56 protein-coding genes and 2 tRNA genes (2 of these 58 running past the window's edge) are annotated in these 57,671 nt (G+C 37.9%); 32 read left to right on the top strand and 26 right to left on the bottom strand.

The features are described from left to right. The 3 genes in view from AB3G38_RS10675 to fbp are tightly spaced (at most 31 nt apart) and all read left to right on the top strand, a layout consistent with a single transcriptional unit that may run on beyond the window. Positions 1–42, top strand: the 3' portion of a protein-coding gene (locus AB3G38_RS10675; RefSeq protein WP_367868460.1) for a tRNA1(Val) (adenine(37)-N6)-methyltransferase. 663 nt of this gene lie to the left of the window's left edge; the window shows 42 of its 705 coding nt (coding positions 664–705); the start codon falls outside the window, past its left edge; it ends in the stop codon at positions 40–42. 31 nt (positions 43–73) lie between these two features. After that, the gene (locus AB3G38_RS10670) at positions 74–565 is read left to right on the top strand and encodes a metallophosphoesterase (protein ID WP_367868459.1); all 492 of its coding nucleotides are present in this window, start codon (positions 74–76) and stop codon (positions 563–565) included. Positions 566–588: 23 nt separating this feature from the next. Then, positions 589–1,620 (top strand): class 1 fructose-bisphosphatase, encoded by a 1,032-nt coding sequence (gene fbp / locus AB3G38_RS10665; protein ID WP_367868458.1) that lies wholly within the window; start codon positions 589–591, stop codon positions 1,618–1,620. Between the two features lie 58 nt (positions 1,621–1,678). Here fbp and rnhA read toward each other — a convergent pair whose 3' ends face one another. Together rnhA and AB3G38_RS10655 are read right to left on the bottom strand one after the other, a co-directional pair. Next, positions 1,679–2,149 carry a ribonuclease HI gene (gene rnhA, locus AB3G38_RS10660; RefSeq protein ID WP_367868457.1) on the bottom strand — a complete coding sequence of 157 codons (471 nt, stop codon included), beginning with the start codon at positions 2,147–2,149 and terminating at the stop codon, positions 1,679–1,681. Between the two features lie 204 nt (positions 2,150–2,353). Next, a tRNA-His gene (locus AB3G38_RS10655) sits at positions 2,354–2,429 on the bottom strand. 459 nt (positions 2,430–2,888) lie between these two features. Here AB3G38_RS10655 and AB3G38_RS10650 point away from each other — a divergent pair. The 4 genes from AB3G38_RS10650 (at position 2,889) to AB3G38_RS10635 (ending at position 6,871) form a co-directional block, all read left to right on the top strand. Continuing rightward, the gene (locus AB3G38_RS10650) at positions 2,889–3,464 is read left to right on the top strand and encodes a UbiX family flavin prenyltransferase (protein WP_367868456.1); all 576 of its coding nucleotides are present in this window, start codon (positions 2,889–2,891) and stop codon (positions 3,462–3,464) included. A 100-nt stretch (positions 3,465–3,564) separates the two neighbouring features. Beyond that, entirely contained in the window at positions 3,565–4,884 is a 1,320-nt protein-coding gene (gene mtaB / locus AB3G38_RS10645) for a tRNA (N(6)-L-threonylcarbamoyladenosine(37)-C(2))-methylthiotransferase MtaB (RefSeq protein WP_068395593.1), read from the top strand. A 30-nt stretch (positions 4,885–4,914) separates the two neighbouring features. Next, complete coding sequence (locus AB3G38_RS10640; RefSeq protein ID WP_367868455.1) at positions 4,915–6,066, top strand: prolipoprotein diacylglyceryl transferase; 1,152 nt, start codon at positions 4,915–4,917, stop codon at positions 6,064–6,066. Positions 6,067–6,076: 10 nt separating this feature from the next. Beyond that, positions 6,077–6,871 carry an inositol monophosphatase gene (locus tag AB3G38_RS10635; RefSeq protein WP_367868454.1) on the top strand — a complete coding sequence of 265 codons (795 nt, stop codon included), beginning with the start codon at positions 6,077–6,079 and terminating at the stop codon, positions 6,869–6,871. A 64-nt stretch (positions 6,872–6,935) separates the two neighbouring features. Here the strand turns inward: AB3G38_RS10635 and AB3G38_RS10630 are convergent, their stop codons facing one another. The 3 genes from AB3G38_RS10630 to AB3G38_RS10620 form a co-directional block, all read right to left on the bottom strand. Then, on the bottom strand, positions 6,936–7,487 hold the full coding sequence (locus tag AB3G38_RS10630) for a NifU family protein (protein WP_183868085.1): 552 nt from the start codon (positions 7,485–7,487) through the stop codon (positions 6,936–6,938). A gap of 115 nt (positions 7,488–7,602) precedes the next feature. Next, positions 7,603–8,949: an adenylosuccinate lyase gene (gene purB, locus AB3G38_RS10625; RefSeq protein ID WP_367868453.1), complete on the bottom strand. Its 1,347-nt coding sequence runs from the start codon at positions 8,947–8,949 to the stop codon at positions 7,603–7,605. Between the two features lie 107 nt (positions 8,950–9,056). Further along, positions 9,057–9,278, bottom strand: a complete 222-nt coding sequence (locus AB3G38_RS10620; RefSeq protein WP_068395604.1) for a hypothetical protein — start codon at positions 9,276–9,278, stop codon at positions 9,057–9,059. 141 nt (positions 9,279–9,419) lie between these two features. On the opposite strand from AB3G38_RS10620, the gene AB3G38_RS10615 reads away from it, so the two are divergent. From AB3G38_RS10615 to AB3G38_RS10595, 5 genes are all read left to right on the top strand, one after another. Beyond that, positions 9,420–9,986 (top strand): RNA polymerase sigma factor, encoded by a 567-nt coding sequence (locus tag AB3G38_RS10615; protein WP_367868452.1) that lies wholly within the window; start codon positions 9,420–9,422, stop codon positions 9,984–9,986. 7 nt (positions 9,987–9,993) lie between these two features. Then, positions 9,994–11,088 (top strand): S1C family serine protease, encoded by a 1,095-nt coding sequence (locus AB3G38_RS10610; RefSeq protein WP_367868451.1) that lies wholly within the window; start codon positions 9,994–9,996, stop codon positions 11,086–11,088. Between the two features lie 69 nt (positions 11,089–11,157). Then, complete coding sequence (locus AB3G38_RS10605; RefSeq protein WP_367868450.1) at positions 11,158–12,072, top strand: DUF72 domain-containing protein; 915 nt, start codon at positions 11,158–11,160, stop codon at positions 12,070–12,072. Between the two features lie 106 nt (positions 12,073–12,178). After that, on the top strand, positions 12,179–12,814 hold the full coding sequence (locus AB3G38_RS10600) for a peroxiredoxin (RefSeq protein ID WP_111634795.1): 636 nt from the start codon (positions 12,179–12,181) through the stop codon (positions 12,812–12,814). Positions 12,815–12,893: 79 nt separating this feature from the next. Continuing rightward, entirely contained in the window at positions 12,894–13,091 is a 198-nt protein-coding gene (locus AB3G38_RS10595; protein ID WP_068395614.1) for a cold-shock protein, read from the top strand. Between the two features lie 105 nt (positions 13,092–13,196). Here the strand turns inward: AB3G38_RS10595 and AB3G38_RS10590 are convergent, their stop codons facing one another. From AB3G38_RS10590 to AB3G38_RS10575, 4 genes are read right to left on the bottom strand one after another with little or no spacing between them, the layout of a single operon-like run. After that, entirely contained in the window at positions 13,197–14,378 is a 1,182-nt protein-coding gene (locus tag AB3G38_RS10590) for a class I SAM-dependent methyltransferase (RefSeq protein WP_367868449.1), read from the bottom strand. Further along, on the bottom strand, positions 14,371–15,645 hold the full coding sequence (locus AB3G38_RS10585) for an aspartate kinase (RefSeq protein WP_367868448.1): 1,275 nt from the start codon (positions 15,643–15,645) through the stop codon (positions 14,371–14,373). The genes AB3G38_RS10590 and AB3G38_RS10585 overlap by 8 nt, the downstream gene beginning before the upstream one ends. A 19-nt stretch (positions 15,646–15,664) precedes the next feature. Continuing rightward, positions 15,665–16,123, bottom strand: coding sequence for an N-acetyltransferase family protein (locus tag AB3G38_RS10580; RefSeq protein ID WP_367868447.1), 459 nt, complete (start codon positions 16,121–16,123; stop codon positions 15,665–15,667). Positions 16,124–16,127: 4 nt separating this feature from the next. Next, complete coding sequence (locus tag AB3G38_RS10575) at positions 16,128–16,814, bottom strand: YggS family pyridoxal phosphate-dependent enzyme (RefSeq protein WP_367868446.1); 687 nt, start codon at positions 16,812–16,814, stop codon at positions 16,128–16,130. A 71-nt stretch (positions 16,815–16,885) separates the two neighbouring features. On the opposite strand from AB3G38_RS10575, the gene AB3G38_RS10570 reads away from it, so the two are divergent. From AB3G38_RS10570 to AB3G38_RS10560, 3 genes are read left to right on the top strand one after another with little or no spacing between them, the layout of a single operon-like run. Continuing rightward, positions 16,886–17,524, top strand: a complete 639-nt coding sequence (locus tag AB3G38_RS10570) for a DUF4296 domain-containing protein (protein ID WP_367868445.1) — start codon at positions 16,886–16,888, stop codon at positions 17,522–17,524. 2 nt (positions 17,525–17,526) lie between these two features. Further along, complete coding sequence (locus AB3G38_RS10565) at positions 17,527–19,899, top strand: endonuclease MutS2 (RefSeq protein WP_367868444.1); 2,373 nt, start codon at positions 17,527–17,529, stop codon at positions 19,897–19,899. 55 nt (positions 19,900–19,954) lie between these two features. Then, positions 19,955–21,046 (top strand): sorbosone dehydrogenase family protein, encoded by a 1,092-nt coding sequence (locus AB3G38_RS10560; RefSeq protein WP_367868443.1) that lies wholly within the window; start codon positions 19,955–19,957, stop codon positions 21,044–21,046. Here AB3G38_RS10560 and AB3G38_RS10555 read toward each other — a convergent pair whose 3' ends face one another. Beyond that, entirely contained in the window at positions 21,047–22,405 is a 1,359-nt protein-coding gene (locus AB3G38_RS10555; protein ID WP_367868442.1) for a hypothetical protein, read from the bottom strand. It lies immediately after the preceding gene. A 121-nt stretch (positions 22,406–22,526) separates the two neighbouring features. Between AB3G38_RS10555 and AB3G38_RS10550 the strand changes: the two genes are divergently transcribed. Further along, positions 22,527–23,228 (top strand): CoA transferase subunit A, encoded by a 702-nt coding sequence (locus AB3G38_RS10550; RefSeq protein WP_111634787.1) that lies wholly within the window; start codon positions 22,527–22,529, stop codon positions 23,226–23,228. Between the two features lie 14 nt (positions 23,229–23,242). Beyond that, entirely contained in the window at positions 23,243–23,902 is a 660-nt protein-coding gene (locus AB3G38_RS10545; protein WP_367868441.1) for a CoA transferase subunit B, read from the top strand. Here AB3G38_RS10545 and AB3G38_RS10540 read toward each other — a convergent pair. Beyond that, on the bottom strand, positions 23,894–24,547 hold the full coding sequence (locus AB3G38_RS10540) for a uridine kinase (RefSeq protein WP_367868440.1): 654 nt from the start codon (positions 24,545–24,547) through the stop codon (positions 23,894–23,896). The genes AB3G38_RS10545 and AB3G38_RS10540 overlap by 9 nt on opposite strands. Continuing rightward, positions 24,537–25,814, bottom strand: coding sequence for a LysM peptidoglycan-binding domain-containing protein (locus AB3G38_RS10535; RefSeq protein ID WP_367868439.1), 1,278 nt, complete (start codon positions 25,812–25,814; stop codon positions 24,537–24,539). Before AB3G38_RS10535 ends, AB3G38_RS10540 begins: the two co-directional genes overlap by 11 nt. Before the next feature lie 184 nt (positions 25,815–25,998). Here AB3G38_RS10535 and AB3G38_RS10530 point away from each other — a divergent pair, with 184 nt between their 5' ends. Then, complete coding sequence (locus tag AB3G38_RS10530; protein WP_367868438.1) at positions 25,999–26,478, top strand: Dps family protein; 480 nt, start codon at positions 25,999–26,001, stop codon at positions 26,476–26,478. Between the two features lie 105 nt (positions 26,479–26,583). Continuing rightward, positions 26,584–28,392, top strand: a complete 1,809-nt coding sequence (locus AB3G38_RS10525; protein ID WP_367868437.1) for a UbiD family decarboxylase — start codon at positions 26,584–26,586, stop codon at positions 28,390–28,392. A gap of 62 nt (positions 28,393–28,454) precedes the next feature. Here AB3G38_RS10525 and AB3G38_RS10520 read toward each other — a convergent pair whose 3' ends face one another. After that, positions 28,455–29,987, bottom strand: a complete 1,533-nt coding sequence (locus tag AB3G38_RS10520) for an OmpP1/FadL family transporter (RefSeq protein ID WP_367868436.1) — start codon at positions 29,985–29,987, stop codon at positions 28,455–28,457. 24 nt (positions 29,988–30,011) lie between these two features. Continuing rightward, on the bottom strand, positions 30,012–30,962 hold the full coding sequence (locus AB3G38_RS10515; RefSeq protein WP_367868435.1) for a hypothetical protein: 951 nt from the start codon (positions 30,960–30,962) through the stop codon (positions 30,012–30,014). Positions 30,963–31,069: 107 nt separating this feature from the next. Here AB3G38_RS10515 and proS point away from each other — a divergent pair, with 107 nt between their 5' ends. The 4 genes from proS to AB3G38_RS10495 all read left to right on the top strand — a co-directional run bounded on the left by proS (position 31,070) and on the right by AB3G38_RS10495 (position 35,150). Beyond that, positions 31,070–32,542: a proline--tRNA ligase gene (gene proS, locus AB3G38_RS10510; protein WP_367868434.1), complete on the top strand. Its 1,473-nt coding sequence runs from the start codon at positions 31,070–31,072 to the stop codon at positions 32,540–32,542. Positions 32,543–32,575: 33 nt separating this feature from the next. Next, complete coding sequence (locus tag AB3G38_RS10505; protein ID WP_183868106.1) at positions 32,576–33,715, top strand: cystathionine gamma-synthase; 1,140 nt, start codon at positions 32,576–32,578, stop codon at positions 33,713–33,715. Between the two features lie 91 nt (positions 33,716–33,806). Beyond that, a complete protein-coding gene (locus AB3G38_RS10500; RefSeq protein ID WP_367868433.1) occupies positions 33,807–34,586 on the top strand; it encodes a TIGR02757 family protein in 780 nt (259 codons plus the stop codon). A 54-nt stretch (positions 34,587–34,640) separates the two neighbouring features. Further along, positions 34,641–35,150, top strand: coding sequence for a DUF1905 domain-containing protein (locus AB3G38_RS10495; RefSeq protein WP_367868432.1), 510 nt, complete (start codon positions 34,641–34,643; stop codon positions 35,148–35,150). Between the two features lie 159 nt (positions 35,151–35,309). On the opposite strand, the gene AB3G38_RS10490 is transcribed toward AB3G38_RS10495, so the two are convergent. The 5 genes from AB3G38_RS10490 to AB3G38_RS10470 form a co-directional block, all read right to left on the bottom strand. Continuing rightward, entirely contained in the window at positions 35,310–36,035 is a 726-nt protein-coding gene (locus tag AB3G38_RS10490; protein ID WP_367868431.1) for a polyprenol monophosphomannose synthase, read from the bottom strand. A gap of 160 nt (positions 36,036–36,195) precedes the next feature. Further along, entirely contained in the window at positions 36,196–38,112 is a 1,917-nt protein-coding gene (locus AB3G38_RS10485; protein WP_367868430.1) for a peptide MFS transporter, read from the bottom strand. Positions 38,113–38,183: 71 nt separating this feature from the next. After that, the gene (locus tag AB3G38_RS10480; protein ID WP_367868429.1) at positions 38,184–39,845 is read right to left on the bottom strand and encodes a peptide MFS transporter; all 1,662 of its coding nucleotides are present in this window, start codon (positions 39,843–39,845) and stop codon (positions 38,184–38,186) included. 110 nt (positions 39,846–39,955) lie between these two features. Beyond that, positions 39,956–40,867 (bottom strand): hypothetical protein, encoded by a 912-nt coding sequence (locus AB3G38_RS10475; RefSeq protein ID WP_367868428.1) that lies wholly within the window; start codon positions 40,865–40,867, stop codon positions 39,956–39,958. After that, positions 40,867–42,045, bottom strand: coding sequence for an acetyl-CoA C-acyltransferase (locus tag AB3G38_RS10470; RefSeq protein ID WP_367868427.1), 1,179 nt, complete (start codon positions 42,043–42,045; stop codon positions 40,867–40,869). Before AB3G38_RS10470 ends, AB3G38_RS10475 begins: the two co-directional genes overlap by 1 nt. A 756-nt stretch (positions 42,046–42,801) precedes the next feature. Here AB3G38_RS10470 and AB3G38_RS10465 point away from each other — a divergent pair. Next, positions 42,802–43,416, top strand: a complete 615-nt coding sequence (locus AB3G38_RS10465; protein ID WP_367868426.1) for an RNA polymerase sigma factor — start codon at positions 42,802–42,804, stop codon at positions 43,414–43,416. 194 nt (positions 43,417–43,610) lie between these two features. Here the strand turns inward: AB3G38_RS10465 and AB3G38_RS10460 are convergent, their stop codons facing one another. The 3 genes from AB3G38_RS10460 to AB3G38_RS10450 all read right to left on the bottom strand — a co-directional run bounded on the left by AB3G38_RS10460 (position 43,611) and on the right by AB3G38_RS10450 (position 47,295). Beyond that, on the bottom strand, positions 43,611–44,003 hold the full coding sequence (locus AB3G38_RS10460) for a hypothetical protein (protein ID WP_367868425.1): 393 nt from the start codon (positions 44,001–44,003) through the stop codon (positions 43,611–43,613). Between the two features lie 164 nt (positions 44,004–44,167). After that, positions 44,168–45,247, bottom strand: coding sequence for a hypothetical protein (locus AB3G38_RS10455; protein ID WP_367868424.1), 1,080 nt, complete (start codon positions 45,245–45,247; stop codon positions 44,168–44,170). Between the two features lie 146 nt (positions 45,248–45,393). After that, a complete protein-coding gene (locus tag AB3G38_RS10450) occupies positions 45,394–47,295 on the bottom strand; it encodes a DUF4153 domain-containing protein (RefSeq protein WP_367868423.1) in 1,902 nt (633 codons plus the stop codon). Between the two features lie 129 nt (positions 47,296–47,424). Here AB3G38_RS10450 and AB3G38_RS10445 point away from each other — a divergent pair, with 129 nt between their 5' ends. Further along, positions 47,425–47,904, top strand: coding sequence for an OsmC family protein (locus AB3G38_RS10445; RefSeq protein ID WP_367868422.1), 480 nt, complete (start codon positions 47,425–47,427; stop codon positions 47,902–47,904). Between the two features lie 8 nt (positions 47,905–47,912). Next, complete coding sequence (locus AB3G38_RS10440) at positions 47,913–49,289, top strand: M20/M25/M40 family metallo-hydrolase (protein WP_367868421.1); 1,377 nt, start codon at positions 47,913–47,915, stop codon at positions 49,287–49,289. Between the two features lie 56 nt (positions 49,290–49,345). Here AB3G38_RS10440 and AB3G38_RS10435 read toward each other — a convergent pair whose 3' ends face one another. Continuing rightward, on the bottom strand, positions 49,346–50,194 hold the full coding sequence (locus AB3G38_RS10435) for an NAD(P)-dependent oxidoreductase (protein ID WP_367868420.1): 849 nt from the start codon (positions 50,192–50,194) through the stop codon (positions 49,346–49,348). 236 nt (positions 50,195–50,430) lie between these two features. Between AB3G38_RS10435 and AB3G38_RS10430 the strand changes: the two genes are divergently transcribed. From AB3G38_RS10430 to AB3G38_RS10415, 4 genes are all read left to right on the top strand, one after another. Further along, positions 50,431–51,594 carry a DUF6138 family protein gene (locus AB3G38_RS10430; protein ID WP_367868419.1) on the top strand — a complete coding sequence of 388 codons (1,164 nt, stop codon included), beginning with the start codon at positions 50,431–50,433 and terminating at the stop codon, positions 51,592–51,594. A gap of 48 nt (positions 51,595–51,642) precedes the next feature. Continuing rightward, positions 51,643–52,755, top strand: coding sequence for an acyltransferase family protein (locus tag AB3G38_RS10425; protein ID WP_367868418.1), 1,113 nt, complete (start codon positions 51,643–51,645; stop codon positions 52,753–52,755). A gap of 739 nt (positions 52,756–53,494) precedes the next feature. Continuing rightward, positions 53,495–53,737 carry a hypothetical protein gene (locus AB3G38_RS10420; protein WP_367868417.1) on the top strand — a complete coding sequence of 81 codons (243 nt, stop codon included), beginning with the start codon at positions 53,495–53,497 and terminating at the stop codon, positions 53,735–53,737. 250 nt (positions 53,738–53,987) lie between these two features. Then, positions 53,988–55,085, top strand: a complete 1,098-nt coding sequence (locus AB3G38_RS10415; protein WP_367868416.1) for a Fic family protein — start codon at positions 53,988–53,990, stop codon at positions 55,083–55,085. 392 nt (positions 55,086–55,477) lie between these two features. On the opposite strand, the gene AB3G38_RS10410 is transcribed toward AB3G38_RS10415, so the two are convergent. From AB3G38_RS10410 to AB3G38_RS10400, 3 genes are all read right to left on the bottom strand, one after another. Continuing rightward, positions 55,478–55,554, bottom strand: a tRNA-Pro gene (locus AB3G38_RS10410). Positions 55,555–55,731: 177 nt separating this feature from the next. After that, a complete protein-coding gene (locus tag AB3G38_RS10405) occupies positions 55,732–56,607 on the bottom strand; it encodes a substrate-binding domain-containing protein (protein WP_367868761.1) in 876 nt (291 codons plus the stop codon). After that, positions 56,583–56,756: a hypothetical protein gene (locus AB3G38_RS10400; protein ID WP_367868415.1), complete on the bottom strand. Its 174-nt coding sequence runs from the start codon at positions 56,754–56,756 to the stop codon at positions 56,583–56,585. The genes AB3G38_RS10405 and AB3G38_RS10400 overlap by 25 nt, the downstream gene beginning before the upstream one ends. Before the next feature lie 282 nt (positions 56,757–57,038). Between AB3G38_RS10400 and AB3G38_RS10395 the strand changes: the two genes are divergently transcribed. Both AB3G38_RS10395 and AB3G38_RS10390 read left to right on the top strand, forming a co-directional pair. Beyond that, positions 57,039–57,170, top strand: a complete 132-nt coding sequence (locus AB3G38_RS10395) for a hypothetical protein (RefSeq protein WP_367868414.1) — start codon at positions 57,039–57,041, stop codon at positions 57,168–57,170. A 142-nt stretch (positions 57,171–57,312) separates the two neighbouring features. Then, on the top strand, positions 57,313–57,671 hold the beginning of the coding sequence (locus AB3G38_RS10390; RefSeq protein ID WP_367868413.1) for an outer membrane beta-barrel protein. 2,101 nt of this gene lie beyond the right edge of the window; 359 of the gene's 2,460 nt are visible here — the first part of the coding sequence; it begins with the start codon at positions 57,313–57,315; the stop codon falls past the right edge of the window.

The raw sequence follows: 57,671 nt of genomic DNA, 5'->3' as shown, positions 1-57,671 counted from the left end.
CAGTATAAATATTTGCTCAGAGATTTTTTACTGGCCTTTTAAACAGTTTCTAATAAATTTAACGGCATTCTAAATGAAAAAAATTGGATTAATTTCAGATACGCATGGTTACCTGGATGATGCGGTTTATAAGCACTTTGAAGATTGTGATGAGATCTGGCATGCAGGAGATTTTGGGCCTGATGTTGCGGAAAAGTTAAAAGCGTTCAAACCATTAAAAGGAGTGTACGGAAATATCGATGATAAAGAGATCAGAGCGGAGTTTCCAGAGCATCTGCGTTTTAACTGTGAAAATGTGGATGTCTGGATGACGCATATTGGTGGCTATCCTGGGAAATATGCTCCAAATTTAAAGGGTGAAATATACACTAACCCCCCGAAGCTTTTCATCACTGGTCACTCTCATATCTTAAAAGTGATGTTCGATCCTAAAATTGGCTGTTTACATATAAACCCGGGTGCAGCAGGTAAATCGGGCTGGCATAAAGTTAAAACTTTAATTCGTTTTTGTATTTCGGAAGAAAAAATCCATACCTTAGAGGCCATAGAAATAGGTAATAGGTAACGTATAAAGTACACTAAGTATATATGTCGGGTATAAAAACATTAGGACAATTCATTATTGAGAAACAGGCTGATTTCTCTTATGCAAAAGGAGAACTTTCCAGATTATTGAGAGATATTGGGATCGCCGCAAAAATCGTTAACAGGGAGGTGAATAAGGCAGGATTAGTAGATATTCTGGGGGATGCGGGAACGGTAAATATCCAGGGGGAGGGGCAGAAAAAGTTAGATGTTTTTGCAAATACCCAGTTTATTTCTGCGCTGACCAGTGGGGGGGAGTGCTGTATTGTTGCAACTGAAGAGGAAGATGATTTTGTCCCTATTGATTCTCCGGTGTCTAAAAATGCAAAATACATTGTGTGTATTGATCCTTTGGATGGTTCTTCAAATATTGATGTCAATGTAGCTGTTGGAACTATCTTTTCTATTTACCGCAGAAAATCTGTGGAAGGAATGGCAACTTTAGCTGATGTGCTTCAAAAAGGTACAGAGCAGGTAGCAGCAGGTTATGTGATCTATGGTTCTTCAACTATGCTGGTTTATACCACTGGTAAAGGAGTGAATGGTTTCACGCTTGATCCTTCTATCGGTGAGTTCTGTTTATCTCATTCGAATATGAAAGTGCCTAAAGATGGCAGTATTTATTCGATCAATGAAGGAAATTATGTGCATTTCCCTATGGGGGTAAAGCAGTATCTTAAATATGCACAGGTTCATGATGAAGCAACTAACAGGCCTTACACTTCAAGGTATATTGGTTCTATGGTTGCTGATATTCACCGTAATTTAATTAAGGGCGGTATTTATATTTATCCAACTACAGCAAGTTCTCCAAATGGAAAGCTGAGGTTGTTGTATGAGTGTAATCCAATGGCATTTATTATAGAGCAGGCTGGTGGTACGGCTTCTGATGGTTTCAGAAGGATTTTAGAGATAGAGCCTGAGGAATTACACCAGAGATCATCTATTTTTATCGGTTCGGAGAAAATGGTAAAGATGGCGGAAGAGTTGATGGCCACTTATGCGGTAACTGATTCGAAAGTTAAAACTGCTTAGTTTTTCGCTTTTATATAAACAAAAACAGGGGCAGCGCTAAGCTGCCCCTGTTTTTTTATCATAAGGTTGTTCTGTTTCTTTCTGCTTCGAATTCTGTGTCGATTTGCTGTGCGGCCCTGTCTTTGGAGGCTGCAACGGCTAATACATCGCATCTTTCATTTTCAGGATGGTCGTTATGTCCTTTGATCCAGATAAATTTGATGTCATGCAATTTGTGTACTGCGAGGTAACGAATCCAGAGATCTTTATTCTTTTTATCCTTGAATCCTTTTTTTACCCAGCCAAATACCCATTTCTTTTCTACGGAATCCACTACATATTTAGAGTCTGAGTAAATGGTAACCTGTGCGCCTGGTTGTTTGATGGCATTGAGGCCTTCGATAACAGCAAGTAGTTCCATCCTGTTATTAGTTGTCATACGGAATCCTCCGCTTAATTCTTTATAATGACTTCCTGAACGTAGTATTACGCCATATCCTCCTGGCCCTGGATTTCCGCTTGCTGCACCGTCCGTATAAATTTCAATCATTATGCTTGTGTAATTCCTATAAACAAGGTTATTTGTTTAATTCGTGTGGGGCTAAATTACAAAAGAAAATGTAAATGGAGGTAAGCGCAGTTTGTTTAAGAAGGTTACGTGGAAAGAATAGTGGCGGGCGGATTTTGGAAATGCTGAAAAATTGAAGTCAAAAAAAAAGCAGTCTTCACAGACTGCTTTTACTGATTTTATAATGGGTGGAATATGGGGCTCGAACCCACGACCCTCGGTACCACAAACCGATGCTCTAACCAACTGAGCTAAAACCACCGTGTTTTTCAGTTTGACAAAAGTACGAATTATAATAACGTTAGCAAATTATTCTAAACTAAAATCCGAATTATTTTTTAAACTATTCATAGACAGTAATTTAAATTTTAATAAAATTTTAAAATATATGTTGGATTAGAGGACGTGAGGGTAGATAAATGACTTTTTCAGGGATTTTTAAGCGTTCGATATAACGGTTCTTGCAGGAGATAGCTGAAATCCGGAGGTTTTTTCGGGTTACCTTCAAAAAAATAAATGGCTTTATCATAGTGTAAAAGGTACAATTAACATTATTGTATCATAAATACTTAAAAAGTGTTAAAATTTTCTTTTTGTTAGAAAAGAATATTACATTTGAGCTTACCCTTTCGAGGGTATGTTTTTCATAGGTAGATGTAGGGCCGGAAATTTATTTTCGGCCCTTTTTTGTTTCTTCAGGTTCCGTATCTTTACGCCCTCTATGAAGAAAAAGAAAATCATCGTCGCGATCACCGGAGCCAGTGGTTCTGTATATGCTAAACTCTTATTGAATAATTTACTCCAGTTAGCTGATCAGATCGAAACTGTGGGCGTAGTGATGTCAGACAATGCAAAAGAGGTTTGGCGTTTTGAATTAGGCAATAGTGATTATGAGCAGTATCCTTTTACCTTTTATTCAAAAATGGATTTCAATGCTCCTTTTGCTTCGGGGTCTGCAAAATTTGATACGATGATAATTATTCCTTGTTCTATGGGAACTTTAGGAAGAATCGCCCATGGCATTTCTAATGATTTAATTTCAAGAGCTGCTGACGTCATTTTAAAAGAGCGCAGGAAATTGATTGCTGTAGTCCGGGACACACCTTTTAGCCTGATCCATATTAATAATATGAAAACAGTTACTGAAGCAGGAGGGATTATCTGTCCGGCTAATCCATCTTATTATAGTATCCCAACAACGATCGAGGAAGTGGCGCAAACTGTCGTGAGCAGAGTCATAGACCTGGCAGGGTTAGAACAGGATAGTTACCGGTGGAATGAAAAGCAGGATTCGTAATATAAAGATCACCCCAGGCAGATAATTTGACAATGAACAAATTTTTAGGGTTGTGCAAACATTAATCTAAAAACTTATCTTTGCACCTCAAATGAATTTAATGAAGAAAGTAGCATTTTATACACTGGGTTGCAAGTTAAACTTTTCGGAAACTTCAACTATCGGACGTCTTTTTACTGATGCAGGTTATGCTGTAGTAGATTTTACTGACGCCGCAGATGTATATGTCATCAATACCTGCTCTGTAACTGAGCATGCGGATAAAAAGTGCCGTAAGGTAGTGAAGGAAGCTCTTAAATATGCACCAAATGCTTATATTACTATTGTAGGTTGTTATGCGCAGTTGAAACCTGTTGAAATTGCTGAAATTGAAGGGGTGGATATGGTACTGGGTGCGGCTGAGAAATTCCGTATTGTAGAATATATCTCAGATCTGACCAAATTGCCAAAAGCTGTAATTCATCAGCAAAACATTGAAAAAGTTAATCATAATTTTATAGCTGCTTATTCTATAGGCGACAGAACACGTACCTTCCTGAAAGTTCAGGATGGTTGTGATTATCCTTGTACTTATTGTACGATCCCGCTAGCAAGAGGCGGCAGCAGAAGTGACACCATCGAAAATGTGGTTAACCGTGCCAGGCAAATTGCGGAAAGTGGTGTAAAGGAAATCGTATTGACGGGGGTAAATCTTGGTGATTTCGGTATCCGTGATGGAAAGCGTGAGGATAAGTTTTTTGATTTGGTGAAAGCGCTGGACGAAGTGGAAGGAATTGAAAGAATCCGGATTTCTTCTATTGAGCCTAATTTATTAAGCAATGAAATTATCAGCTTTGTCGCTGCTTCTAAAAGATTTGTACCCCATTTCCATATTCCACTGCAATCGGGTTCTGATAAGATACTGGGACTGATGAAAAGACGTTACCGCAGAGATTTATATACGGAACGTGTAGCAACAATTAAAGCATTGATTCCTGATTGTTGTATTGGAGTAGACGTCATTGTTGGTTTCCCGGGAGAAACTAAAGAAGATTTCCTGGATACTTACCAATTTCTGAACGAACTTGATATTTCATACCTGCATGTTTTTACCTATTCGGAGCGTGAACAGACTGAAGCTGCTGAAATGACTGGTGCTGTTGCCGGAAGTACACGTGCTGACAGAAGTAAAATGCTGCATATCTTATCTGATAAGAAACGCAGAGCTTTTTACCAGTCGCAAATCGGAACTGTTGGGGAAGTTTTATTTGAAGATGATCAGAAAAATGGTTTCATGCATGGCTTTACCAAGAATTATGTCAAAGTAAAAGCTAAATATGATCCTGTAATGGTTAATGAAATTAAAATGGTCAAACTAATGGAATTAACTGCCGATGGAGAGGTAGAAGTTATGGAAACTGAACAAGTTTTAGCACATTAATCTTATATTCGCGTAAAAAAATATACGCGTATGTTTCCTACCGTTTCTCATTTTATAGAATATCTCTTTGGTATTCAGGTTCCACTGCCTTTTAATACTTTCGGTGTATTTGTCGCCCTGGCTTTTATTGCAGGTTACTGGGCATTTACACAGGAACTAAAAAGAAAAGAAGCTTTAGGTTTATTACATCCTGTAAAAAGGATTATCACAATCGGCCAGCCTGCAACAACCACAGAATTAATCTCCAATTGTATTTTTGGGTTTCTGATTGGTTATAAACTGGTTTATGCTTTATTAAACTACCGGTTATTTGTCAGCGATGCGCAAACTGTATTGTTATCCCTGAAAGGAAACATTCTTGGCGGATTATTCTTCGCCGGATTATTTGCCTACTGGGATTATAAAGAAAAAAATAAATTCAAACTTGCCCAGCCTAAAAAAGTAGAAGTTACAGAACATCCTTATGAATTGATGGGGAATATGATCGTATGGGCTGCGGTATGGGGTTTTTTGGGTGCAAAGATATTTGACAACCTGGAACACTGGGATACTTTTATCCAGGATCCTATAGGCGGATTACTGTCTTTTAGTGGTTTAACATTTTACGGCGGATTAATCTGCGGTGGTGCAGCTGTGTTATATATTGCAAAGAAAAATGGAATCAAGCCTTTACATATGCTGGATGTTGGCGGACCTGGAATGATGCTGGCTTACAGTGTGGGCCGGATTGGCTGTCATATGTCTGGTGATGGGGATTGGGGAATTGTCAATATGAACCCTAAGCCTTTTGGCTGGTTACCTGATTGGTTATGGGCTTATACTTATCCAAATAATGTAGCAATGGAAGGTGTCCCTGTTCCGGGCTGCGTTGGCAAGTTTTGTAATGTACTGCCTCTCCCTGTATATCCTACACCTATTTATGAGGTGATTGTATGTTTTATCTTATTTCTTATACTTTGGCGTATCCGCCACCAGATTAAGCTTCCGGGAATGATGTTCGGAATTTATCTGATGATGAACGGAATGGAACGATTTTTTGTCGAACTGATCCGTGTCAATTCAAAGTATCATGTTGCAGGTATCTCTTTTACACAGGCGGAGTTGATTTCTTCTCTCTTGTTTATTGGTGGCTTGTTATTGGTGACGTTCTCGATAAAGAATAAAAATATACACACAAGCTAAATTTTACAATTTGAATTACGAATTACTGAGTTCACAGGTTATCGCAATCGCGCGGCTGGCGGGCAATTTTATACGGAAGGAATCGATGCGTTTTAATGCGGAGGCTATTGAATTCAAAGGATTAAATGACCTGGTTTCTTATGTAGATAAAACTGCTGAAGAGCTCATCGTCGAAAATCTTGATCAATTAATACCTGATGCCGGTTTTACAACGGAAGAACAAACGGTCAACAGGAAAGGGAAAACTTATAACTGGATTATAGATCCGCTGGATGGTACAACAAACTTTATCCACGGTGTACCAACTTATTCGATCAGTATCGCTTTATATGAAGAGGACAAGCCTGTTTTAGGTGTTGTTTATGAAATCAACAGGGGAGAGATGTTTCATAGTTACAAAGATGCGCCTGCTTATCTGAATCACAAGCCTATCCGGGTTTCTCAGCGAAATAGTCTGGCTGATTCTTTACTGGCTACCGGTTTCCCTTATTATGAGTTTGATAAACAGGCCCAGTATATGAAGTTATTAGCTGAATTAATGCAAAAGACGCATGGTTTAAGACGGATAGGTTCTGCTGCAGTAGATTTAGCTTATGTGGCTTGTGGCAGGTTTGATGCTTTCTTTGAATATAATCTGAATTCTTATGATGTAGCTGGCGGCGCTTACCTGGTGCAGCAGGCGGGTGGAAAAGTGATGAATTTTGGTGGTGGTGAGGAGTTCATTGAACGCAGGGAAATTCTGGCCACCAATGGTTTGGTCGATATAGAAATGCTGGAGGCTATTCAGCGGCATTTTGAAAGTTAAGTATATAAAAAAACGGCCTGTGAATTATTCACAGGCCGTTTTTTTATGTATCGCTTGGTTTGAACTACAAAGCGTTAGAAACAACTTCTTTTACTTCGGGAACCATACGCTGCAATAAATTCTGAATACCAGATTTTAAAGTAATGGTAGAGGAAGGGCATCCGCTGCATGAACCGCGAAGTTCAACGGTAACTACACCTTCTTCAAATGATTTATAACTGATTGCACCACCATCCTGTTCAACAGCAGGACGAACGTAATCATGTAAGATCTGCTGAATTTTTACTTCCAGATCAGATCCTTCAAAAGCAGGTGCTTCTTCTGTGGTAACTTCTTTAATTTTATATTCTGATTCTACAGCACCTTTAACAAACTCCTTCAGGATAGGCTCGATATCAGGCCATTCAGCATCCTCAGTTTTTGTAATGGTCACGAAATTACTTGCGAAAAATACACCACTAACAAAATTAAACTTGAATAATTCTTTTGCAAAAGGAGAGTGTTCAGCACTTTCTTTTGTAGCGAAGTCCTCGCTGCCATTAATCAGAAGTTTATTAACCATAAACTTCATGGTGGCAGGATTCGGGGTTTGTTCTGTATATACGTTAATAGTCATTGTCTCTTTTTTCTTACAAAAATAAATAATTCGCAATTCAATTACAGATATCGATGTCTGTTTTAGGTCATTATATATTATCCTGTATTAAGTTACGTTTTAAAGCTGAACTTATCTAAAATACGCCGGTATAATTAAATGGAGTAATTTGCTTCAGCTCTTGTTTTAAATCTTCATCAATTTGAAGACCATCGATAAATGCTGCCATGGTATGTGCAGTAATTTTCTGATTGGTACGTGTCAGATCTTTTAAGGCCTCGTAAGGGTTAGGGTAAGCTTCTCTTCTCAATACGGTTTGAATCGCTTCGGCAACCACAGCCCAGTTGTTTTCCAGATCTGCTGCAATAACTTCATTGTTTAATAAGAGCTTGTTCAGCCCTTTTAGAGTAGAAGAGATCGCAATCATCGTATGCGCCACAGGAACACCTGCATTTCTTAATACCGTTGAGTCTGTTAAATCTCTTTGTAAACGTGAAATTGGCAGTTTTGCAGCAAAGAATTCAAATAGTGCATTCGCAATACCAGCATTTCCTTCTGCATTTTCAAAGTCAATAGGATTTACTTTATGGGGCATTGCGGAAGAACCTACTTCTCCTTCTTTAATTTTTTGTTTGAAGTAGTTTTTAGAAATGTAAGCCCAGATATCTCTGTCCAGGTCAATAATAATCGTATTAATCCTTTTTAAGGCATCACATTGCGCTGCAAATTGGTCATAATGCTCAATTTGTGTAGTATGCTGTGCACGGCTTAAAGTTAAAATATCATTGACGAAGTGGTTAGAAAAATCTACCCAGTTAATTCCGGGATAGGCAATATGATGTGCATTGAAGTTTCCTGTTGCACCACCAAATTTTGCACTATGAGGAATGTTTTTAAGGTTATTCAATTGAATTTCCAGACGTTCTGCGAAGACTAAAAATTCTTTACCCAGTTTAGTCGGGGATGCTGGCTGACCATGAGTGTGAGCCAGTAAAGGAATATCTTTCCATTCAGCAGCTAATTCCTGAAGTTTAACAATCAGCAACTGGATATTTGGATAATATTCTTCTTCAAGTGAGCGTTTAAAGGTATAAGGGATTGCTGTATTATTAATATCCTGAGAAGTCAGTCCGAAGTGGATAAACTCTTTAAATTCTCCAAGACCTAAGTCATCAAATCTTTTTTTGATAAAATATTCAACGGCTTTAACATCGTGGTTGGTGATTTTTTCTGTGTCTTTTACTTCCTGCGCATTTTCATCACTGAACAGTTCGGATATACTGCGGAGTTTACTGTAATTTGTTTTGTCGAAATGGCTTAATCCTGTTAAACCAGTTTCACATAAAGCGATGAAATATTCAATTTCAACGTATACTCTATATTTGATTAAAGCCGATTCCGAAAAATATTTAGCCAGATTTTGTGTGGTGTTTCTATAACGACCATCAACTGGTGATATAGCTTGAAGAGGAGATAAATTCATGTATAGGGATATTTTTACAAATGCAAAGGTAGCATTTTACTCAAACCTGCAGGCACAAAAAAAAGGCTTTGGAGAACCAAAGCCTTTCTTTAGATTTTTTATCTAGCTTATTTTTTAGCTTCAGCAGCTGGTTTAACTTCAGTAGTAGTAGTTTTAACCGCTGTATCTTTAACTGTTGAATCTTTAACAGTAGTATCAACGTCAGTAGTAACAACTGAAGAATCAGTTACTGTAGTGTCAGTTGCACCAGCTTTTTTTTCTGAGTTACATGCTGCTACTGATAAAGAGATTGCTAAAGCTAAAAAGCCGAATTTGAATAAGTTTTTCATTTGAATTCTGTTTAAAATAATTAATTAATTTTACAGATTAATACCACAATGATCAAAAGGTAACCCACTATTTTTAAAAAAGATTTAAATAATTTTTTTGTCTAATATTGGGTTACCATTCACGTATAAATGTATTAATTGGTGAGTAACAAGTTAAGCGATTCAGTTCCAACAGATAGAGAGGTAGTTTTAGGGATACTAAATAACTCGGAAGATGCACTTAATAAGCTGTACGTCGGGTATTTTCCGATGATTTTGCAGTTTATTATAAATAATAACGGTGATGAGGATGATGCAAAAGATGTGTATCAGGAAGCGATTATTATTTTATATAATAAAATTAAGAGCGGAGATTTTGAGTTAAGCAGCAAACTTAAGACCTATATATATTCAGTTTGCAGACGTATTTGGCTGAAAAAGCTTGCACAGCAAAGCAAAAAGACAAATAATGTTTCTGATTTTGAGGATGTAGTGTCAGTAGAGGTTGATTTAGAGTATCATGAAGAAAAGGATCTTCAGTTTGAGAAGATGGGGGCAGCATTAGAAAACCTGGGGGAGCCTTGCAAAACTATTATTCAGGATTTTTATATAAATAATCTCTCTATGCAGGATATCTGTGAGAAATTTGGCTATACCAATACTGATAATGCCAAAACTCAGAAATATAAATGTTTGCAGAGATTAAAGAAATTATTTTTTCAATCTTAAGTACGGTATGAGGAACGACATAGAATTAGATGCTATCATTGAAGATTACCTCAGGGGTAAACTTACAGCCGCAGAAACAGAAGCTTTTGATAAATTGCGCGCCAATGATCCTGTAATTGATCATAAAGTAGTTGCACATAAAGTTTTTATGGATGCAATAAAGCAATATGGTAAAGTCCTTTCTTTGAAAGAGCAGATGGAAAGAGCCCATGCCGGAATAAATGTCACTGCACTGAGCGAAGAGCTTAGACCGCATCCTTCGTTTATTATCAATCTGTGGCGCAAAAACAAATCGGCAATGGCTATTGCTGCCTCATTCATCCTGTTAACTATTTTCTCTATTTACTCTATACAGCATAATACCCTGCAAAACGGTAGTTATGAAGTGATGCGCAGAGAAATTACCAATATCAAAAACAGTCAGAATAAACTGGTAAGGACTATCAATTCAAGCCCTAAGACTGAAAAGGGACATGTCCGTTCAGCTCAGTTTGGCGGAACAGGGTTTGCTTTAACTGCAAATGGATATTTATGTACAAATTATCATGTTGTCAGAGATGCAGATTCAGTATATGTCCAAAATAATAAAGGCGATTCTTACAAGGTTAAGGTTGTTTACCGTGATCCACAGTATGATATTGCGATCCTGAAAATTATTGATGAGTCATTTACACCGCTTTCTGCAATTCCTTATAAATTGAAGAAGAATAGTATCGGAATGGGTGAGAATGTATATACGTTAGGTTATCCAAAGGATGACGCTGTATTGGGTGAAGGTTATATCAGCTCAAAAACAGGCCATGTAGGTGATACTACGCAATACCAGGTTTCTATTCCAATTAATCCTGGAAATAGTGGTGGTCCTTTACTTGATAATTATGGAAATATCATCGGTGTGATTACTGCTAAAGAAAATCAGGTAGATGGTGCAACGTTTGCCATCAAATCCAAATACATTCTGGAGGCTTTAAATGCAATCCCTCAGGACTCATTGGGTAAGAAGGTGATCTTTGCTAAAAAGAATCCTTTACAGGGATTAAACAGAACTAAACAAATAGATAAGATTGAAAACTATGTCTATATGATCAAAGTATATAATTAAGCGAAACGCTTTTTTTAAAACCCCGAAACATAATGCTTGTTTCGGGGTTTTGTTTTTAAAGCCAATTTTATGGAATTTGGAAAAGTAAATTCAGATCAGGTTAAGGAGATAGATTTTACATTGCCTGAGGATGGGCAGCAGACTTCGAAAGTCTTAAACGGCCAGCCTGGTAAGGCTGAAGTCTTTATAGGATGTGCAAAATGGGGCCGAAAGGAATGGGTGGGGTTAATCTATCCCCCAAAAACTAAGGAGGCAGATTTCCTGGATGAATATGCAAAACATTTTAATTCGATTGAATTAAATGCAGCTTATTATCAGATCCCTTCTTTGGATTCTGTACGCAAATGGAGGAAAAAAGCTTCAGACAATGCACCCGGTGACTTCTTATTCTGTCCTAAATTTCCCAAAATTATCAGTCATGATCAAAGATTGACAGGGTCGGAGCAGACTACTGCTGAATATTTGAAAGCGGTTGCTGAATTCGGAGATACATTAGGTGCTTGCTTTTTACAGTTAAGTGAAAGCTTTGGCGTGAAAAATTTGCCGGTTTTATCAGATTATCTTAAATTTCTTCCTAAAGAGCCAGCAATCTTTGTAGAACTCAGGCATGAGCAATGGTTTTCTGATCCGGTAATCAGGAAACAGGTTTTTGAACTCTTTACAGCTACAAAAAAGGGCGCTGTGATTACGGATGTGAGTGGAAGAAGGGATTTGGTCCATATGGAGGTTACTGTTCCTGAAGTGTTTATCAGGTTTATAGGAAATGGAAGTATGCACAAAAAGAATGATTTTGCAAGAATTGAGGAGTGGGGTTCAAGGCTTAAGTTATGGCAGGAGAAAGGGCTTCAGAAGATTTACTTTTTTCTGCATCAGCATGATGAGCTGGATACGCCTCTTTTAGCTGCGCATACTGTAAAGGTGTTTAATGAACAGTTAGGGCTTAAGATCCCTGGGATAACCTTACAGCCTACATTGTTTGATTAGCATCATTAAATATGAATTTAGTATATTATTACTAATATACTACTATATTAGTAGTGTTTATAAACAGATATAATTGTTCGATTTAAAATCAAAAAATAATAAGATTATGAGTATCAGAATAGGAGATACCGCTCCAAATTTTAAAGCTAAAACATCAATTGGTGATATCGATTTTTATGAGTTTCTTGGCGATAGCTGGGGAGTGATTTTTTCGCATCCTGCGGATTATACACCTGTATGTACCACTGAGCTGGGCCGCACGGCTTCACTTAAAGGAGAATTTGAGAAAAGAGACGTAAAAGTGATTGCCCTGAGTGTAGATTCTGTAGAGTCACACAAAGGCTGGATACAGGATATTAATGAAACACAGGACACCAATGTAGAGTTTCCAATTATAGCGGATGAGGATAAAAAGATCGCTGATCTTTATGATATGATTCACCCTAATGCTTCTGAGACATTAACTGTGCGTTCATTGTTTGTGATCTCACCTGATAAAAAAGTGAAATTAATGCTGACTTATCCAGCTTCAACTGGCAGGAATTTTACTGAAGTATTAAGAGTTATTGATTCTTTGCAGCTGACTGCTAAATATAGCGTTGCCACGCCTGCGGATTGGAAAGATGGTGATGATGTTGTCGTGATGAATAGTATCAAAACAGAAGATATTCCTGCTAAATTTCCAAAGGGACATCAGGTAATTAAACCTTATTTAAGAACTACTCCGCAACCTAATAAATAATTTTTAAAACTTGTTGCTTTTCTTTAAGTTTGATATAATTGATAATTTAAAGAAATATTAATTTTTATACTTAAATACTATGAGTACGGGAAAAGTAAAATGGTTTAATACGCAGAAAGGCTATGGATTTTTAATTTACGAAGGAAACAAGGATATTTTTGTCCATTTCAAAGACGTTATAGGCGGTATTGAGAGTCTTCAGGAGAATGATAATGTAGAGTTTGATATCACTGAAGGAAAGAAGGGTTTACAAGCGATAAACGTTAAAAAAATATAAATATTAGTCTTGATGCTAAATGACTGAAGCCTCCCGCAACTTGGACTAGCCCCAAATAGTGTCTAACTTTTTGGGGGCAGTCTAAACCGGGGGGCTTTTTGCGTATTAGTAATGCTGTATAATCGTACTTTTAATAATAATTTTGCCTTCAGTACTGCTTTGTGTAAAAATTATAAATTCGGTGTCATCAGGTTTGATATGATATTTATCAACCAGGGTGGCTGCCTTATCCGGGTAGTTTCTGACAATTACATTTCCAACCAGGTTTTTTTCCTTCTTTATTTTTGCCGCAGACATGACTTCGTTGAGCTGAAATATCCTTCCCGGAAACTCTGGATGAATGACAGAAGAGGTATAGAGTTGAGTTTGATGATGAAATTTTTGCAGCTGATATCTTTCTGCAATCAGGTTAAAAGCACCGCTTTTTAAAAGTGCCACATCAGGTTCGTATAAATATTGACCTGGAATAACTGAACCGGTAATAGCCGTGGTACCCTCTTCGCCCAGGTTAAACCTGAATTGTTTTTGCTTCGCGTTTAAAGTCGTACAAATGATGCCGGGGGAGCCTTCAAAATCTCTTTCGATCACCCAGATCAATTCTTTACATTCGTTTTTAACGCTCACAATATGTATTTCAGCTACGTGATCCAGTTCTTTTAATCCTGCACTCAGATCTAACAGCGGAGCAGTTTTAAGCAATATCCGCTTTGCTTTTGACAATAACAGACCTAGATTTTCAACAATATCGGGTGTACAGTCTTTGAGCATAAAAACCTTTCCGGAGGTACTTCTTCTGGCTGGATCAATATAAACGCAATCAAATTCCTGACCGGTGGTTTTTAAGAACTCCAGACCATCTCCGGAAATAAACCTGACGTTATCCTGTTTCAGTAAAACTCCATTGTAACTGGCAATTGCTGACAATTCTTCGTTGATTTCGCAGTGAGTAACGGATTTTAGTTGTTGGGAGAAGTAATAACTATCTACGCCATAACCGCCTGTCAGATCAATAATTGAACTTCCTGTTGCTAATCCGGCTTTATAAGCTGCGGTAATTTCCGAAGAACATTGTTCTACAGATAACAGGGGCGGATAGTAAATAAAACCGGTATGAAACCAGGTTGGCAGTTTACGGAAGGACTTTTTTCTGGACGCGATCTGATTGGCCAGTTCTTTTCCTGTAACCTCTGGAAAAGGGCTTTTGGCCATGGCAATTTTATGCACATCTGCATTCAGATTGTCATGGATATAATCCTGAACGGCCGGGTCTGTAAGTCGCTTATTCAATAGTTGATTTATCTTTCATTACAATCTGACAAGTATGACGGCTTTTGACTTTCAGCAAAATGTCTTTGTTGACAGTAACTCTATTGATCGTATCCTTTTTGTAGTAACGAATGGTGACCAGTTCCAGTCCTTTATTGTATTTTACTTTATATAAGACTGATAAATCCTGAATCAGGTTATTTATCTTTTCTTCTTCATAGTCGACACTTACAGAAAAGCTTAATGCCGAATTCAGCATGGTATTTACTTTCACTTTGTGTTTATGGAATAAGCTGAAGATATCACTCAGATTCTCTTCAATGATAAAAGAGAAATCTTTTGGTAAGATAGAAATCAGCACCTGGTTTACTTTGAAAATAAACGAGGGTACCGGTAGCTCACTGTTAATGCCATTGATCACTGTGCCTTCGCTGGCCGGGTGAAGGAATGATTTCACATACAAAGGAATATTCTTATTCTGAAGTGGTTTGATGGTCTTGGGATGGATTACTGTTGCACCATAGTAGGTAAGTTCAATCGCATCGTGATAAGAAAGCTGAGGGATGCGTTCTGTTTCATCAAACCATTTAGGATCTGCATTTAATACCCCTGGCACATCTTTCCAGATGGTTAGTGCTGTGGCATCCAGACAGGCACAGAAAATGGCTGCGGAATAATCTGAACCTTCTCTGCCCAGGGTAGTGGTGAAGTTTTCACTGGTACTGCCAATAAATCCCTGGGTCACGACAATACTTTTCTTCAGTAACGGAACAAGGTTACGTTTGATTTCTGTTTCAGTTTTCTCCCAGTCCACTTGTCCTTCGCGGTAAGTATTATCAGTTTTAATGAAATTCCTGGCATCTGCCCATACTGCGGAAATATTACTTTCATTCAGGTAAGCGGCTACAATTTTAGTGGAAACTACTTCACCAATCGAAACGATCTGATCATAAATATAATCGGGTGCATCACTTGCATCTTCTTCCAATAACCATTCAATTTCTACGAAAGTATTTGCAACGTCATTAAATATGGGATGACTATGGTTATCAAACAGATCGTTTAAGATATTGAAATGATAAGCTTTGACTTCATCGAGCAAGTCGTGTGTGTTTTCCTGCCCGGAGATATAGGCGTTAGAAAGTAATTCCAGTTTATTGGTCATTTTACCCATCGCAGAAACTACGATCAGTAAATTTTCTTTTTCCGCCTGCTGAATAATAGCAACAAGATTCTTTACTGCTTCTGCATTCACTACAGAAGCTCCCCCGAATTTAAATACCTGCATTGTTTATTTGAAATTGTTTTTAAAGCTGGTCTTTACTAAAAGACGCATTCAACCATCCTGTTTCAATCTGAGCATTATATTTATTATAGAAATTGATAGCTGGCTCATTCCAGTCCAGCACCTGCCAGGTCATTCCGTTATAATTTTTATCTCTGGCTTCTTTCATTACTCTTTCAAAAAGGATTTTTCCTAATCCTTTTCCTCTTTGATTTTCTGTAACAATGAAATCTTCTAAGTATAAGCGGCAGCCTTTCCAGGTAGAGTACCTGGTATAATATAGTGCAAAGCCAAGAATTCCTGTCGTATCTTCTGCTACAAAGGCTTTCCAGACAGGTTGCGTTCCGAATCCGGCCTCTTCAAATTCGGCTAAGGTAACTGTAACTTCTTCCGGAGCTTTTTCATAAACTGCTAATTCATTTATTAACTCCAATAAACGCGGGCAATCTTCTTTTACTGCAAACCTGAGTTGAATATCCATTAGCTTATGCTTTATAATGTTTGATTTTTCTTGCGCCAAAAATGCTGCTTCCTATTCTTACCATGGTACTGCCTTCTTCGATTGCCAGTTTGTAATCACCAGACATTCCCATAGATAATTCTTTAAATGAATCTTCTTTTCTGAAAAAACTGGTTTTTATACCATCAAAAAATACTCTCAGTTCCTGAAATTCATCTTTAGTTTGTTTTTCAGGTGCATTGTTTGTCGCAATACCCATTAAACCTGTAATACGGATGTTTTTCATGGCAAGATATTCTTCTGATCTTAAAAGTTCAATCGTTTCTGCATGATCCAGTCCGAACTTTGTATCCTCATCAGCAATATAAACTTGTAGTAAACAGTCAATAACTCTGTCATTTTTTGCCGCTTGTTTATTGATTTCTGCCAGTAGTTTGACACTATCAACGGATTGAATCAATTTGATAAAAGGAGCGATATATTTAACTTTATTGGTTTGAAGATGTCCAATCAGGTGCCATTCAATATCTTTTGGAAGCGCTTCTTGTTTTTCTACTAATTCCTGAACAATGTTTTCTCCGAAAATCCGCTGTCCTGCATGGTATGCTTCCAAAACTGCTGCTGCATCATTGAATTTTGATACGGCAATTAATTCGGCATTTTCCCCTTCTAATTCCTTTTTATATTTTAATAAGTTATCTGCTATGCTCATTTATCAGTATTTTTGGTAAAATTAACAACCTTAGCTTAAATAGCTACGGAAAAAATAATGTTTTATAAACAATGAGAAATTTTTTGTGCATTTGCCTGCTGTTAATCGGCATAGGAGGATGTAAGCCGGGTATCCCTTCAGCTATTGTTCAGCCAGAAAAAATGCAGGATATTTTATTTGACATCCATATGGTAGACGGATATATTTCAACTATTGCCAATATAGATTCAGCAAGGAGCACGAGTGCGGCTTACTACAAAGGTATTTATAAGAAGTTTGGGATAGATTCTGTACTGTATACTAAAAGTATGAATTACTATTATGATCATCCTGAGGTTTTGAATACCATGTATGATAAGATTACTGGTAAATTAAAAAAGGTTAAGGAGAAGGAAGATCAAATCAATGCGAAACGTTTAAAGAAACTTGCAGCTATTCAGCAGGCGAAAAAAGATAGCCTGGATAAAGCTGACCCTAAGAGGGTAATCAGAGCGGCAGCCGCTAAAAAAGATAGTCTTGCTAAAGCAGAAATACTGCTGAAGAAGACTAAAGCAGATGCTGCAAAAAAGATAAAGAAAGATAGTCTTGCCAGAGTAACTGAATTAAAAAAGGTGAAAAAGGAAGAGGCGAAAAAATTAAAAGTGCGTACAGATGAGGCGGCAGCCCTGAAAAGGGAAAGCGATGCCAGTGCGGCTAAAAAGAATGAATAGAAATGATATATCCCGATAATTGTTTAGATAGACTTGGCTTCAGTGAAGTCAGACAGCTCATCCTAAAGCATTGCCTGAGTCCGATGGGACAATATATGGTCAGCAAAATGCAGGTGATGAATAAATTTGATCAGATTAATAAGTTTTTAAGACAGACTAAAGAGTTTAAAAATATCCTGGAAAACCAGGAGCCGTTACAGATCAGTACTTTTTTTGATATTAAATCACTGGCCGAAAAGGTACGTGTAGAAGGTAGTTACCTGATGGAGGAAGAATTGTTCCAGATCTATCTCTCTTTACAGACCGTTTTTTCAGTACTACGCTTCTTTGAGGAAAGAAAAGATATTTATCCAAATCTGGAAGCTTTATTTGAGCATTTACCAGTGGAAAAGAACATCCTCCGGAAAATAGAAGCAGTACTTGACCCTAAAGGCAAAATCAAACCGAATGCTTCTGCTAAATTACAGGAAATCATTGGGGATATCGCTAAAGGAGAACAGGAAGTCCGTAAACGGATGGATGTGATTTACAAGCAGGCAGTAGCCAGCAATTGGGTAGCAGATGGAAGTTTAACAATCCGTGATGGAAGGATGTGTATTCCTATTCTGGCCGAGAATAAGCGGAAACTGAAGGGCTTTATTCATGATGAGTCTGCGAGTGGGCAAACTGTTTATATGGAGCCTGAAGTTGTGTTCACACTGAATAATAAGATAAGAGATCTTGAATTTGATAAGAGAAGGGAGATCATCCGTATTTTAATTGCGCTTACTGATGATTTAAGACCATTTACGCCTTTATTACTTTCTTATCATGGATTCCTGACTAAACTGGATTTTGTAAGGGCTAAAGCTTTATTTGCGATTGAGGTAGAAGCAGATATGCCTGTGCTGGTAGCTGAGCCAAGGATTAAACTGATCAATGCAAGGCATCCTTTGTTATACTTATCATTTAAAGAAGATAAGAAAACGGTAGTGCCTCTTAACATTCATATGAACGAAAATTTAAGGATCGTACTGGTTTCAGGACCAAATGCGGGAGGTAAATCAGTTTGTATGAAAACAGTGGGGCTTCTGCAACTGATGTTGCAATCAGGTCTGCTGATTCCTGTGCATGAGTCAAGTGAGGTCGGGATATTTGATAATATCTTTGCTGATATTGGTGATGATCAAAGTATAGAAAGTGATTTGAGTACTTACAGTGCGCATTTAACAAAAATGCGTTATTTTGTTGCGCATGCTACGCCAAAATCATTGGTAATGATTGATGAGTTTGGTACCGGAACAGATCCTCAATTTGGCGGGCCAATGGCTGAAGCTGTACTGGAAGTACTGAATAATAAAAAAGTAAGAGGGGTCATGACCACTCACTATTCAAATCTTAAATTATTTGCTGGTAATACTCCGGGACTGGAAAATGCTTCTATGTTGTTCGATAATGATAAGATGAAGCCTTTATATGTACTGGAAATAGGTAAACCAGGAAGTTCTTATGCTTTTGAAATTGCACAGAATATTGGCCTGCAAAAAGAGGTGCTGACGCTGGCAAGGGAAAAAACAGGAACAAATCAAAATAGAATTGATAGCTTACTGGTCGATCTGGAAAGAGAGAAAAAGCAGATTTATGATACTAAAATCCAGTTATCTCTTCAGCAGAATAAAGTAAAGAACCTGGTTAAAGAAAACGAGGAACTTCAGCAGTTTCTGGAAGAAAACAGGAAAACACTGATTAAGGAAGCTAAACTTGAAGCGCAGACGATTATTAAAAATGCCAATAAACTGGTAGAAAATACAATTGCTGGTATCAAAGAGAATCAGGCTGATAAAGAAGCGACCAAACAACTAAGACAGGATTTACAAAAGAGCCTGGTTCAGCACCAGGTTAAAGAAGAGAAGAAGCCTGAGAAGGTGGTGATCTCCACGACTGCTATTGAAGTTGGGGATTGGGTACAGCTGATTAATACGGAAACCATGGGACAGGTAATGGAAATTAACCGTGGTAATTTAGTGCTGGCACTAGGTGATCTTCGTTCTGTGGTGAAAAAAGACAGGGTACAGAAAATCAGCAATAAACAGGCTAAAAAAGTTGTACAGAGCAATTCTTTTTCAGGGAGAATGTCTGAAGCGATTGGGAATTTTACTGCTGAGCTGGATCTTCGTGGAATGCGTGGTGAAAATGCAATTCAGGAAGTTGAAAAGTATCTGGATAAGTCGATTATGCTGGGCTTTCCTTTTATCAAGCTGATCCATGGAAAGGGGGATGGTATCCTCCGGAAATTAATCAGAGAGTATCTGCGCAAGTACAGCCAGGTGAACAGGGTTGAGGATGAGCATGCGGATAGAGGCGGCGATGGTATAACCTATGTGTATTTCAATTAATTAAACATAATTCATTTTGGATTGTTTACCTTGTTTAACCAAGAAACATTCTGTTATGAAAACAATTTTTACTTCAATCTTTATCTTGTTTTTTCTGTCAGCTTGTGAAAAAAGCAAAAACAATGATAGTCCGGAAACTTTACCGGATGCCGATATAAAAACAGAAGTACTCACTCAATCTTTAAAGTTCCCGTGGGAAATGATATATGGACCAGATAATTTTATCTGGTTCACCGAAAGGGCCGGAAAAATCAGCCGGTTAAATCCAATGAATGGGGTGATTACTTTAGTCCATACCATTACTGAAGTTACGAGCCAGGGTGAGGGCGGTTTACTTGGTATGGCATTACATCCGCAGTTTAGTACCAATCCTTATGTATATGTGGTTTATGACTACGGTTCAGGAAATAAAGGAAAAGTGGTCCGGTTTACTTTTAATAATGGTGTTTTGAGTGCTCCATTAGTTTTACTGGATCAGATCCCGGCTTCCTCCATTCATAATGGCTCGAGATTGCTCATTACTCCGGATCTTAAATTATTAGTGACTACAGGCGATGCCAATGCTGCTGATCAGGCACAAAATACCAATAGTTTATCCGGAAAAATTTTGAGATTAAATCTGGATGGTTCTATTCCTTCTGATAATCCTTTACCCAATAATCCATTATGGAGTTATGGTCACCGGAATCCGCAGGGGCTGGTGATGGTAAATAGTAAATTATATTCATCTGAACATGGTCCCAATAATGATGATGAGATTAACCTGATTCAAAAGGGCAGAAATTATGGCTGGCCAAATGTGGAAGGATTATGTGATCAGGCTGAAGAAAAAACATTCTGCGCAATTAATAATGTGGCAGAGCCGATGATGACCTGGACACCTACTATTGCACCATCGGGTTTAACTTATTACAATTCAGACTATATTCCACAGTGGAAAAACTCTTTACTGGTTGTCGCGCTTAAGGGCTCAAGGCTGTTACAGCTGAAGCTGGATGAAGGCGGTACCAAAATTACTTCTGCAAAGGATTTTCTGCAAAATCAGTTCGGCAGATTAAGAGCAATCTGCCAGTCGCCGGATGGCAAAGTTTATATCGGGACCAGCAATGGAACAAATGATCAGATTATAGAAATCTCTGCCCGTTAATTATTTTGTTACCTGGGTTATCCATTGAATGCATTCCTGTGGTTCTACAATAGACCAGGAGTGAGGGTGCCTTGTACCATCTAATCTGTACCCTTTTCCGATTGCAGGTATAAATTCAGCCTGTTTGTTGCCTTGCAATTTTAAGAGGTTGATCATTGCAGACAGACTGGCTGCGTTCATATCGAAATAATCGCGGTTTCTCTCGTTTATTGCCCATAATATATCTGGATCTGAACAGATTCTTACTGGCATTTTGAGCAGGTATCTGGCATTACCACCATCCTTTTGTGACCTTGAAAACATGGAACGTTTAATATATTCCTCAGGAAACTGTTCTGGCGGCCCTCCATAGGTTTTATTATAGAAATCAACGATAGACTTTGCCTCTCTTAAGCCATTCAGTTTGGCAGGTGTTAAACCAGGCCTTCCTTCGTTAATAGCCAGGTCTCTTTTTGCTGCATTGTAAAGTTCGGCTATATCTACCGGTGGGTCAACCCCTAATACGGCACAGGGCATTATTGCAGTTTTAGGGTTGCTTTCGTGGGCTAATTCGGCATATCTCAAGGCTATCATTCCTCCGTTTGAGAATCCGCTAAAAACAAATTTATCCTTTGGTGCATTGAATTTTGTAATGACTTCTTTAAAAACGGTATTCAGGAAATTGAGCGCAAGCTGATCATCATCCATTCCACGGTCATTATTGATAGCGGGTACAATAATGAGAATATGATGTTGTGCTGCCAGCTGGATGAGCTGTTTATTGCAGTTAATTGCGTTTTCAGCAGTTTCGCCACTACTCGGCAATAAAACCAGTGTACTTTTAACATTTTCTTCTGGTAATAAGCTATAATAAAAAAGAGGTTTTAAAGTGTCTTCGGCTACATAGATCCCTGTACTGTCCAGGAGTGAAGTCTTATTGTTTTTTAATTTTTTCAGTTCGCGGTCCTCTAAATTTAAAAACTTTCCTTCTATAAAGGTACCCTCCATTTCCAGTCCCGTAGCAAAGGTTGTTTTACCTTTACCTTCTAAAGTTCCGTTTGAGAAATTGCCTTCCAGTGTGTAGCGCGTATTTGGAAAAGTAAATTTTCCTTTGCCATTCAAATTTCCTTGATGTACAAGGCCGGTATATCTTGCACTTTCTTGTCCCTGATTATACCAGGTTAATATTCCATATCCTTCAGCAAACTTGTTTTTACAACTGCCAGTCCATGATATACTGACTGCCGGAGAATTATTTTCGTCTACAATCCGGCAACCGGTTTTTGGGTCCTGGAGATAGGATGGAACTTTCTTTTGTGCAGAGGTGCGGAATCCAAACAGACAAATTGAGGTAAACAGCAGTAGATTAAGATATTTCATTCAGCATATTTTGTTTACAAACAATTTTACGAAATTGTTTGTAAACAAATCTATGTAATAAAAAATATTAATATTTTGCAGGGGTTGTTTTTATCTATAATTTAGCGGGCAAACCAAATATATGATCAATAAGAGAGTAGCGGATGCCGATGAAGCAATCCGCGATATTATAGACGGACAGACCATTATGCTTGGAGGTTTCGGACTTTGTGGTATTCCTGAGAAGTGTATTGCCGCATTGGTAAAAAAGGGCGTAAAGGAGCTTACCTGCATTTCTAACAATGCTGGTGTAGACGATTTCGGAATTGGCCTTTTACTGAAAACCAGGCAGGTAAAGAAAATGGTTTCTTCTTATGTAGGAGAGAACGCAGAATTTGAGCGTCAGTTGTTAAGTGGAGAATTAGAAGTTGAACTGATCCCTCAGGGAACTTTAGCGACCCGCTGTATGGCGGCTGGTTATGGCATGCCTGTAATTTATACACCTGCTGGTGTGGGTACAGAAGTTGCAGAAGGTAAAGAAACCAGAAATTTTAATGGAAAGGATTACCTGATGGAATATGCTTTTGATGCAGATTTTGCGATCGTGAAAGCGTGGAAAGGTGATACCGCAGGAAATCTTGTTTTCCGCTCTACAAGCCGCAATTTTAATCCGGTCATGGCTATGGCAGGTAAAATTACAATTGCTGAGGTAGAGGAATTGGTAGAACCAGGTGAACTTGATCCGGATCATATTCATACACCGGGTGTTTATGTACACCGTATTTTCCAGGGTTCAGGTTACGAGAAAAGAATAGAGCAGCGCACAGTAAGACCGCGTAATTAACCAATCAAATATTTATGTTAGATAAGAACGGAATTGCGAGACGTATCGCTAAAGAAATAAAAGACGGTTACTATGTGAATTTAGGAATTGGTATTCCTACACTGGTCGCAAATTATATCCCTGATGGAATCAATGTTGTACTGCAATCCGAAAATGGTTTGCTGGGTATGGGCCCTTTTCCTTTTGAAGGTGAAGAGGATGCTGATATGATCAACGCAGGCAAACAAACCATTACTACTTTACCTGGTTCTTCAATTTTCGATTCAGCGATGAGCTTTGGTATGATCAGAAGTCAGAAAATTGACCTGACCATATTAGGTGCAATGGAAGTTTCTGAAAACGGAGATATTGCCAACTGGAAAATCCCTGGAAAAATGGTAAAAGGAATGGGGGGCGCAATGGATTTAGTAGCTTCAGCAAAAAATATTATTGTAGCGATGCAGCATATCAATAAAGCAGGGGAAAGTAAATTATTACCAAAATGCAGTTTGCCTTTAACAGGTGTAAATTGTATCAGGAAAGTAGTTACAGAATTGGCAGTGCTTGATATTTTACCAGAGGGCGGTTTCAGATTAATTGAAAGAGCACCGGGTGTAAGCGTTGACTTTATTAAACAATCTACCTCAGGAAAGTTGTTTGCTGAGGCAGATGTGAAAGAAATGGATCTAAACTGATCGCTGTGAACTCAGAACAGTTTCTTTTAATTCGTCTGATATCTCTTTAGAAGTGGCAATAATATCTTCTGCCACATGCTTATTGTTAATGATAATTTTCTGACAAGATTCTTTATAAGGAAGCAGAAATTGTTTGTAAGCAGGCATAACGTGGTTAACCCATTGGTACATAATCATATCACGGGTATAACCACGTTCTATCTCATCTCTTGAGATTCTGCGGTTAAGTGTGATTTCTTCATCTGCATCCATGAATATTTTCAGGTCAAATAATTGAGACAACTCTGGGTAATGAAATACAAATAAACCTTCTACGATAATAATTGGTGCACTTGTTATATTCATTAAACGTGCGCTTTCCTCATTAATGTTGAAAGTATATTCTTTTCTTGAGATTGACTTACCGTCAATCAGCAATTTTAAATCTTCCAGTAATTTGGAGTCATCAATTCCCTCCGGCAGGTCAAAATTGACCCATCCGTTATCATCTACTTTTTGTTCTCCAATTGGTTTGTAATAATCATCCTGGGAGATTAAACATACTTCCTCTGTACTGAAATGGTGGAGAAAACACTTTAAAAAGAATGTTTTTCCTGAACCACTACCTCCGGCAACACCTATTATATAGGGTTTGTTATTGTTCATTCGCTTGTCCACTGTACGTTAAATTGCACAAAAACCTTTTGTCCAATGCGCCCAATGCATCGGCTACCGCTTTTGTGACTACAATAATAACATCTTTTGTGGACTCATTCTCAGTAAATTTACCAACAACCTTCGCAAACGTAGATCTGTTGCTCATCGGATTGGTAATTTTCATGATGGTTCCGATAGGTGCAGTACGGTGCAGTACCAGCATTTTTGAAGAGTCTAAATCTTTATCTGTGATCCAGACACCAGCACCTTTTTCATCCATCTGACTCAGTCCGTAACGGCTGGCCGGTAATCTTAAAGAAGGGTTTTTAACAGATTCTACACTGTCAGCATCTTTTGGGTCTGAGTCATTAGATCGCTCATTTTTAACAGGATACTGCCCGTTTATCAATAGTTTCTGACCAACATAAAGAGAATTGGTCGTTAAATTATTTTTAGCTTTTAACTGGTCAAGGGTCAGGTTATACCTGGTGGCAATAGAGTACATGGTTTCATTCGAAGCCACTATATGTTCTAAGAATTGATTCTTATCCGGAGTACCCTGATTTGCCGGTGTAACAGGCTCAGATTTAACCACAGGTGTTTCTGATTTTTTTACAATTTCAGGTTTTTTCTCCTGAACCGTAACTGGTGCTGGCTGAGGTGTTGGATGTGCAGGGGTAACCGGGGTAGTCACTGCTGGTTTGGCCTGAACAGTCTGTACCGGCGTTGAAGAAGTTGTTTCTGCTCCAGCCTTTACCGGCATTTTTAGTATCTGGCCAATTTTAAGATTAATAGTCTTCAGTTCATTGATCCGTTTAATGTCTGCTACTGTTGTACCATATTGTCTGGCCAGCATCATTAAGTTTTCTTTGGGTTGAACCGCATGTTCTGTAAATTCTGAATTTCCCTGATCAGGAGTGTTCTCTGCAGGCTTATTTACGATCGCTGCCTGTTTAGCAGGTTCAGTAGTGTGCTTAGTGGTCGCTGTTTTTGCTGCAGGAACTGTAGCAGGGCCTGAGAAAGGTAGATTCGTTGGGACTTTGATCAAAACTCCGATAGAGAGGAATTTATTCTCATTGTAAGCGATGATTTCCTTCGGGCTTACATTATATCTTCTCCCAAGGGAGTAATAAGTGTCTTTAGCGGCAACCTGGTGTAAAATAAGCTTTTTGCCATTCAGATTCTCAACACCTATGGAATCTCTTAGCTTATTAGCCTTAACTGCTGATACGTTCAGGATAAGGCCAAATAATAACGGTATATATAATTTTTGCATTAACGTTCTTGTGAATGATTAATTAGGCAATTATACGAATAATATATAAGAGCCTCAATTCTGAGTATTAAACGACAATTATATGTCTCTATTGTATCATATAGTTTTTTTTCAAAACCATTTAATGCCTGTAAATGTTATTCTGTCATAGATTAACAATCCACAAATTAAATAAAAATACATTATGGACGCAAAAGAAATTAGTTTGAGTGAAAAACAAGTTAAGCCAGTAGTAGATCTGCTGAATGATTATCTTGCAAACTATCATATTCATTATCAAAAGCTAAGAGGATGTCACTGGAATATCAAAGGTCAGAATTTTTTCACACTGCACCTTAAATTTGAAGAATTATATACGAATGCACAATTGACTATCGATGAAATTGCTGAACGTGTTTTAACTTTAGGAAAACCACCACACAGCCGTTTTGAAGATTATATTAAAGAATCAGGAATTAAAGAAATCAATACAATTGGTTTACAGGATTTAGCTATGGTTGATGCTGTATTAGAAGATATGGCACATTTAATTCAATTAGAACGTGATTTGTTAGAGGCTACTTCGGCAGCAGGTGATGATGGTACCAATGATATGGTGAACCGTTTTATGCAGTTTAAAGAGAAAAATACCTGGATGTTACGTTCATTTGCTGGTAAAAAATAATAGGGCATATGCTCTTCGTTTAATAATTGAAAAACCATGCCCTGAGTATGGTTTTTCTCTTTTAATGACCTTTACAAATCAGAAATCTTAATACCTTTGATCCAGATGGGATATAAAAGCTTAGCCGAATGTGTGGCTGATTTAGAAAAACATGGTCATTTACTCCGTATCAGAGAAGAGGTAGATCCTTATTTGGAAATGGCAGCCATACATTTAAGAGTGTATGAACAAAAAGGCCCTGCATTATTCTTTGAAAATATTAAAGGAAGCCCATTTCCGGCAGTCTCTAATTTATTCGGAACTTTGGAAAGATCCAAGTTTATGTTTCGGGATAGTTTACCCCGTGTAAGCCAGCTGGTAGATTTGCGTTCTGATCCTATAAAGGCGCTCAGAAACCCATTTAAATTTGCTGGTGCTGGTCTTACAGCTATTTCGGCTTTGCCATTACAGCAACGTTTATTTAAGACTGCATTTAAAAAAACAACAATTAGCCAGTTACCACAGATTGTGAACTGGCCGATGGACGGCGGGCCTTTTGTTACAATGCCACAGGTTTATACAGAAGATGTAAATAAGCCCGGGATATTCAATGCTAACCTCGGCATGTACCGGATTCAGCTTGCTGGAAATGATTATATAAAAGATAAAGAAATTGGATTGCATTATCAGATCCACAGAGGGATAGGCGTACATCAGTCTAAGGCTAATGCAAAAGGAGTACCACTAAAAGTAAGTATTTTTGTGGGCGGGCCACCTTCGCATCCGCTTGCAGCAGTAATGCCATTGCCAGAAGGTTTGTCGGAAATGACATTTGCAGGCGCATTGGGTAACCGTCGTTTCCGTTATTTTTATGACGAGGAAGGATTTTGCTTATCAGCTGATGCTGATTTTATTATCACCGGAACAGTTTATCCACAAGAAAATAAACCGGAAGGCCCGTTTGGCGATCATTTAGGTTATTATAGCCTCACTCATCCCTTCCCTTTAATGAAAGTACATAACGTATATCATAAGGAAGATGCGATCTGGTCATTTACAGTTGTTGGCCGCCCGCCTCAGGAGGATACCAGCTTTGGTGCATTAATTCATGAAATTACAGGATCTGCATTGCCACAGGAAATACATGGACTGAAAGAAGTCAATGCAGTAGATGCAGCCGGAGTACATCCGTTGTTGTTTGCAATTGGCAGTGAAAGATATACTCCATTTCTTAAGGAGCGCAGACCGCAGGAAATACTGACAATTGCAAACCATATTCTGGGTAAAAACCAGCTGAGTTTAGCAAAGTATGTTTTTATAGCAGCGCGGGAAGATAATGAAGCTCTGGATACTCATGATATTGAAGTTTTCTTAACTCATATCTTATCACGTATAGATTTAAAGCGGGATCTGCATTTCCATACCGAAACAACAATTGATACCCTGGATTATAGCGGTGAAGGTTTGAACAGTGGTTCTAAAGTTGTATTAGCTGCTGCGGGGGATATCAAAAGAATATTGTCTGAAGAGTTGCCTGCTGATTTTGCATTACCGGTATCGTTTGGCGCTTATCATTTTGTGATGCCAGGGGTGCTGGCGATTAGTGCTGATCAATATACTACTGCTGCAGCGGCAGCTATTGCAGTAGCAACACTGAATCTTCAGTTAAAGGATCAGAACCTGGATGGAATCGCTTTAATTGTGTTGTGTGATGATGCCAAATTTACAGCTGAGACAATCAATAACTTTGTCTGGGTAACTTTTACCAGAAGTAATCCTGCGGTAGATATCCACGGGGTAGGAGAGTTCACGACAAACAAACACTGGGGCTGTACCGGCCCTTTAATTATCGATGCCAGGAAAAAGCCACATCATGCGCCTGAACTGATTAAAGATCCTGAAGTAGAGCAAAGAATAGAAAGATTTAAAATTTGATTTTCTATGATATGAAAAAGCCCTTGCTGAATTTCAGCAAGGGCTTTTTCATGTTTTTATATTTAGAATCTAACACCAACGGTCATGAAGATATTATTTCTTGCCACTTTTGTAGATGCAATTGGTTGAGAACTATCATCCAGATAATAAGGATTAAAGAAGTTATTAGTTTCTATACGCTGATAAGCTAAATCCACATAGTATTGATTGATACGGTAACCAATACCACCAGAGTAAGATTTGATAGCAGATAAATTACCTGGATCTACTTTATAAGGTGTACCGCTGTAACCGTAACCAGCTCTTAAACTGAACAGGTCGATTTTATATTCTCCACCGACTCTGAAGTTAACAGCACTAGTGTACTCTTTTTGAATGAATTTGTTATTGCTGATAATATCAGCAGGGTAACCATCGCTTTCCGAAAGTTTGGTAGATTTATAATCTACATAATCAACGTCAGCGGTTAACAATGCATTTTGACCAATAATAAAACTAGCTCCCAATGAACCTTTATAAGGTGTTCTTACATTATAGTTGAAGTTAGTATTCATGTAATCACCTAATGGTAATTGAGTACCGCCGGAAAAACGAGTGTCTAGTGTCTCACTTGAATTTACTTCCATATGCATCCATGTTGGTGCCTGGAAAGTAGCTCCTAATCTTACCGCTTCAACAGGTTTGTAAATTAAACCTAACCTTCCTGTAATACCTGCTCCGCTTGTATTGCTGTTTACCATGTTAAGCAGATTATAAGTAGTTCCTGCATATGGATTTTTCTGATTAAATTTATCAGTAGCATCAAATGGGTTATTCACAATAGTCCCTGTTTCTGAATAAGCAGAACTTGTTTCATAACGTACGTTTACAAAGCCAATACTAGCACCCAGGTAAAGGTTGTTAGAGATATTCATTGCTCCTGAGAAATTCAGTTCAGATGTTGAACCGCGGCGAACTTCATTCTGGCTTTGTGTATTATTATTAGCTGAGGTAGCTGGTATGTACTGATCAGTAGTACCCTTTACTTTGTCAATCAGGTAATTGTCAAATGCTGCTTTTTCGATACTTCCCTGATTCAGGCTTCCCGGAGTATATCCGCTTGCACGCTGAGCCCAGTCTGTAGCGATAGAACTCTGTGTGTTTGTGCCTGAATAGTTATTCTCGATACTAAAGTCATTGTTCCTGTTATAACCAATACCAAAAACCAAACTAACTACACCTTTATTTAAATTACTGCCTTTTGGTCTGACAACCGGATTGTACCATACAGCTGCTGCCTGGTTTAAATTAAACTTGTCTTTAGAAGTATTTGTGTTTTTGCCCAGGTAGTTTGAATTTGCCTGTATAATATTAAATTCTGGTGTTACACTGAATTCTGAGCGGGTAAACATTCCTAAACCAGCAGGGTTACCGCCAATAGAACTGATGTCTCCGCCCAAACTTGTTTGCGCGTTTCCTAAACCTTTGAAACGTGCTGAACTTCCATAGTCAGTTCGTGAGAACCTTAAAGCATCACCTGCGTAGATGCTTTGGGCATAGATATTACCTGTAGTGCCTACTATAGCCACTACTAAGATTTTTATGAATTTTTTCATTTAGATATTAAATACATATAAGTTTTAGTTTCTACCACTGCGTCCGCCGCCGCCACCGCCTGATGATCTGCCACCACCGCCGCCACCGCCACCATAGCTACCGCCTGATGATCTGCTTTGACTTGGCGAATAAGATGATCTTTCACTATTTCCTCTTTGCTGAGGAGTATAGCTTTGAGATGATCTGTCGGGTCTTGTAGAAGACTGGCCGTAAGATGATCTGTCACCGCTTCTGCTGTAGCCGCTGTTTCTGCCGTTTCCATAACCATCAGCTCTGCTGTTTCCATAGTTTCTGTTTCCGTCAGGATTTGATCTGCTTACGCCTGAACCGTTGTAGTTGCCCCTGCTGCCGTAACTGGTCGCTCTTCCTGAATAGTTACCATTGCCACTGCTTCTGGTATCTCTGCTGTAAGCTGGTCTGTAGATGCTGTTAGACCGGTAGTAACCGCCACCCCAGCCTCCGCCGTAGTAACCGCCACCATAGAAGCCTCCGCCCCATAGTCCGCCATAACCGCCGCCCCATCCCCATGGAGAATAAAAAGGAGAGTAAAATCCACCACCGTAGCCAAAGCCTAAACCCCATGAACTACCATAGTAACCATTACCGAATCCCATTCCAAAGCCTAATCCTGAGTAATAAGGAGAGTAACCGCCGCCATAAAATCCATCATAATAAAAAGGATCATAATAACTTCTGTAAGGGCTGCCATAATAAAATCTGTTGATACGGGAAGAATAATCCATGTCAGCATATAAATCGCTGCTGCCATAATAATCATCATTATCGTTATATCCGTCATTTACTGATTGCGACGAATAGGTGCGCTCAGGTGCGGTATACTCTACCGCTTTCGCTGTTGAACCATAAACATCGTCATTATGACGAGTTTGCTGGGCCATTTGAGGAGCAGAGCAGGAGGACACGGCGAGAGCCGTAACAACCAGCATGCTGTGAAATAAATGGTTAGGTTTCATAATATGTGAGTTCTTTGTGTGTGTAAACAGTTTTTTTGTAGGCATAAATTTATAAATTTGTAGCCTAGCATGCAAGTTATTTAACACAATAAACGTTCCAAACAGTTATGAGCAAAGGTATTACAAGTAAAAACGAGGATTATTCCCAGTGGTATAACGACATTGTTATGAAAGCCGATCTGGCAGAACATTCCGCTGTAAAAGGATGTATGGTGATAAAGCCCTATGGCTATTCCATTTGGGAGAAAATGCAGGCTGTTTTAGACCAGAAATTTAAAGATACAGGGCACAGTAATGCCTATTTTCCTTTATTCATTCCTAAGTCATTTTTTTCTAAAGAGGCAGCGCATGTAGAAGGCTTTGCAACAGAATGTGCAGTTGTGACACATTACCGTCTTAAAAATGACGGAGAGGGCAATATTATTGTTGATCCGGAAGCGAAATTAGAAGAGGAACTGATCGTCAGACCAACTTCAGAAACCATTATATGGAATACTTTCAGAGGATGGGTGCAGTCATACCGTGATTTGCCTTTGCTGATTAACCAATGGGCAAACGTAGTGAGATGGGAAATGCGTACACGTCTTTTTCTGCGTACTACAGAGTTTTTATGGCAGGAAGGTCACACAGCACATGCAACCTCTGAGGAAGCAGTAGCAGAAACAAAGCAAATGCTTGATGTATATGCCGATTTTGCTGAGAAATGGATGGCTTTGCCAGTAGTTAAGGGCGTGAAAACAGCTAATGAGCGTTTTGCAGGCGCATTGGATACTTATTGTATCGAGGCATTGATGCAGGATGGAAAAGCTTTACAGGCAGGTACTTCTCACTTTTTGGGCCAGAATTTCGCCAAAGCATTTGATGTGAAGTTTACCAATAAAGAAGGTAAAATTGATCACGTATGGGCAAGCTCATGGGGTGTTTCAACGCGTATGATTGGTGCATTAATCATGGCGCATAGTGACGATTCAGGTTTGGTTTTACCTCCTATGTTAGCCCCTATACAAGTTGTTATTATACCTATTTACAGAAATGACGACGACTTTAATAATATTACTGCTTATGTTAACGAACTAACGCCTAAACTTAAAAAACTGGGCATTTCTGTAAAATATGACAACAGAGATTCTCAACGTCCCGGGTTCAAATTCGCAGAATATGAATTAAAAGGAGTACCAGTGCGCCTGGCTATTGGTGGCAGAGATCTTGAAAATGGTACTGTCGAACTGGCCAGAAGAGATACCGGGGAGAAGAAAACAGTAAAACAGGAAGGTCTGGATATTTATATCGTTCAGTTATTGGATGAAATTCAGGAGAACATCTATAAAAAAGCTTTCGATTACAGAAAAGAACATATAACGATTGCGAACACTTATGACGAATTAAAAGACCTTTTAGACAACAAAGGTGGATTTATTTCTGCACATTGGGATGGTACGCCAGAAACAGAACAAAAAATAAAAGAAGAAACGAAGGCTACAATCAGATGTATACCGTTAGATAATAAGTTAGAAGACGGAATCTGTATTTATTCAGGTAAACCCTCTGTTCAACGCGTTTTATTCGCCCGTGCTTATTAAGCTTCAGGCATCAAAAATTTAAAAAAGAGCAACATGAAATTTGCAACTAAAGCCATACATGCAGGTCAGGAACCTGATCCAACAACAGGAGCAGTGATGACTCCAATCTATCAAACCTCTACCTACTGGCAAAAATCGCCGGGTGAGCACCAGGGCTTTGAATATTCGAGAGGAACAAATCCGACCCGTCAGGCATTGGAAAATTGTCTTGCTGCACTTGAAAATGCAAAATATGGTATGGCTTTCTCTTCGGGGATGGGTGCTACAGATACTGTTTTGCGTTTGTTGCAACCAGGTGATGAGGTAATTACAGGTAACGATCTTTACGGAGGCTCGTACCGTATCTTTACAAAAGTATATGCAAAATATGGCATTAAATTTCATTTCCTGGATCTGTCAAAACCAGAGAATATGCTGCCATATATCAATGATAAAACCAAGCTGGTTTGGATTGAAACACCTACCAACCCAACCATGCAGATTATTGACATTGAAGGCGTAGCTAAAATTACTAAAGAAAAAGGATTGATCCTGACTGTAGACAACACTTTTGCTTCTCCATATTTACAGAACCCGATTGATCTGGGAGCTGATATTGTGATGCACTCTGTGACTAAATACATTGGCGGTCACTCTGATGTAGTGATGGGTGCTTTATTATTGAATGATGAACAATTGTACAAAGACCTTTGGTTTATCTATAACGCTTGTGGGGCAACTCCAGGTCCGCAAGACGCTTTCCTTGTATTAAGAGGTATTAAAACTTTGCACCTGCGTATGAAAGCACATTGCGAAAATGGCGAGAAAGTTGCGCGTTTCCTTAAAACCCATCCTAAGATTGATAAGATCTACTGGCCGGGTTTTGAAGATCATCCTAACCATGACATTGCGAAAAAGCAGATGCGTGGTTTTGGTGGAATGGTTTCTATCACCCTTAAAGGTGCCGATCTGGCAGAAACATTCAGAGTAGCTTCATCTTTCAAAGTATTCACTTTAGCAGAATCATTAGGTGGAGTTGAATCACTGATCAATCACCCAACTACCATGACTCACGGTTCAATCCCTAAAGAGGAACGTGAAAAAGTAGGTGTAACAGATAACCTGTTGCGTCTGAGTGTTGGAGTAGAAGATATCGATGATCTTTTAGCTGATTTAGCTCAGGCCCTGAGTTAATCAGGCAGCTCTTTATCACCAATTCATAAATTATTACAAACATATAAAGCCAGTTTAAATCTTTTAAACTGGCTTTTATAACTAAAAACCATTGGAATTTTTAGAACTAAAGGATTTTCTGGACATTAAAGTTGCGCAATATAACAGGCCCGACTTTATCACAAATGATCCAATCTGCATCCCACATCGCTTTTCTAAAAAACAAGACATTGAAATTGCTGCATTCTTTGCTGCAGTTTTGGCCTGGGGGCAGCGTAAAACCATTATAAATAAATGCACTGATCTCTTTGACCGGATGGACAACGACCCTTATAACTTCATGCTGCATCACGGCGATGAAGATTTGCGCCGGCTATTAAACTTCAAGCACAGGACTTTTAATGATACCGATCTTCTTTACTTCATCTCCTTTTTTAAACATCATTACACGCTTTCAGACAGCCTGGAAACAGCCTTCCTGCCAGTAAATTTCGGCCAGCTGGAAAGTTTCACTGCTGAACACGCCCTGAACCATTTCCGTACCTACTTTTTTAGTCTTCCGGATTCTCCCCGCAGAACCGTTAAACACATCTCTTCACCCACTCAAAAATCCACCTGCAAAAGACTGAATATGTTTTTGCGCTGGATGGTACGCAAAGACCAGACAGGAGTAGACTTTGGTGTATGGACAACTATTTCCCCAGCAGATCTGATTTGTCCATGTGACGTCCATGTAGACCGTGTTGCCCGTCGCCTTGATCTGATCACCCGTAAACAAACAGACTGGCGAACTGCCGTAGAATTGACTACAGAACTGCGTAAATTCGATCCCTCAGATCCTGTTAAATACGATTTCGCACTATTTGGCCTTGGCGTGGAAGAGAAATTTTAAACCAAAATGCTATCTTTAAATTGATTAAAGCACCTCCTGGAAATTGGCTTACAAATGATAACTTTTGAATCAGAAATAGAACGCTTCTCCAAAATGGGTGAAAAAACCGGATGGACATTCGTGGCTATTCCAAAGGATATTGCCAATCAAATCAAACCTGATTGCCGTAAGAGCTTTCGTGTTAAAGGATTTCTCGACGAACTTCCTGTAGCAGGCTTGTCATTCATACCCATGGGGGAGGGAGACTTTATTCTTGCCCTGAATTCCGGCATACGCAAACAATTAAAAAAAGAAGAAGGCGCAAAACTTAATTTGCAACTCGAAGAAGATAAAACCTTCAAAATAGAAATGCCAGAAGATCTGGAACTCTGTCTGCTGGAAGAAAGACATTTTTTAGAAAACTTTCTTAATCTTCCCAAATCCCACCAGAACTATTACATCAACTGGCTCAACACCGCTAAAACAGAAACTACCCGTATCAAGCGGCTTACACAAATTGTCATCGCTATGGATAAGCAGCAAAATTTCTCTGAAATGATGCGAAGCAATAAAAATGCAGTGTAATCAATTTCTCCAGGTGGAAAAACCTTTAGTAATCAAAAAAAGGGATATGTACCCTTCTGACAATGATTCCCACTTCAGGGAATTCCGTCAGAAGGGTGCATATCCCTTTTTTTGATCTATCTTTTTTTGGTCTATCTTTTTTGTCTATCTTTTTTTGATCTATCTCTTGTAACTTCTAAACCAACTCGTAACCTTCATTTGAATAACCCCGACAAAAGCCTCTCTGAAAATCCTTGTACTCATTTTTGAAGTTCCTTCCGTTCTATCCGTAAATATAATTGGTACCTCAACCACATTAAAACCATACTTTATAGCTGTAAACTTCATTTCAATCTGAAACGCATACCCTACAAACCTGATCTTATCAAAAGGAATTGTTTCTAAAACTACCCGCCTATAACACTTAAAACCAGCAGTAGCATCCTGAATATTGATCCTGGTAATCAACCTCACATACATTGAAGCAAAATATGACATCAATACCCTGCTCATCGGCCAGTTTACCACATTAACCCCCCTCACATAACGAGAACCAATAGCCACATCAGCACCGCCTGCACAAGCCTCCCTTAACGCAAATAAATCATCAGGATTATGAGAAAAATCAGCATCCATCTCAAAAATGTAGTTATAAGAACGCTGTAACGCCCACTTAAAACCATGGATATAAGCAGTTCCTAAACCCAGTTTACCAGTTCTTTGCTCCATATGTAAACCAGGAAACTCCAACTGTAACCTCTTTACAATATCAGCCGTTCCATCAGGCGACCCATCATCAATAATTAAAACCTCAAAAGAAAAACTCAGGTTAAAAACCTTACGGATAATCTTCTCAATATTTTCTTTTTCGTTATAGGTAGGGATAATGACTAGGCTGTCTGACACGTGTGTAGAATAAATGGTAATAAAATATTGGCGAAAATATTGATTAAAATTGAAATTAACCTAATTATCAAATCATTTAACATCCCTTAACAATAAATCCGTTCATAAAAAAAGGCCGTAGTTTCAAAAACTACAGCCTTTCATTTATAATATTTCCTAACTAAGAAGTCGCATTCATTGTTTTCTGTAACCATTTGGTAATGAAAAACAAGATCACCGAAGCAATACCCGCCATCACTACAAACAACATAAAGAAATCATATAGATTTTTGATCGTATAACCCATGAAATCAGGTTTCTCAGGATTAAGATTGTAAACCTCTACTATAGAAGCAGTCTTGTCACTACCTTTAATAATATAAACCTCAGTTTGAGCTGCATTTGTACCCAATAAGAATTTACCTTCCTTTTCACCAGCAACAGCTAATTTCGCAATTTCTGCCTCATCTAATTTTCTGGGAGCAATTCTGTTAATTTTATTCGTATCAATAGTAACTGCCTGTTGAACCTTAGTAATTGAAAGTGCTACTAAAGAATCAGGACTAAGTGAATGAGCATTCTTTTTAACAGTACTCAAATCCCACTGCTGAATATTCTTTTTGTTATTAGCAACCTGTTGCCAATCAATCGCACTATTTGTTAATACCAAAGGACTAACCTTATATTCTGCTACTTTGGCCTCCTCTTCAGGATATTTAGAACTTAATTTTCCTGCCAGTACGTTTGCACCTGCATTTGCAAGGAACCATACTGCCATTAAAAGAGAAGAAAGTTTTAGCGGAGAAAGCTTATTTACCAATGATAACCCGATAGGAGAAAGACATAACTCACCCCAGGTATGGAAAGCGTACATACCAATCAGGTAAATCATACTTACCTTGATCCCTGCACCAACATCTTTAACACCAGTTGCAATAACCAGGTATCCTAAGGCAAGCAACATTAAACCCAATGCCATTTTGGTGGGAGCAGAAGGTTCTTTTCTGCCCAATTTAATCCATAACCAGGCAAATACCGGCGCAAAGACAACTACGAAAATGGAATTTAAAGATTGGAACCAGCTAGAAGGCACTGTGAAGAAACCTAAATTTCTTTGTGTCTGTTCTTCTGCAAAAAACGTTAATGAAGCTCCAGCCTGTTCAAATGCACTCCAGAAAAATAAAACGAAGAAAGCAACTATAAAAATTACTGATATCTTTTTCTTCTCAATCTTCGAAAGTGTTTTATCTGTGAAAATCATGATAGCAATACCAACTACTGCAATGATCAGCAGGTAGCTTAAATAACTCACAATTTTAGCATCGATATATAACATACCCACGCATAATGCAGAAAAAGCAAATAAACCCAGATAAACCAGAACTGGTGAAACTTTTTTATCACCAGGATTAGCTGGCTTTAAGCCTAAAAGATCTCCATTTGGATCACGAACATACTTATCTCTGAAGTTGATGAAAACAATAACCCCAATAGCCATCGCGATTGCCGCAGCAAGGAAAGCCCATTTAAAATCTGCAGGATTACCAGTATCACCAAAATATCCGCAGATAAAAGGGCCCAGTGCACCACCAACATTGATTCCCATATAAAAAATCGTGTAAGCAGCATCAATGCGCCGGTCACTCTTAGGATAAAGCTGACCAACCATCGAAGATATGTTTGGTTTAAAGAAACCATTACCCGAAATCATGAAGCCTAAGCCTGTAAAGAATAAGAAGGTTGAAATATCAGGCATCGTATGATAAAGGGAAGCACAGCCGAACATAATCAGCTCTCCCAATGCCATCAGTATACCTCCGGTTACAATAGATCGTCTGTTTCCCCAGTATCTGTCGGCGATAAAACCACCGATTAGTGGAGTCAGGTATACAAGACCTGTATAACTTCCGTATAAATTTGACGCAAACGCTTTGTCAAATAATAAGGCTTTGGTCATAAAAAGCACCAAAATAGCCCGCATACCGTAGTAATTGAAACGTTCCCACATCTCGGTAGCGAACAGTACATATAATCCTTTTGGATGGCCTTTCTGAGCAGCGTCTAATTGCTCCGGCTTAAGGATTTCAGATTGATCCATAAATATTGTTTTATAGTTAGTTGAATTTAAAAGTTTGCAAATTAATTCTAATTATCGGTTTTTCCCCGTAACTATTTTATTCCTTTTTCCTCCATAATACCATTCAGCCATTTTAAAAGAAAGAAAGCTATAACGGCAGAGAAAAGAAGAAGGCTAAAGTTTACCCAAAAGAAATTGGCTTTATTTTCATAAGTATCCCAGAGCGTAGCCAGTACACCTGATAACTTATTTCCAATAGAAGTTGCCAGGAACCACCCGCCCATCATCAGGGAAGTGATTCTTACCGGACTTAACTTCGAAACCAGTGATAAGCCCATCGGGCTTAAAAACAGTTCACCAATGGTGATGACTCCGTAACCTGCTACCAGCCATAAAACCGAAACTTTTTCAGCACCGTTACTGCCAGCATAAACAGCACCAATCATCACCAGTACAGAAAGCGCTGAAATGAATAAGCCAAACGCAATTTTTGTGGCCGTACTCGGTTCCCTGTTTCTGTTGCGAAGCCAGGTAAAGAATGCGACTACTAATGGGGTCAGTAAAATCACCCAGGCAGGATTTATGGATTGGCTTAGATTAGTTGCCCAAAGCTCAACTTTACCACCTTCTGCCGGAAGCTTATTCGCTGGGATATTTTTAAAATAAGTAGGGTAATTGTATTCTTTTAACACAACTCCGTCTTTCTTTTGAATCCGGAATGCGTTGTCATATAAAGGTATAGAGTCTTTCGAATAGGTGAAGTTTTGTGAAAAATTAAGTTTAGAGAAGGTTTTTTCGGCAACGGGGTTTTGTAAATGCCTGTCTGTATAGCGATCAGCCCAGGTTGTTAATGCAGTACCGTTTTGTTTGAATACCGCCCAAAAAAGAATTACGACAGCAAATATTGTGAGTAATGCAGCAATCGGTCTTTTTTCGTCTTTATCGGCTTTAGCAAGTAAAGAGCCGTAAAAATAGATTACAGGAACACAAGCAAAGATAAATGCATCAGTAGAAGCAGAACCCACCAGTGCATGGCCCATTAATTTAGTGGGAAGTACCCAGCCAATCACTCCTGCAATAACAGAAGGGACTAAAATTACCAATACAATTTTCAAGAAAGACATATCACCGTCTTTCACACCTTTTTTAATATCAAAAGCGCTGTAATGCTTCATTCCGTAGATGAAAATAGCTACACCAATGAACATTCCAATACCTGCTGCGATAAATGCATAACCCCAGCCCAGCATGATATACAATGCTGCACCAAAGAAATTACAGATAAAAGCACCAATATTAATACCCATATAAAAGATATTATAACCCTCATCTTTTTTAGCTGAATACTCAGGCGTAGAATAAATATTACCCAGTAAGGTAGAAATATTTGGTTTGAAAAACCCATTTCCAATAATAACCAGTGTCATGGAAAGATATAGAATTGGTAAACTATGGATAGCCATCATGCAATAACCAACACCCATTAATAACCCGCCCAGGATGATTGATTTTGCATAACCCAAATAACGGTCAGCAATTAATCCGCCTAAAAATGGAGTAAGAAAAACAAGTGCAATAAAAGTACCATATAAGTCGGCAGATTCAGCCTCGGTCATTGAAAAACCGGCTTTAACATCTTTTAAATATAGGGTGAAGATCCCTATCATCAGGTAATATCCAAAACGTTCCCACATCTCAGACAGGAAAAGGAAAGTCAGTCCTTTCGGATGCTTTACTTTAATGGTTTCATTCATCAATTTCAAAAATTAGTTATGTGTTAGCGAAGTGACGCATCGCGCAATATAAGGACATGACCCCGTAATCACAAATTTAAGCCCCGTAGAGGCTGTATTTTGCTTAAAAACTAGTTCTTTAAAGTTGGTGTTTCTTTAGGTTTAGGGTCTATATAAAAATCATCCTTCGCATCCGGATCATTTTTTAAGTCGATATTTTCTACCAGTTTCAGTTGATTGCCTACCAGGCGATAACCATCAAAACTGGAATCAGAAGCGTAGTACTCAAAATTTCCTTCCATATCAGGATCAAAAGGAGCAAGATGATCAAATACGATCATTTGTTCATGCTGATCCAGTCTTAAGGTCATGGAATTCAGTTTATTATATTCAAATACAATTCTGTTTTTTACAGCGGCATTTTTAGGCCCCTGGAAAATTGCCTTTCCAAATTTCAATTCATCATTTACAAATGAAAGCACCTCAATAACCTTTTTAGAAGTTTTGCTGGTATTTCCTTTCCACCCAAGAAGTACATAGGAAGTGCTTTGTCCGCTTACAATTAATGGCACAATTTCATAATATCTTGCACCGTACCATTGTTTATTGGTCGTAATCTGATTGGTATCAGTAATATGTTCTGTGTCGTCAATCAGCGGGTATAATTTTAGTTTTCCGTCTTTGGTCGCCAGTTGAACTGTACCAAAAAAGCGGTAAGTACCTTCTATAGTAGGTATATACCAGGAGAAAATCCGGAAAGTATGATCAGGTGATTTTACAACAGAGATTGTTTGCAGAGAATCGAAAGCAAAATCAAAAGATGAAGGTGTTTTCAAAGCCGCTACCAACGTTTTGATGAATTTAGAATTCTGTTCAAAACGCTCAATATTATTGGGTGCTGTAAATAAGACTTTAGTGATTTTTAAAAGAGAATCCTGATACTTGTTTAATTCGGCTGTACCCGAACTGAGCTGTGCAGAGACATTTGTCGCCGCACAGCTCATCAGGAATAGGATAAAGAAGGGTTTAAAAACCTTAAGCATTAATTTAAATTTTCAATAACCAATGCACTTGCGCCACCGCCACCATTGCAAATTCCGGCAACGCCGATTTTGCCCTTGTTCTGGTTCAGTACAGAGATTAGGGTAACTACAATTCTTGCACCGGAAGCACCCAGCGGATGTCCCATCGCAACAGCACCACCGTTTACGTTCACCTGAGATTCATTTAAGCCCATTTCCTGATTATTAGCTAAAGAAACTACAGAAAAAGCTTCGTTGATCTCAAAGAAATCTACATCAGCCATATCTTTTCCCGCTCTTTGCAACGCTAATGGAATAGCTTTTGAAGGTGCAGTTGTGAACCATTCTGGTGCTTGTTGTGCATCAGCATAACTTAAAATACGCGCCAGTGGTTTTAAACCAAGTTCTTTTGCTTTATCTGCACTCATCAAAACCAATGCTGCTGCACCATCATTTAATGCTGATGCATTTGCTGCAGTAATTGTTCCGTCTTTTTTGAATACTGGTTTCAACCCTGGTAACTTTTCAAAATTAACCGAGTAAGCATCTTCATCTTTATCAACGATTGTCGCATTTCCTTTACGGTCAACTACTTCAACAGGAATGATTTCCGCGTTGAATTTACCATCATTGATAGAAGCCTGTGCTCTTTTATAAGAACTCACTGCGTAATTATCCTGTGCCTCGCGGCTAATGTTATAAGTTGAGGCGCATAATTCGGCAGCAGAACCCATATGGTAGTCATTATAAACATCCCATAAGCCATCTTTAACCAAGCCATCGGTTAACTGCCCATGCCCTAATCTGTAACCTGTTCTGGCTTTATCAAGATAATAAGGAACGTTACTCATACTTTCCATTCCGCCAGCAACAACAATATCATTTTGTCCTGAAGCAATACTTTGTGCTGCAAGCATGATCGCTTTTGTACCAGAAGCACATACTTTATTAATTGTGGTTGCTGGAACATCAGGTAAACCGGCAAATTTAGCCGCCTGAGTAGCTGGTGCCTGACCTACATTTGCAGATAAAACATTACCCATATATACTTCCTGCACATGTTCAGGTTTGATTCCCGCTTTTTCAACAGCAGCTTTAATGGCAAAACCTCCCAATTGGGTAGCTGTAAAACCTGACAGCGAACCGCCGAAACTTCCTATTGGTGTCCTTAATGCTGATACGATAACTACTTCTCTCATTTGTCTCTATTAAATTTGGTTGTTGGCAAATCTAAGAATTTTAAATTTGCTCAGGAAGGTCTTTTTTAAAACCTGCAATAAAATGAATTATCTGCATAACCAGGATAGGTAATCAACAAAAACAGCCTTCCCTTTTTGAAGATCAGAAATATTAAAATTATCCTGCTCATTGGCTGTTGTGAATTTAACGCGTGTAGAATCTTTGGCCCGCAGCACGCTGATTGTCGTGTGCGGCTAATTTGCAACGGATGCGTGATCTGTTACCGATCCTTTCAATGACCATGAACTTTGTGCAAATGTATAATAGAAAGAAAAACAGAAAAAATGAATAGAAGTAATCTCCTAAACAATTAAGTATAAGACTAATATATGATAATTTTGATACTAAATATGTCTTTAATGATGATAAAGTTTTTAAAATTAATCAATTATATTTTTATGTTAACTTATTGAGTATTAAAATGTTTAAATAATTGCATATTATTAAATATCTGGATATAAATATTTTTACTGGAAAATAAAATTATAAGTGTACTCATATAATCAGTTGTTGCTTTCCATGACCAGACTGGTTGACTATTTCTCTTTTTATACCTTCAATTTAACCTGGCCAAGGTTTCTATAGAAAAAAATATAAAGCTTTTTATTGTTGAAAAAACGTTTTTCTTAAGCTATATGTGTAGAATTACATTCAACAGTATTGTTGAATTACAAAAAAGTATTTAATATTGAATATTAATTAGTTAGGTGTATTTGATGGAGATATTAGACAATAGAGGAAAAAGAATTGTAGAAAAAATGCCCTGGACTGAAGAAGAACTATTCAGTCATGTCAAAGCGGGAAATAAAAATGCTTTTGAACAACTATATAGAGATCATAGCGGTGGCATTTATTGCAACCTGAGAAGAATGACCAGGGATGACGAGCTTGCTAAAGAAATCCTTCAGGATGTTTTTACTAAGGTTTGGGAAAAAAAAGCCGCACTTAATGTTAATAAACCTTTTCATTATTATCTATTCCGTATGGCTCAAAATTCGGTTACAAATTTCTATCGCAGTATTAAGCGGGATAAAAAGATGCTGGAAAATCTCCAGCTTCTAGCTTCAGAAATTACGCATCAGCCAATTGAAACCATAAAAACAGGAGTAGAGGAGGAGTTATTGCTCCAGGCAGTAGACTGCCTTTCCCCAAGAAGGAAAAAGATATTTGTTCTCTGCAAACTGGAAGGCAAATCATACCAGGAGGCCAGTAAAATTCTGGGAATAAGTGTTTCTACGATAGGTGATCATATTGTTAAGGGGACGAAAACAATTAAACAACAACTGATGAAATCAAAGCAATACTCTTCTTTTCAGACATTTCAATGCTGATAATTATTTGCTGTGAAAAATATTTTAAAAAAAGATGAAAACAGAGCAGATGAAAACAGGTGGGTTTGCGTCTTTACTATATAAGATCACCAAATAAAGGTATTGCTAACAACGCCCGTTGCTCTGGCAAGTTTAGGTTAATAATAGTTAATAAGCCAGTCGATGTCTGTGGATGCAACATCGACTGATTTTTTTTAAACTACTCTTGTAAATTCAATAGTATAGATAGTATTTGGTGAAGAATGCCATTTACCATCTTTATTAAACTGCATTCCTTCAGGTTCAGTGGTCCATATCATCAGATCCCCGGTCAAAGTCAGCTTGTAAACTTCTGTTTCCTTACCGAAAGATTGAACCATATAAGAGTCATTACCCTCTTTGATAATCTCATAAGTAGCCTTTGATGGGAAAGTCTCATTTTCATTAGCTTTGAAATTTACACCATCTAATACTATAATGATATCAAGTTCAGTGTTAACCTGATCGGGATGTATTGTATTTCCTTTTTTATCATTAAATACATATTTATCTGATACAGCTTTCCACTTTCCTGTAATTTGCTTATTGATTTGTTCTTTATTATCCATTTATAATTTATTGATGTTATTAATGACAAGCGGTTTCTGCTGATCAGGTTACTTGCTGCAAATATGCTATAAAAAAAAGCGACTGGTATCTTGAGAAAAAGAAGTATCAATTCCTTTAATCATATTCATCAGACGTAAATGCTGAACCAGGGTCGTGTCTGCTACTAATTAATCAATTCTACAGGATAAGTGTTTTTTCCATCATTCCAGGTGCCAGTTAAACTTCCGTCTTCCTTAATTTTTACTTTAAAAACTTCCTGTTTCTTTGGAGCATCATAGTTTGGTGCCTCCGTTAATAACAGAGAAGAATCCTTGTTGAAAGTACCTCTCAATTCAGTTTTCTTGCCGTATTTATCATAGAAGTAAGAGGCTTGGAAAGAGTCTTCGCCAATATAAGTAACCAATAACGTGATTGGATAAAGCTTATTTATTTTGCCTTTGAATACACCTTTTCTCAGAACGTGGTTTTGAGGTGCAATACATTTTGATGCTGTGGCAGCTAATAAACACTTTCCATATTCATTTAAATAAGGTTCCAGGAATTTGTTACTTAACAGATTACCGTAAATATCGGTTTTACCTTCCATTGCCTGAAAATAATGCGATCCGGAGCAGGATCTTCTGGTTAAGAATAAACCGTTCTTTTGAAATTTAAGATCGTCAAGATTCAGGTTATCTTTATCCTGCTCCAACAGGCATGAAGAATAGGTTGTGATCACAGATTCATCTTTGTCCTTTGAGTTTTTTAAAGTTTTAAGATAGTTGCTCAATCTTGTCTTACGGCTTTTGATAATAAATTGACGAATTGCCTCGTATCCTTCTTTTGTTACCAGATCACTAAACTGTATAAGCCTGCCTGTTTGTGCATCAAAATTATTAATTGCAGAATATTCATTGAGAGATGCACTCGTATATTCACTATTTATTTCTACAGAAAACAGTTTAGAGGTATTGATCAGCACATGATAGTTTAATATTGTTGTACCCATGTTTGAACCTTTCTCTGGTCTTACTTTTTCAAAAATACTGATCTTCTGTTTTCCAGGAAGGATATCCAGTTCTTTGCCCTGTAAAAATGTATTGATCATGTTTTGTGCCGGAGTTTTTCCGGTCAATACTGGGAAATTATATTCTCCAGACTGTTCAAATGTCTCTTTTATAGCACTGACTTTGAAATATTGCGCTTTTGCCTGTATTGAAAATGTAAAAAGTAACAGGGCAGTAAATGATTTAATAATGGTCATTCCGATTGAATTTTTTAATAATTGATCTTGCAGTTAAATATCTGTTTTTTATTCTAATGTATTTCTCTTTTGTCAATGTTTATTCGTGAATTAAGATATGTTTTTCATTGACGACTTTATTGTTTTTAATCTTTTTTATGATTGCATTATCTTTTCTTAATCAGATAAACTCCTTTAGTATAACCCAGAGAATTTATTTTTTGATTTTTATTCGTAGAGAAGCTGATAGTTTTAAGCTCAAGCGTAACCAGGAAGTTTTTCGTCTTTTTAGTGAAGCTCAATAATGCGGGCGGCAAATTATATTCCGGAGGATCATCACGGTTCGGCTTTTGCAAGTAAGGTTTTAGCTTTGATTCCTGTTTCATCAACTCACTGATCAGCTCATTGATATTGAATACAGCCACTTCATTATTCAGACTGAGTTTTAATATGCCTGCCTTTTTAGTTTCTGTATTTATAGATATATGATTAATCATATATTGACTATGAGTATCAGTAAAATCAATATTTGTCTGATCAATCATGAAATCAAAACCAGTTATTACTGTAATATCCGGCTCGGTCGTATTCAGAATATACTGTTTCTCCTGCTGATCGTCATGGTCAAAATAGAAACGATATCCTGAGAATTTCTTTAATCCGAAATAGTTGATTATCCATCTCATCTTTTGATCCAGTATCTCATATCTTGAAGTACGTAGATGTCCATAACTATCTTTGGCCTTGCTTAGAGAATCGTTAACCGCCTTCAGATCTTTCGTAACATAGGGCTGCAGGACATCAAAATCATTATGACCAATAAGATATTCTAAAGTAGCTACCGCTTTCTCCCCATTTTCTTTAGAAATCTTATTGATTCTTACCATTCTGCCAGCTTGAAAAGCATGATTATCTTTAAAAATACCTAGCAGAATACTTTTTTGAGAATAGGTCGAAACAGAAAATGCACTTTGAGGCCCATAAATAGATAATACAGTAAGCAGGAATAGCGAAATTGGGATTACTTTGATATTTTGCTTTTTTGATAACAGGAAATAAAGCGTAATAAATAGTAACCAGCATGCCAGGAATGTTAAAAAATAGCGGGGTTCTGTCAAACCATAAAGAGCTATTCTTGTACTCAGTGCTATAAATAACAAGCACAAGAGCGGCAGCATTAGAAAATAAAAAGTACGCGCAAACGTCTTAATCCATTTGTTTTCTGCTTTTTCCCGTATGGGGAAAATAAGTAATAAGGAAAGTATACCAAACACTGCATAACCTAAAATCAAGTTGGAAACGAATCCCTTAGGCAGCCTCCACTGTACCAATATTTTTAATTCATAAGCCAGCAGAATCACTACATATATGGTGGCAAGTGGTATCAGAACATATTGAGTAAATATTTTTAATCCCTTTGGATAGCTGAAATCCTGGTTGAGTTTAGCAAAATCATCGGGAACGCCAGAAAGAAAAAATATCGTATTGAATATACCTGTAACACAAACCCATAGGATGTAAAAAGTATCGTGCTTAAAGTCTGCATTAAATAAGAGGTTCATTGCACCAATTGCAGCTGCGATACCAGCATATAAGGCAGTGCTGTAAAGCATGCAGGTTAAAAAGTGCAGGAACAGCGTTTTATTAAATTGCCAGAAACCCTGTATAGCGCCAGCTTTAGTGAATGCAGCAAAAGCGACCAGTAAGTGTCCGGCAAGGATCAGTAAGAAAAACCGGATCAGATCAGCAGTATTTATAAGCGGATTAAAAGTAAAAAATAACGTCGTCGTGAGTAATGCTGTAATCAGGTTATAAATCAGCCGCTGCGAAGTTTTAATTGACCGGCTTTCACAAAAGAGGGTAGTAGCCAGGCTAATCACCACTCCCAGGGCAGCTGTCATTATTACTCTTTTGCACCAGCTTTCCTTTAGATAATTCAGGCTCTCCAGTTCTATATATGCTATTGTTGCTAAAGTTGCAATGAATGCAAAAAGCATTTCAAAAGGAAAACGCTTTAAAACACGATATACACTTTGTTGTAAGTTTTTAAGAGAAGGAAATGTCATCATTGGGAAATTTGATCAAAGATATATTCTCATTTTTAATAACGCCAGTCTATTTACAGAATAAACAATGATTTATTTTTTAACTAAATAAGAATGTCTAAATTGGCTTTATTGAATATTAAATGATCATTTATGGCTAAGACACATCAGTATAAAACAAATCTTGTATGGGCAGGAAATAAGGGCTCCGGAACTATGGACTACAGATCTTATGATCGGGATTTTATTGTTTCAATTGATCACAAGGACGATATCAATGGTTCATCTGATTCTGCTTTTCTTGGTGATAAAACCAGGCATAACCCTGAAGATCTGCTCGTTTCATCTATCTCATCCTGTCATATGCTTTGGTATCTTCACCTGTGTTCGCAAAATGATATTATTGTGATGGACTATAAAGATGAGGCGACAGGGACGATGACCGAAAATGCGGATGGGAGCGGTCAGTTTACAGAAGTTATTTTACGGCCGGTGGTGCTGATTATTGATGAAGCAAAACATGAAAAAGCAATTAGTTTACATGCAGAAGCACGAAAGCTGTGTTTTATTGCCAATTCATGTAACTTCCCAATTAAGCATTTGCCTGAATGTATTGTAGAACCTAAACGCTGATTCCCCCAATGAAATTAAAGCTTATTCTTCTTGTATTGTTTTCTGCAAATCAATTGTATGCCCAGGAAACAGTGATTATACGTAAAATCTACGATGAATCCCTGGTAAATAGTAAATGCTATGAAAACCTCCGTTATCTCTGTAAAAATATTGGTCCGCGTCTGAGTGGATCTGAAAATGCTCAAAAAGCAGTGATTTGGAGCAAAAAACTAATGGAAAATTACGGGTTTGATAAAGTATATCTGCAGGAAGTTATGGTGCCGCATTGGGTAAGAGGAGCGAGGGAGACTGCCTATATTATTGATGGGAAAAATCGTATCCCTGTACCAATTGCTGCGCTGGGTATGAGTGTTGCAACTCCTGAAAATGGGCTTACTGCCAATATTATTGAAGTACAAAGCATTAAAGAAGTAGAAGAACTTGGTGAAAGCAGGATAAAAGGTAAAATAGTTTTCTTTAACCGTCCATTTGACCCAAAGTTTATCAGTACGGGTGAAGCTTATGGAAAAACAGGCGATCAGCGGTTCATGGGGCCGTCAACTGCTGCTAAATATGGCGCTGTTGGTGTAATTGTTCGTTCGCTGACCGAAAGCCTTGATGATTATCCGCATACTGGTGCCACACTTTTTGATAAAGACGGTAAAAATATACCTGCTGCGGCTATATCAACTAAAGCGGCAAATAAGTTAAGCGCTATGCTGAAAATGCGTAAGCTGCCTGTTGTTAAGTTCTATTTTAAACAGGACTGCCAGCTACTTGCAGATGTATTATCTTACAATGTAATTGGGGAGTTGACAGGTACAGAACATCCCAATAAATTCATTACAGTTGGCGGACATCTTGATTCATGGGATCTGGCCGAAGGTGCACATGATGATGGTACAGGTGTTTTGCAATCAGCAGAAGTGCTGCGTATTTTCAAATCTTTAAATTACAAGCCTAAAAATTCTGTTCGTGCAGTCTTTTTTATGAATGAAGAAAACGGCCATAACGGAGGAACGAAATATGCTGAACTGGCTGCCCTGAATAAAGAGGAACATATTGCGGCTATTGAAACAGATGAAGGTGGTTTCACTCCGCGCGGTTTCAGCTTTGAAGGTGTATCTGATGATTTTATCAGGAAGATTAACAAGCAATGGAAACCTATATTTGAACCTTATGAAGCAGATCGTTTAACCATTGGTCAGTCTGGTACTGATATTGGCCCATTAAAGGAAAAAGTTCCGGGAGTTGTCCTCATCGGTTTCAGACCTGATTCTCAACGCTATTTTGATATTCATCATTCTTCAAATGATGTTTTTGAAAACGTAAATAAACGCGAACTTGAATTAGGTGCTGCAAGTATGGCTTCTCTGATCTATCTGATAGACCAGCATGGACTATAAAATTAGTGTTAGCTATTATATTGGCTTAATCAAAGCAGATCAAGCCAATATTAAAGTTAAAGATATTTTTTAATGGCAATAAGATCTTCATTACCGAATTCTGCTTCCGCCTGCTGAAAAGTTTTACAAACTGTATTTCCTAATGGTGAGTCCAAACCTTCTGCCTTTGCCAGCCTGAGATCTTTGGTCAGCAGCTTTAAAGCAAAGGCTGGATTATAATTCTCATTAATGATCAATTCGCCTTTCAACTTCATGAATACGCTACCCAGCGCACCGTTATTGATTATGGATAGGATTTTTTCTGCTGAAATACTATGATGCTCAGCAAAATTAATGACTTCTGCAAGACCTTGCGCTTCAATAGCTAAAAGTGTGTTGATACTGAGCTTGGCAAGATTTCCTGCACCAATATCGCCAATGAGACTGGATGAACTTCCTAAAATGCCAAACAGCGGTTTGATACTTTCATAGACAGCTTCTTCGCCTCCTGCCATAATCACAAGCTTCGCTTCTTCGGCCTGCTTAATACTTCCCGAAACGGGGGCATCGAGATAAAACGCACCTTTTTCCTTGCAAAGTATAGCCATTTCACGATTGATTCCCGGAGAAACTGTACTCATATTCACAATCGTTTTACCGGTAAGTTCAGCAGACAGAACTCCTGCTTCCGATTTAAAAATATCTTCAATAGCGTGATCATCGGTCACCATTAAGAATAATATATCAACGATATTTACTAAGTCAAGCACAGATTGTGAAACCACTGCACCTTTAGCGGCCATAGCTTGTGTGTCCTGCTCATGGCGGCCATATACATAAACCGGATAACCTGCTTTTAACAATTGTCCGGACATGGGCTGACCCATTTTTCCGAGGCCAATCCAGCCAATCTTTTTATTTTTCATTTTTCTATGCGTTTAAATTCTACTTATTATTTAACTGCTGTTAAGAAAAGTCCGTCTATCTTGAAGGTAAATAGTTACATTTTCAGCAATAAATTTAGTGGTGTTCCAACTGAATAAAGTATTTTCCTTAAGTTTTGACATCTGCGAGACACATAAAACGCGAAATTTTTGAGCAATGTTTGTAAAACATATAAATTATAGTTTCTTTGTCAGTAGACAAGCACAACCGGTTAATAATGGAAAATAAAAGAGATTATTTAATGTTTGAGGATATTAATTCTGATTCCTCATTAAATGAATTGTTCGATACCTGTGTTACCTCTATCCAGGAAGGAAAAGCGCAGGTGTCTAATACCCGTGAAGAGCCTGATTATCCAACTCACGAGTGCTTTCTTGTGAACGGAAGGGAAATTTTAGTAGACGCTCCATTGGAATATTATTTGTTTAAACTTGGTAATAGCGGTTTCGCATACGAAAAGGCAAGGGATTTTTCCGATACTATGCGGAAACTCTGTGGATGGCAATGGCATGTGGACAGGATCTTGTCTGACTGGGTGGACAGCAATGTCCGTGATCCATTTTTAGAACGAACAATCGATAATGACGGGGACGATCATTATAAGTTAAAACCCGGCAAATCTATTGGGCAGTTGCAGGAAGATTACCTGCGTTTTGCCTGCTATATTGGAGTGTGTTATGTAAAATACGGAGGAAGCGAAGGCCAATATACAGCAAATAATATTTTTAATATGGCCAAAGCAATTGGTAGTGATTTACCCACAAAGCTAAAGAAGCAAGGCAGTGGCGAATTGCCATTGGAGATAGCACAATACAAAGACAGCATAGTTTCCTGCAATGCGAATGATGTTTTCGCGACTATAAAAATCACATTGAAAGAAGAGAAAGAAGAAGCTTATCTGCTGGTTTTGAATTTTCTTTGCCGTTTGTTAGAATTCGGTTTTCCCGGATCTTACACCATTACTTTTAAAAGCCCTGAAAAGAATTGGCTTCCTATTAAAGGATTGCAGAAAAAAGGCGTTCATCAGTTATTTGCGAATGCAGCAAGATGGCCAGCCCTGTATGGCAAAATTGAAGATTACGCACGGCTGGCCATGAAAGAATTTGAGTGGTATAATGATTTTGAAGCAGAGCACTGTGCTATGCCTGGTAGCTTTGCCGTATTTACATTAGGGCTTATGGACGAAAAATATCAGGCACTTATCTGTGACTATTTGAATATATGCGATGAAGAACATCAAAGTATACAGGGTGAATTTGTATTGGCTTATATTGAAAAATATGGTTTTACCGAAAAAGGTCTGGAACTTTACGATTTATGTGAGAAAAATATACAACAACTGCCAAAAAAACTATCGGTTCAACATGCAAAGTTGAAGTAGACCTGATGCTATCACCACATTAAACTTAGTCTGAAAAGTATATATTAAATGGATACGAACGGAACCACCGGGACAACTCTGCAAACAAAACAGCATTTCGAAATTCTTGATGGATTAAGGGGCGTTGCTGCTCTTGCAGTTGTCACGTTTCATTTTATGGAATGGGTTTATACTGATGCTAGCAAGAACTTTATTGGACATGGTTTTTTGGCTGTTGATTTCTTCTTCTGTCTTTCGGGATTTGTGATCGGATATGCTTATGATGATAGGATATCAAAAATGGGCGTTTTCAGTTTTTTGATATCAAGAATTATCAGGTTGCATCCACTTGTTGTAGCAGGATCGGTATTAGGCTTGCTGGCATTCTTATTCGATCCGTTTGGAGGTCATCCGGAATTGTATAGTACCGGTAAAATCATTCTGACTTTTATTTGCTCGATATTTCTTATTCCTTTACCTGTAATAGCTGATCGTGGTTTTAATCTGTTCAGCTTCAATGCGCCAGCATGGTCGTTGTTTTGGGAATATGTTGCCAATATTGTTTATGCATTCGTGCTTTATCAAATTGGCCGCGGATACCTGTTATTGTTGACCATACTATCGGCTGTGGCTATTTGCTATGTAGCTTATCGTTCCGGCAATTTACTGGGTGGCTGGAGCGGCCCTACATTTTGGGATGGCAGCGTCAGGATATCGTTTTCCTTTTTAGCAGGATTGCTTATTTACCGTTCCAACTGGATTATTAAAAACAAGCTTGGATTTATCGGCCTGTCTATATTATTGCTTCTGGCCTTTATCATGCCAGTCTCCAAATGGAACTGGATATCCGAACCTCTGGTCGTTTTATTTTACTTCCCTATGCTGATAGCTTTGGGCGCAGGAGCTAAGTTAACGGCTGTCTTTAAAAAGCTTTGTATATTTTCGGGAAAGATCTCCTATCCATTGTATATGACACATTACGCTGCATTATGGATGTTTGGTAACTATTATACCAGTCATAAGCCTGGCACTATACAATTGACCTTAATTATCACAGCCGGGTTAATTGTGCTGGTTGGAGTAGCTTACCTGGTCATGGTAATTTATGATATGCCTGTAAGAAAATATTTAAGCAATAAGCGGAATGAAAGGCCTGTCAGACAAAAAGCCAGAGTTATTTAGGGTCAGGCGGAATTCTTTGGGAAAGGAAACTCCCGGAAAACAGGTGTGTTGATCTAAAGGAGAAGCTAGGGAGGAATTGCTTCCCTGTGCGTGATACTTGCCTTTTTAAAAGAACCTGTGCTTCATCTACTACTTTAAAAATGAAATCGCCCAGGATTCCCTTTGAAAATTTACCATTGAAAATTACCATAAATAGTGCTTTTTCATAAATGTAAATCATTAACGTTAAAGCGCATCATCAGGAGTGGACAATGTCCGTAATTGTCCGCAGCTGTCTGCAATTGTCCGTAGTTGTCCATGCCTTAGTCAAAGGAAAAACCTTCCTCTGGAAGTTGCGCTGAAAGCTTTCAATTTGCCTGGGAATGACTCAGGGGAAACAAGGCCGGGCTGTTCGTAAATAAATTCAAAATAGCTAAATCATAAAGCCATATCGGCCGGGTACTGTCCGAGTACTGGTCGGGTACTCGTTAGGGTAAGAGCAATGCTAAAGTAACGTGAGAGCATGGCAAGTCCAAGTCAAAATAACTAGTTGAAATGACTTAGACTTGCCATAGTTCAAGCCCGTTCTCAACCTGGTGTCATCCCGACCACCACTCAGGCACAACCCAACCATAACTAGTTGAAGATTAATGAAATTATAATTTTCCCTTTGACTAACCTATGGACAACTGCGGACAATTGCAGACAGCTGCGGACAATTACGGACATTTTTTACGCATCAGGATAATCTTTAACGCTAATGGCTTACATTGGTGAAAAGATATTTATTATGGGAAGTTTAACGGGTAAATTTTCAAAGGGAATCCAGGACGATTTCATTTTTAAAGCAGCAGTTTGGCGTACAGGTTTTTTCAAAAGTTCTGTACCGGGCAAAAGGAAACAAGCAATGGAAACCCAAAGGCATCAGAGAAGTTTCGTTAAAGTAGCCAGCCTGGAAAAATCAGGATCTTTCCTACTCCTAAGAATTCCGCTGAAGCGTTGACCGATCTCTTATCAAAGTAATCAGGAGCGTTTAATAATGATAAATTGAACTATAAAATCAGGAAGTAATCAGCTGATTAAAGAATCGTAACCAGCTGCTTTGAACTCAAAAATATCAAACCCAAAACTTGAAATTTAATCCCTGATCCACAACTTTTGGTATTGAATAAAAGATATGAGCCGATTAATATTTTTAATCGGCTCATATTATCGCTATTTTTGAGCCGATTAATTTATTTAATAGGCTCACTATGTATAATTGGCAATTAAAAGACTGGCCCAATTTCACTTATTCGGTCAAAGACCTACAAGAGATGTCTTTGGCTTTTGCAGAAGAGTTTGGTGCCATAAATGGCTTATTACTAGGTCTAAATGAAGATTTAAAGCAAGAAACATTATTAGAAATTCTGATTGAAGAGGCCATTAAAACCTCTAAAATTGAAGGCGAATATATGAGTAGAGAAGATGTAATGTCTTCTATTAAAAACAGCCTGGGTCTTCAACAGAATTTTGTGGTAAAAGACAAGGGAGCAATCGGCGTGGCAAAACTGATGGTGGAAGTAAGCCAGAATACAGGCGCGCCTCTAACACTTGATTTAATATGCCATTGGCATCAGGTGTTGATGGGGCATAACCAGAAGGTTAATGCTGGTGTGTGGCGTCAAGGTGAAGAACCAATGCAGATTGTTTCTGGAGCACATGGGGGAGAAGTTGTCCATTATGAAGCTCCACCCTCAGCAGATGTTCCTGCTGAAATGGAGAAATTTATAAATTGGTATAATCGCACTGAATTACCGGTTAAAGATAAGATTTCTAAAGCATTGTTAAAATCAGCCATTATACATTTATATTTTGAATCTATACATCCTTTTGAAGATGGAAACGGAAGGATTGGGAGGGCTTTGTCAGAATTTGCATTTAGTCAAACCTTAAATTCTCCTGTTTTACTTTCCTTATCAAAAACGATAGAAAGAAACAGGAAGCTTTATTATGAGCAATTGAAAAGTGCTCAGAGAAGTTTAGACATTTCGGAATGGATAAATTATTTTTCAGAAATCATTTTAGAGGCTCAGAAAGATTCCAAAGAGCTAGTCCAATTCACTTTATTGAAGGCAAAGTTTTATGACCGATTTAAAGCTCAGTTTAATGAGCGCCAATTAAAGGTGATTAGTAGAATGCTGGAAAATGGAACTGCTGGTTTTGAAGGCGGGATGACTGCGAAGAAATATATGGCTATTGGAAAAACATCAAAAGCCACGGCTACAAGAGATTTACAACATCTTAATGAATTAGGGGCTTTTGCGATAGAAGGAGCTGGAAGGGCTGTGAGGTACCAGCTGGTTTTGTAAAGGTTTTTATTTTCGGTCAATCTTTATTATTTGCTTGCAGCTGTAAATATTCAATCCTGTACTCCTGTGAACAATCTTGTTCATTTTCGAACGCAGGGATGGCTTTCTGTTTTTTAGATAAAACGCTACTCCGAATGTGTTGCTTACTGTTTTCATCTATCAATCTTTAACTGTTTCAAAAGCATCATTTGATCAGGTTTGCATTGGCTTAAGCAAAAGGGGCACCTGATGATTAAATAATCAGGCAGTAAACCTTGCGAAACGGGTCAAAATAATTCAATTAAATAATTGAATATTTCCTTGCATTTGTCTGAACCGATTGGATTGAAATAAAACAAAAAACCCCTTAAATCATATGATTTAAGGGGTTTTGCCGACTTTTCAAAGTCGAATGGTCGGGGTGGCAGGATTCGAACCTACGACCTCCTGCTCCCAAAGCAGGCGCGATACCGGGCTACGCTACACCCCGAACTTGATCAACATCTCAGTTATAAATAACCTTCGTTGTTGTTGGGATTGCAAAAGTACAATAATATATTTGGTACGCAAATTTATTTTTCTTTTTTATCACTAAATAATTAAAATATATAATTAGTAATTTCTTCTGTTCTTTGTAATTAATTGATTAATTGTTTGTTATGTAGTGTTAAAGAGAGTTTCTTAAAGTTACCTTAAAAGGGATCTGAATATGTTCCGATGAATTATTCAGTAATAATTCGGCAGCTTTTTCTCCCATCATCTTAAAATCCGTTGAAATTGTAGTGATTCCATCCAGGATGATCTTTTTAATAGGGGTCTCATTGTAAGAGATTACACCAATATCTTTTCCTATTTGATAATTGCCCTCAATAATCTTCTCAATTAAGACTACCAGATCATCTTCAATCAAATTAATATAGACCGACCCACATTCTATCTCATGATAATCAAGACTATTTAATATTTCGTTCTCAAAGTTATAATGCTGGCAGAAACGTAAAAACCCAAGGAGTATTTTCTTTGAATAGTAAGAATTCTGAGGGAAGATTATTTTAAGTTTATTATACTTTGATAATCTTTCAATCAGCTTTTCCAGCGCAGAAAAGATATCCTCTTCAAAATTCTCATATACCGCTCCAAAATTACCCGTCACGCCCTCTGCCAGTTTGTCCATTAATATTAACTTCTCCTTGGCAATTGTATCAATCAGTTTATAACCCATTTCTTTGTTTTCATAGAAATGAGGAATAATCACACATTTAGCATAATGATCTGCCTTATCCAGCAGCAGTTTCTTGAATACATTAAAATCATTATTATAAATATAAAAATCGATAGCGGCCTCATTTCCTAACGTGGCAGAAAAAGCATCGTAAATGATCTTTTTATGGATACTTAACTTATTAAAAAGCAGTAATACTTTGACTGGTTTTTGAAATTGAGTATGAACGATAAAAAAGCCTTTTCCAGCTACAGATTGTACCAGTCCCATTCTTTTGAGTTCATTATAGGCACGTTCTACCGTACTTCTGGCAGTTTCCAGTGCATAACTAAACTCATTGATGGAGGGAAGTATATCATTTTTTTTATCTGCCCCGACTGGATCCCCTGCAGGATTGAATTGATCAGCTGCAAATACTTTGGTGTAATAGAATACGCATCAATCTTTGCAATTTTCAGGATGTTGTTCATGTTTAATTACAATTCTTTAGACTAATAAAATTACAGAATTAGAGTCCTGTCAAGAAATATGGAAAAGAATTTTGCTTTAGTGATATTGATGGTTTTTTCTGGTTACAACAGTTGTTGTTGTCTAATCAGAATTATCAAATTATTATAATGAGCTCAAATACAGTAAATAATCTATTGTAAGCAATCTCCGGAAACCTCATTCCGATTAATCCTTTAAGCAGTATATATGTCTATCCGTATAGGTTATGAAATTAAATAGGTTAAAAATTAAAACACACAAAAATGAAAACATTTAAAAATCTAATGCTATTGGCAGTAGTAGCATCTTTACTGAGCTCCTGCATTGTTCAGGACCGTGGATACAGACATTACAGACATGGTTATGGAGGAGGTTACTGGCATCGTGGCTATTAATCTATAATCAAAAAGACGATAAGGGTGAGCAGTATCCAGACAAAAAAAGATCTCTGAATACTGCTCACCCTTTTTAAATTATTTTTAATGCTGCTGTAACCTTTTATCTGCTAAGTCATCTTAAAGACATAACCTTTAAAAGATGAGCAAACTAACCACTGGTATTTTGGCCTGCATGATCAGCCTCTTTATACTTTCTTCAGCAAACTCCCAAACGAATAATGGTACAGGTAAACTTAGCGGTAAAGTTGAGGATGATAAACATATCAGCCAATCTTATGTTTCAGTAAGTTTATTAGCTGCTAAAGATTCAACATTGATTAAAGGGTCTGTCACAGATGATAACGGTAGTTATCTTTTCGAGCATTTACCAGAAGGACAATACCTGGTTGCTTTTAATATGATGGGTTATAACAGGGTTTTTAGGGGGCCGTTTATTATCAATACCGCAAACAAAAGTTATAACATTGATAAGGTAGAATTGGTTCCGTCTTCTAAACA

This window comes from Pedobacter sp. WC2423 (assembly GCF_040822065.1).
In the GTDB taxonomy this organism is placed as follows: domain Bacteria; phylum Bacteroidota; class Bacteroidia; order Sphingobacteriales; family Sphingobacteriaceae; genus Pedobacter.
Note: the sequence above shows the minus strand (reverse complement) of the source record. Positions and strands in the feature narration are given on the sequence as shown.

Bases quoted from the DNA above. Each gene is read 5' to 3' on its own strand.
- AB3G38_RS10600 (WP_111634795.1), top strand. From the start codon at position 12,179: ATGAGTATCAGAATAGGAGATACCGCTCCAAATTTTAAAGCTAAAACA.
- AB3G38_RS10520 (WP_367868436.1), bottom strand. From the start codon at position 29,987: ATGAAAAAATTCATAAAAATCTTAGTAGTGGCTATAGTAGGCACTACA.
- AB3G38_RS10595 (WP_068395614.1), top strand. From the start codon at position 12,894: ATGAGTACGGGAAAAGTAAAATGGTTTAATACGCAGAAAGGCTATGGA.
- AB3G38_RS10630 (WP_183868085.1), bottom strand. From the start codon at position 7,487: ATGACTATTAACGTATATACAGAACAAACCCCGAATCCTGCCACCATG.
- AB3G38_RS10525 (WP_367868437.1), top strand. From the start codon at position 26,584: ATGGGATATAAAAGCTTAGCCGAATGTGTGGCTGATTTAGAAAAACAT.
- AB3G38_RS10465 (WP_367868426.1), top strand. From the start codon at position 42,802: ATGGAGATATTAGACAATAGAGGAAAAAGAATTGTAGAAAAAATGCCC.
- AB3G38_RS10495 (WP_367868432.1), top strand. From the start codon at position 34,641: ATGATAACTTTTGAATCAGAAATAGAACGCTTCTCCAAAATGGGTGAA.
- AB3G38_RS10535 (WP_367868439.1), bottom strand. From the start codon at position 25,814: ATGCAAAAATTATATATACCGTTATTATTTGGCCTTATCCTGAACGTA.
- AB3G38_RS10530 (WP_367868438.1), top strand. From the start codon at position 25,999: ATGGACGCAAAAGAAATTAGTTTGAGTGAAAAACAAGTTAAGCCAGTA.
- AB3G38_RS10610 (WP_367868451.1), top strand. From the start codon at position 9,994: ATGAGGAACGACATAGAATTAGATGCTATCATTGAAGATTACCTCAGG.
- AB3G38_RS10480 (WP_367868429.1), bottom strand. From the start codon at position 39,845: ATGAATGAAACCATTAAAGTAAAGCATCCGAAAGGACTGACTTTCCTT.
- mtaB (WP_068395593.1), top strand. From the start codon at position 3,565: ATGAAGAAAGTAGCATTTTATACACTGGGTTGCAAGTTAAACTTTTCG.
- AB3G38_RS10475 (WP_367868428.1), bottom strand. From the start codon at position 40,867: ATGCTTAAGGTTTTTAAACCCTTCTTTATCCTATTCCTGATGAGCTGT.
- rnhA (WP_367868457.1), bottom strand. From the start codon at position 2,149: ATGATTGAAATTTATACGGACGGTGCAGCAAGCGGAAATCCAGGGCCA.
- AB3G38_RS10430 (WP_367868419.1), top strand. From the start codon at position 50,431: ATGGAAAATAAAAGAGATTATTTAATGTTTGAGGATATTAATTCTGAT.
- AB3G38_RS10585 (WP_367868448.1), bottom strand. From the start codon at position 15,645: ATGCAGGTATTTAAATTCGGGGGAGCTTCTGTAGTGAATGCAGAAGCA.
- AB3G38_RS10445 (WP_367868422.1), top strand. From the start codon at position 47,425: ATGGCTAAGACACATCAGTATAAAACAAATCTTGTATGGGCAGGAAAT.
- AB3G38_RS10440 (WP_367868421.1), top strand. From the start codon at position 47,913: ATGAAATTAAAGCTTATTCTTCTTGTATTGTTTTCTGCAAATCAATTG.
- AB3G38_RS10470 (WP_367868427.1), bottom strand. From the start codon at position 42,045: ATGAGAGAAGTAGTTATCGTATCAGCATTAAGGACACCAATAGGAAGT.
- purB (WP_367868453.1), bottom strand. From the start codon at position 8,949: ATGAATTTATCTCCTCTTCAAGCTATATCACCAGTTGATGGTCGTTAT.
- AB3G38_RS10515 (WP_367868435.1), bottom strand. From the start codon at position 30,962: ATGAAACCTAACCATTTATTTCACAGCATGCTGGTTGTTACGGCTCTC.
- AB3G38_RS10560 (WP_367868443.1), top strand. From the start codon at position 19,955: ATGAAAACAATTTTTACTTCAATCTTTATCTTGTTTTTTCTGTCAGCT.
- AB3G38_RS10505 (WP_183868106.1), top strand. From the start codon at position 32,576: ATGAAATTTGCAACTAAAGCCATACATGCAGGTCAGGAACCTGATCCA.
- AB3G38_RS10565 (WP_367868444.1), top strand. From the start codon at position 17,527: ATGATATATCCCGATAATTGTTTAGATAGACTTGGCTTCAGTGAAGTC.
- AB3G38_RS10605 (WP_367868450.1), top strand. From the start codon at position 11,158: ATGGAATTTGGAAAAGTAAATTCAGATCAGGTTAAGGAGATAGATTTT.
- AB3G38_RS10670 (WP_367868459.1), top strand. From the start codon at position 74: ATGAAAAAAATTGGATTAATTTCAGATACGCATGGTTACCTGGATGAT.
- AB3G38_RS10550 (WP_111634787.1), top strand. From the start codon at position 22,527: ATGATCAATAAGAGAGTAGCGGATGCCGATGAAGCAATCCGCGATATT.
- AB3G38_RS10545 (WP_367868441.1), top strand. From the start codon at position 23,243: ATGTTAGATAAGAACGGAATTGCGAGACGTATCGCTAAAGAAATAAAA.
- AB3G38_RS10420 (WP_367868417.1), top strand. From the start codon at position 53,495: ATGGCTTACATTGGTGAAAAGATATTTATTATGGGAAGTTTAACGGGT.
- proS (WP_367868434.1), top strand. From the start codon at position 31,070: ATGAGCAAAGGTATTACAAGTAAAAACGAGGATTATTCCCAGTGGTAT.
- AB3G38_RS10415 (WP_367868416.1), top strand. From the start codon at position 53,988: ATGTATAATTGGCAATTAAAAGACTGGCCCAATTTCACTTATTCGGTC.
- AB3G38_RS10425 (WP_367868418.1), top strand. From the start codon at position 51,643: ATGGATACGAACGGAACCACCGGGACAACTCTGCAAACAAAACAGCAT.
- fbp (WP_367868458.1), top strand. From the start codon at position 589: ATGTCGGGTATAAAAACATTAGGACAATTCATTATTGAGAAACAGGCT.
- AB3G38_RS10395 (WP_367868414.1), top strand. From the start codon at position 57,039: ATGAAAACATTTAAAAATCTAATGCTATTGGCAGTAGTAGCATCTTTA.
- AB3G38_RS10570 (WP_367868445.1), top strand. From the start codon at position 16,886: ATGAGAAATTTTTTGTGCATTTGCCTGCTGTTAATCGGCATAGGAGGA.
- AB3G38_RS10580 (WP_367868447.1), bottom strand. From the start codon at position 16,123: ATGGATATTCAACTCAGGTTTGCAGTAAAAGAAGATTGCCCGCGTTTA.
- AB3G38_RS10555 (WP_367868442.1), bottom strand. From the start codon at position 22,405: ATGAAATATCTTAATCTACTGCTGTTTACCTCAATTTGTCTGTTTGGA.
- AB3G38_RS10620 (WP_068395604.1), bottom strand. From the start codon at position 9,278: ATGAAAAACTTATTCAAATTCGGCTTTTTAGCTTTAGCAATCTCTTTA.
- AB3G38_RS10540 (WP_367868440.1), bottom strand. From the start codon at position 24,547: ATGAACAATAACAAACCCTATATAATAGGTGTTGCCGGAGGTAGTGGT.
- AB3G38_RS10400 (WP_367868415.1), bottom strand. From the start codon at position 56,756: ATGAACAACATCCTGAAAATTGCAAAGATTGATGCGTATTCTATTACA.
- AB3G38_RS10455 (WP_367868424.1), bottom strand. From the start codon at position 45,247: ATGACCATTATTAAATCATTTACTGCCCTGTTACTTTTTACATTTTCA.
- AB3G38_RS10650 (WP_367868456.1), top strand. From the start codon at position 2,889: ATGAAGAAAAAGAAAATCATCGTCGCGATCACCGGAGCCAGTGGTTCT.
- AB3G38_RS10640 (WP_367868455.1), top strand. From the start codon at position 4,915: ATGTTTCCTACCGTTTCTCATTTTATAGAATATCTCTTTGGTATTCAG.
- AB3G38_RS10575 (WP_367868446.1), bottom strand. From the start codon at position 16,814: ATGAGCATAGCAGATAACTTATTAAAATATAAAAAGGAATTAGAAGGG.
- AB3G38_RS10485 (WP_367868430.1), bottom strand. From the start codon at position 38,112: ATGGATCAATCTGAAATCCTTAAGCCGGAGCAATTAGACGCTGCTCAG.
- AB3G38_RS10450 (WP_367868423.1), bottom strand. From the start codon at position 47,295: ATGATGACATTTCCTTCTCTTAAAAACTTACAACAAAGTGTATATCGT.
- AB3G38_RS10460 (WP_367868425.1), bottom strand. From the start codon at position 44,003: ATGGATAATAAAGAACAAATCAATAAGCAAATTACAGGAAAGTGGAAA.
- AB3G38_RS10435 (WP_367868420.1), bottom strand. From the start codon at position 50,194: ATGAAAAATAAAAAGATTGGCTGGATTGGCCTCGGAAAAATGGGTCAG.